The organism is Pyrococcus yayanosii CH1, assembly GCF_000215995.1.
GTDB lineage: Archaea > Methanobacteriota_B > Thermococci > Thermococcales > Thermococcaceae > Pyrococcus > Pyrococcus yayanosii.
In genome coordinates this window covers 161107-214352 of record NC_015680.1, presented here as the reverse complement: position 1 = coordinate 214352, position 53246 = coordinate 161107, and the positions used below count along the sequence as shown (strand labels likewise).

The window sequence follows — 53246 nt, the reverse complement described above, 5'->3', positions numbered from 1 at the left end:
TCATAAACGCGGTAGGCGAGCTTGAGAGCCTCCTCCCTATCCCTTCGAGCCACTATACCGAACTTCATCGACCAGACTCTCTCCTTCGTCGAATTTAAGGATTTCTTTAGTGGTCTCTCTCAACGATGAACTCGGCTAGGAGCTCTAGGTCCTTCCTGGCTTCGCTCTCTGGAAGAATCTTCAGTGACTCATTGGCCTCCCTAATGAGCTTCTTTGCATAGCTGGCGGCGTAGTCTATGCTCCCGTAGGCCTTAAGGAGCTCTATGGCCTCCATAACCTCGGCCTTGACATCCTCCTCGATTATGCCCCTCCCCCTGACGTCGCCCGCGAACTTGCCAAAGACCCTGAGGAATCTCTCCCTATCTCTCTCATCTGCTCTCTCGAAGAAGTGAGCCACTATAAGGGTCTTCTTGCCCTTCCTTATGTCACTTCCAACGGGCTTGCCCAGCTTCTTCTCATCGGCGATAAGATCAAGAACGTCGTCCCATATCTGGAACGCTATGCCGACGTTGCGACCCCAGCGGGCAAGGGACCCTATGTACTCCTCGTTCTCGGTTCCAACGATGGCACCGACCTTGGCAGCAGCCTCGAAGAGTGCCCCGGTCTTGCCGCTTATCATCCTCATATACTCCTCGATAGTTACGGTTTCTCTCTTCTCAAACTCGAGATCCATCGCTTGACCTTCGCAGAGCTCGTTCGATGCCCTAACTATCGTCTCGAGAATTCTCGCCTTCTTCTCGGCGTCAACATCTGCCCCAGAAATAGCCTCGAATGCCTTGCTGAAGAGGAGGTCGCCTGCCAGGATGGCCATATTGATGCCCCAGAGCTTATGGACCGTTGGCCTTCCACGCCTCGTCTCGTCCATATCCATTATATCATCGTGGACGAGGGAGTAGTTGTGGATGAGCTCTATGGCAACCGCCGGGTAGAGGGCCTTCGAGGGGTCGCCACCGACGGCTTCAGCTGCAGTTAGAACGACAAAGGGCCTGACGCGCTTTCCGCCGGCGAGAGGGTAGTGGCGGGCGGCCTCGTAGAGAACAGCCGGCTCCTTCTCGGGTATTAGTTCGAACATCTTCTCATCAACGAGCTTGGCCTTCTCTTTAATCCTCTTAAAGAGGGCGTCGTACTTCATCCCAATCCCCCCTATATGTCAACTCGATGACCGTTCCTTGCCACGAAAACATCTTTTCCAATCATGTAGCCCTCCTCCTCGGCCAGCTCAGCGTAGTGGGTGAGCATTCTAAACTCCCCGTGTGCGGGAACTATATACTCAGGATTTAACAGTCTAATAAGATAGCGATGATCCTCTCTACTCGCGTGACCTGAAACGTGAAGGTTCTTTATCATCCTTACGCCCCTCATCCTCAGCTTCGTCTCGAGGGCGTAACGCTGGGCTACGTTGAGCGGGTTCGGAATCACGCCAGCGGAGAAAACAACGGTATCCCTCTTTCCTATGTCGTAGAGCTCACCACCGGCCATCCTCGTCAGTATTGCTCCAGGCTCCCCCTGGTGTCCAGTGACAACTAGAAGGTAGTTCTCCCTCGCTTGAGAGACCTCCTTCAGGACCTTACTTATGGCATTGGGACTCCTCAAGACACGAGAACCCTTCATCTTTATCAACCCAAGTTGCTTGGCTATGCCAGTGTACTTGGCAAGGGAGCGACCGATGAATATTGCTTGGCGACCCATCTTATTGGCTATCTCTATAAGCTCTTGGAGGCGGGCTATGTGGGAAGCGAACGTTGTGGCTATAAGACCATCAGCCTCCATGCCCTCGTAAAGGAAAAAATCCTCTAAGAGCATCTTCGCGACTGCCTCGCTTGGCGTTTTTGTCTCTTCGGCAACCCTTGTAGATTCAGCTATGAGGACCTTAACGCTTTCCTGGCCGAGCTCCTTCAAACGCTTGTAGTCGGGCTTTTCGCCGTAGGGATGGTTGTTATCGAACTTATAGTCACAGGCATATACCACAGCTCCTTCGGGCGTGTGGATAACGACGATGGAAGAGTGGGGAATTGAGTGTGTTATCTGGACGAATTCTATGGCGAGATTCTCGCTCACCTGAACTATCTCACCGTAGTTCGTCTCGAACATCGGGTTCGTAACCTCGAAGTACTGCTCCCCCTTGACCTCACTCTTGGCGAGCCGAATGGTATAGGGGGTGCCATATACGGGCACATCTGGGTAGTGGGGGGCGAGCTTGGCAACAGCACCTATGTGGTCGAGATGGCCGTGTGAGAGGGCTATGGCAACAACCTTCTTGTCCCTTATGGGCCTGTCGTCTGGGATCGCACCAAGTTTTCTCAGCTCCTTGGAGCTCATCTTTTGAAATTCAACGTCCTCGTGTATAAGGACGCGATCGAGCCTGATACCCATATCGATTATGATAACCTCACCGTTGTACTCGACGGCCGTCATGTTTTTTCCCACTTCCTCATAGCCTCCAAGAGTGTAAATCCTTATCATTCTCTCTCCTCCCAGCCCGAGGGCATGGGACCACGTTGCTCTTACCTCTTAGGGTAGGTTTAAAAAGGTGTGCTCCTCCTGGCCCTCAGGTACTCCCTTAAGTTTATCCTCTCCTCAAGCCATTCCCTCGTGAATCCCGTGATCACAAGCGGGACTCTCCTGAGCTCTTCGACGTTCCTCGCCCCCACTAGGAACATCGCGTTCCTAATCTCCTCGATATAGCACTTCAGGATTTTTATGACTTCCTCGACGTCCCCCTTCACTGCTGGCTTGAGGAGGGGAAGGGCAACGCCCACGAGAGAGGCTCCCATGGCGAGGGCCTTGGCCATGGTTATCCCATCCCGCATGCCGCCGGTCGCTATTATTGGGAGATCAGTTGCATACCGAACCTCGGCGACGCTTATGGCAGTTTTTATCCCCCAATTCCAGAACCTTAGAGCAAGCCTCCTACCGAGCTCGTCCTTGGCCCTGTAGTATTCGACGGCGCTCCAGCTTGTCCCACCGAGCCCACCCACATCTATCGCATCTATCCCGATGGCCTCGAGCCTCACGGCAATCTCCATCGAGACACCAGCCCCAGTCTCCTTTGCTATTATCGGATACGGGAACTCGGCCTTGAGCTCGGCTAACGCCTTCAAAACGCCCCTGTATGTCGTGTCGCCTTCGGGCTGGACGCTCTCTTGAAGGGGGTTCATGTGGATTGCCAAAGCATCGGCCTGGATTGTCTCGACGGCCTTTATAGCTTCCTCAATGCCGTAGCGCTCCGCGGCATTTTCACTAAACTGGGCCGCCCCAAGGTTGCCAACCAAAAAGACGTCAGGGGCCACATCCCGGACATAGTAGCTCTCCCACGTCTCTGGCTTCCTTATCATGGCCCTCTGACTTCCAACGCCCATGGGAATGTTAAGTTCTTGGGCGGCCTTCGCAAGGGTCTTGTTTATCTTGGCGGCCAGCTGGGAGCCCTTAGTGCCGCCAGTCATGGCGGCAATCATTATCGGGTAGTCAAACTTCCTACCAAGGAACTCAACGCTCAGGTCGATCTCATCCTTATCTATTTCGGGAAGGCTCATATGGACGAAATGCACGTCCTCAAAGCCGTTGCTCACGTGAGCCTGGACGTTCTTCGTGAGGCAGTGCTCTATGTGCTCAAACTTCCTAATGACCGTGAGCTCCTCCTTATCGAAGGGCCCCATGACGATCACCAAATAGGAAAGAGCGGGCAGGGTTAAGAGGTTTTTGGAGGCGAAGAGGAGATGGAAGATGGTGCCCTCAAGGGCTCCCAAACAGGCGCTTTAAGATTGTCATGGTCTTTTGGAAACCACAGTTCCAGTTGTGTCGCCCCTAATTGCCCCGGCCAGCCTCCCGGGAACGAGGCCGTTGACAAACCAGACCTCCGAGTACTCCGCTATCTCCCTCGCCTTTCTCAGTTTGTTTGCAATGCCTCCCGTCACGTCTATGCCGGCCGCACCGGAGAGCCTCTCTATGAGGCCTTCTATGTCCCCAGGCCGTAGCTTCTCCACCAGGGAGGCTTCCCCCGGCTTCCCGGCATATATCCCGCCAACGTCCATGAGGAATATGACCTTCTCGGGCCTTAGTTTTCGAGCCAAGTAGGCTATTATCTGGTCGCCCGAGAGTATGTCTATTCCCTTCTTCACATCAACGGAGACGTCCCCGAAAAGAACCGGAATGAACCCCAGGCCAAGGAGCATCTCCACAACTGTTAGGTCGCCGTGGACAACTTCGCCGTTCTCCGTCACGAAGACCGAGGAGGTGGAAACCGGAAAGGCTGGAAGGCCTTCATCGAGGAATGCCCTCACGATCCTGCCGCTGAGATCAAGCATGGCCAGATGGGTTGCGGAGAAGCCAAACCGCTTCGAATCATCGGTCAGGCCCTCCCTTATTCTGAACTTCTTCGCGAGGGGGTGTCCAAAAGAACCCCCACCGTGCACGATCATGAACCTCTTCTCTGGAAAGAACTCGGCTATTTCCCGGGCGATGCGCCTAACGACATCCTCCCTGAACGAAAACTCTACCTTCTTGTCGCTTATGACGCTTCCTCCGAGCTTGACTATTATCATGACATCACACCCGCTTTCTTTTGCCCCATTCACGGCATCGTTGCCTCCACCCTCAGTCCCTCACGGCTTATCTGGGTCACCATGGGCGTTCCTCCCGCTATCGTTATCGCTGTCGCCACCTCGCTCTGTTTTCCTGGTGCCAAAGCGTACATGCAACCACCGCCTCCGGCCCCGGTTATCTTCGCTCCGAGGGCCCCGGCGGTTCTGGCGGCGTAAACCAGCTCACTGAGTTTCTTTGTCGAGACGCCGAGGGCGTCAAGGAGGCCGTGGTTGATGTTCATGAGCTCTCCAAGCTTCCTCAGCTTTTCCTCCTCATCCAGCTCCGCCGTTATCAGGTCACGGGCCTTTTCAACCAGCTTGCCCATGGCCTCGATTATGGGCACCATCAGCTCAGGCATATCCTCGTATCTCCTCCTTACCATCGCGACGAGCTCCTTTGTAGGACCGCTGGAGCCAGTATAGCCCACGACTATTGGAAGCTCCATAAAGGGAAGGTTCTCAAACCTGCCTTTCTCGTAGTAGATAAAGCCGCCGATGGCCGAAACGGTCGGATCTATCCCGCTGGAAGCGCCTTGAACGAGGAGCTCGACCTTATGGCCAAGCTTGGCAATCTCCTCCCGGGTAAGCTCCAGACCTAAGAGCTTTGCCACTGCTCCAATGGTCGCGATCGCTACAGCTGCAGAACTTCCAAGGCCCGCACCAACGGGAATCTGGGACGTTATGCTGACCTTGACGCCCGTCTTCTTCCCGGCCTCCTCAAGGACGAGGTTTATGGCCTCCCTCACGTAGCTGAGCACCTCGGCCGCCTTACCGTAGTCGGTCTCGAAGTATATCTCGCTCTCGGAGAAGGACACCGTTAGGCCGGGAACCTTGATGTCATGGGCCTCTATTCTAATCCTCCCGTCGTCCCTGAGTTCGGCCTCGACAAAGGTTCTCAGATCTATCGCCGCAGCTATTGCCGGCTTTCCATAGACGACGCTGTGCTCCCCGAAGAGGATGACCTTCGCGGGAGCAGAGGCGAGGACTCTCATGATGTCACGCCCTCCTCATCACTATGCTCGCGTACCCCACTATCGCATCGGTGCTTCTACTAATATCAAAGCTCGTTGTGTAGTGTAGGAGTTCGGCCTCAACGGCACCGATAAGGCGGGAAAACACCACGCTGGCTCCAACTCCACCGGGACCACACATAGTGTGATCCATCTCACGAATTTCTCTAAACATGCCCTCAACATCGAAGTCGAGTATCCTCCTTATCACCCTGAGATCCCACTCCTTGACGAGGTTGGGCAACTCATTTGCTCTCGCCCTGAACGGCACGTAGCCGTAAAAGGTTCCGTAGTGCATGAAGTCGGTGCTCGCTATAACCACGACGTCCCTTCCAAGCTCCCGGGCGGCCTCAAAGACTGCCCCCCCGAGGTCTTCGGAAACTTCCTCGTCCTGTATGCTGAGGGTTATCGGCACTATTCTAACGGTCTTTCCGGCCCTCTCAGCTATGTACTGGATGAAGGGGAGCTGAACCTCTATGGAGTGCTCGTATTTGTGGGCTATCTCATCTAAATCGGCTATGCCCGAATTCTTCACTATCTCTCTCGCAAGCTCACCATCAACTTCCACCTCACCAAGAGGAGTAACCCACTTGCCCTCCGGATAGACGGCGATGGGCGAGCCGAGGCCCGTATGGTTCGGTCCGAATATCACAAAGGTCTCGGGCAGGCCATCCTCGTAGATGGCCTTGTAGGTCCTCGAGGCGGTGTAGCCGGAAAAGACGTACCCCGCGTGAGGGGCGATACCGGCCGTTATCTTTCTCTCCCCTCCAGGCTCACCCAAATCCCTGAAGAACGCTTTCAGCATGTCAACGAGTTCTTCTCCGAGAGGATAGAATTGGCCCGCAACGGCAGGATACCTAATCACCACACACCACCGAGAGAAATTAAGGGAAGGAACTTAAGGATTTTTCGAGGAAAAAGAGAAGGAGTCAGCGCCTGACTATCTTCATCTCGAAGTCCTCGACGGGGATCTTGAAGTCCTCCCTACTGGCTATCTCGCCACGATTGTAGAGGATTTCCCTGGCGAGTATCCAGTAGATGAGAGCCAGCGCCTTCCTTCCCTTGTTGTTTGTGGGTATCGCCAGGTCAACGTAGCTGAGTAGGTTTTCAGTGTCGACCAGGGCAACTATCGGGATGCCTATCTCGACGGCCTCCTTCATAGCCTGGTGGTCGGCCCTCGGATCGGTGACTATGATCACGTCGGGCTCGAAGAAGTTCTTGACCGCTGGGTTCGTCATCGTCCCCGGCAGGAAGCGACCCGGCATTGCCTTAGCTCCCGTAACCTCGCCGAACTTCTTCACCGGCTTCTGGCCGTAGAGCCTGACGCTGACGGCGAGGATGCTCTGGGGCTCGAACTTGGCGAGGAACTTGCCGGCAACCTTGAGCCTCTCATCGGTCTTCCTGACGTCAAGGACGTAGAGGCCATCCTGCCTGACACGGTATATAAACTTCCTCATGTCCTTGGTCTTCTGTTGAGTCCCTATGTGTACTCCGGCAGCAAGATACTGGTCAAGCGGAACCAAATACTCATCTGCCATTTCACCAACCCCCTCATCCTTCAAACGTTATAATCCTACCCCTTTCCCCAAGATCCTCAGCTATGCGATTCAGCTCGTTTATTTTCTCGATGGAAGTCCAGTCGAGGATTATCGCTGGGCACTTAAGGCCCAGCGCGATATGAGGAAGGGCCTCATCGGCCGACTCATACGTTGATTCCGAGAGGATAGGAGTTATTCTCTCGGCCTTAGCGTCGTTTACAAGGTTGTACAAGTCGGTGAGCGTGCCCAGATTTATGGGCTTTATGGAGAGAGCGTTGTAGTAGCGCCTATCAAGGATATTCTTAGTCCGAAAGAGGTACTCCCCATCAACGAAGACACCGTGCGTTCCGGCTATTAGCTCGAGGAACAGCTCCTCCTCCCCCAGGGGCTTTATGTACGCAACATTATTGTCCTCCACGAGGGCGAGCACTTCCTCAGTCCCCATTGGCATCTTCATACCGATACCGAGAGACACCTCAAGGCCCAGCTCGTCCCCAACCTTCTCCGAGGCCTTGGAGAGGGTTTCGAGGGTTATTGAATCCGCGGCCTCAAGCACCTTCGACACGGCATCAACGACGTCAGTTATCTCGAGGAGGTCTCTAACTACCATGTAGTAGTCAAAGGACTCGTCGGAGGCGAAGCGAAGTATCGGGACGGGGAGCTCCGTGGTGAAAGTCCCGCCGATGTAAGAGTATAGGGGTATGGCCTTGGAGTTTGCGGAAGCCTTAGCGACGGCCACCGAGACGGCGAGGGCCGTGTTGGCCCCTATATGGCTTAAGTCATCCGTCCCGTCTATCTCCCAGAGGTAGCTATCTATCAACTCCTGCTCCACGGAGTCAAAGCCTATGAGCTCCGGCCCTATTATCTCATCCACCTCGCTGACGGCCCTCCTGGCCTCGGCTATGTGGAGGGTGGGATTCTCCTCTATGGGGGCGGCGAACCTCCCAAAACCATCGCTCGTTATAACATCAACTTCAACTGAATACTTGCCGCCCCTAAGCACCGCGACCCTGCCGACCACGTTCTGAATGACGCTCATGGTCATCAGCTCGGCCTTATGACTGTTATGGGGATAACTCCCTTCTCAAACTCGAGTATCGCGGCCTCAAGAGGAGTGATGCCCTCTGGCACATCTATCAGGATTGGTGCTCCCATGGATATTTGCAGAGCCCTCGCCCCTATAATCCTCGCCTTCTCGAACCTCGTGTACTTAAACACGCCGACCACCCGGAAATTTTTTGGTGGGGCCGCCGGGATTTGAACCCGGGTCTCCGGCGCCCCAGGCCGGGAGGATAGACCAAGCTACCCCACGGCCCCACAGAAAGGGGGTTTTCAATATACTCGGTAGTGCATTATGTCGTCGATGAGCTCGACATGGCTAAGGAGCATCCTCCTGCAGCAATACCTCTCGAGGCCGAGATCATCGAGGACCTTCTCAGGGTCCTCCCCGGCCTCGACCCTTGCCTTAAACTCATAGTATTTGTCTCCGATAACCTTTCCGCACGTGAAACACCTAACGGGGATTATCAACCCCATCACCCTATCCGTTCTGCCGGGGAAAGAGTTTTTAAAGTTAACGGAAAGGTCAGCGGTAGGACTTCTGTCTCTTAGCTCTCGGACCTTTGGTGGAGCGGTTGGGTTTGTGAGGCTCCGTCCTTCTGGGGTCACCGACGAGCATGGTTCTGTCGTACTTCATGAACTTCTCCTTGAGGTTCATATCGTTGGTCCACTCGACGAGCGCCCTAGCTATGGCTATGCGGGCGGCCTCAGCCTGGCCCATGAAGCCGCCACCCTGGACCCTGACGTCGATGTCAACACTGTTCCATACCTCCTCTCCAGCCAGGATTAACGGCTCAAGGATAGTGAACCTCGCTATTTCGGGCTCCACGAGCTCAACGGGCTTGCCATTTATTCTAACCCTTCCCTTGCCTTCCCTAATAACGGCCCTCGCAATGGCAGTCTTCCTCTTGCCGCTCGTCTGGATTATCCTCATTCTCCACCACCTCAGAACTTTCCACCAAGGAACTTAGCGACCTCGCCAACGGTCACGTATTTGGGGGTGGCCAGCCTCGACACGTGGGCTTCCATTATGGTCTCGAGCTCCTTGCCCTGGAACTCCTTGGGGATGCCAACGTAGACCTTTAGCCTCTTGAAGGCCTTCCTTCCCCTGTCAGTCTTCCAGGGGAGCATGCCCCTGATAGTCCTCCTGACTATCTCATCGCTCCTCTTCGGGTAGAATGGTCCCCTCCTCGGATTGGTAAGGGTCCTGAGCTCGGTCCTCTGCTTGTACTTTGCGAAGATATCCTCGCGATTGCCGGTTATGACTGCCTTCTCGGCGTTGACTATGACGACCTCCTCGCCCTCTAAGAGCATCTTCGCAACTTTAGAGGCGAGCCTACCGAGGATGAGGCCTTCGGCATTAATAATCCTCATGGCACATCACTCCATTATGATTACTCCACTTCCCTTTGGGTTCCTCTCAACGAGCTCCTCAATCGTGATGGCTTCTCCACCTGCTTCGATTATCTTTCTCCTAGCAGTTTCGCTGAACTTCCAAGCGGCAACAATGACCCTATGGTCAATTTTGCCGGCACCGAGGACGCTTCCCGGAACAACGACCATATCGCCATCCTTGGTGTAGCGGTTTATCTTGCTGACGTTCACTTCAGCCCTCTGCCTTCTTGGCCTCTCAAGGCGCCAAGCTATGTCCTTCCATATCTTAACCCCTTCCTCGTTTGACTTCTTCCTAAGGTAGCGGATGAGCCTCCTAAGGTTCGGATCGGTCGGTCCGGTCCTCTTCATGAGCATTCCCCCTCACAATTTAAGGCTCGCAGGGAAACCGACGAAGGGGCGGGGTGAGCGTAAAGGATGGTGCGGGGGCGGGGATTTGAACCCCGGAACCCCTACGGGACGGGACCCTGAATCCCGCGCCTTTGACCAGGCTCGGCAACCCCCGCACAATCAACCGGCTACTCTACGGAGTTCGCTTATAAACCTATCGCTCTTTCTCATGAGTATCCTAAGGGCTATGCCGACGACCTCTTCCACCGGAAGCTCCCCGTTGGTTTCGACGGTAAAGACATAGGCTTCTGGCACTATCTCCTCCCATATCTCCTTACTCTCGTATTCCTCAAATTCTCTCGGGATGTAGAAGGGCTTCAGCGTTGTGACTATTACTTCCTCGTCAGTTTCCTCGACGGGAAGACCGCGCTTCTCCGCAAGGCTCTTCAGCTTCTCCCACCCCGGAATTGACTTGCTTATGTGGATTTTCGTATAGTACTTGTAGTAGGCGAAGCCCGGTTGCCACTTGGCATGATCCTTCCCGCGGCCGAGCTTTGCGTAAGCGTTGAAGACGAGCCTTTGGCCCTCGGCCAACTTAACTATCGGGATGTCTGGCGTGACTGGCTTTACATCTGGGTCGTCACTCTTGAGGTCACCCGAATAGACCACGCCAGGCCCCTCAGCTTCAAGGGAGAGGGTAACTGTGTAATCGTCCAGCTCGAGAGAATCAAGGGCAAACCTGTCAACGGGTGTGGTGAGGGGTATCATAGCGAGCCTGTGGGCGATTATCTCGTCGAAGAGGGCAGAGTCATTCTCGTAGAACTCGACCTCATCAACGGCAAACGTTGGGACCTCGCCGAGTATGGTTCTCCTAAGGGCATTGGCGAATGCTATGCTAACGCCCTCAAGGATGAACTTTATCGCATTCTCCCTCTTTTCAAGAATCTCAACCTTTACCATATCCTGTCCCCCAAGAAAAAGTTTGGAAAGGTCAGACACGCCTACCCCTTCTGCCGCCCTTGGGTCTCGTTCCATCGTGCGGTATCGGGGTAACGTCCTCTACCCTGCCTATCTTAAGGCCTGCTCTGGCAAGTGCACGAATGGCCGCCTGGGCACCCGGACCAGGCGTCTTGCTCTTACTTCCACCAGGAGCACGGACCCTTATGTGAACTCCGACTATACCCTTCTCAAGGGCCTCCTCTGCAGCTCTCTTAGCGGCTATCATGGCCGCGTATGGTGATGGCTCGTCCCTGTCGGCCTTGACGACCATACCACCACTCCACCTGCTTATGGTTTCGGCCCCCGTGATATCGGTGATGTGGATGATGGTGTTGTTGTAGGAGGAGTAGATGTGGGCGATTCCCCACTTCTCCTTCTTCTTTATGTTGACCTGCTCCTCGCTCATGCTCCACCACCCTCACTCTGCTTGGCTTGCTCTATAACCATCCTCTCGGGGTGGCCGGGATTCGCGAAGGGAGATGTTCTCGCGTAGGTTATGGTGTCCTCTTCCTCCTTGAGGACGAGGTAGCTCGGTGAGCGGATTATCTGGCCGTTTACCTCGATGTGGCCGTGAACGATGAGCTGCCTTGCCTGCCTCATTGTTCTGGCAAGGCCCTTCTTGAAGACTATAGTCTGAAGGCGCCTCTCGAGGATGTCCTCGATGGTGAGGGAAAGGACGTCATCGAGAACGGCGTCAGCCGGGAGTAGGCCAAGCCTGCGAAGCCTCTGAAGGAGTTGCTGCCTCTCAATTTCGGCCTGCTTGCCACGAGCCGCCAAAAGCCTTCTCGCCCTACGCCTGAAGTTCTTAAGCTGGGTCTCATGCTTCCAGAGCTCCTTCTTGTTCTTGAGGGCGTACTTCTCCATCAATACCCTTTCGCGGTCAAGCCTTTCCTTAATCCAGGGGTGAGGGGGAGTCTCATACTTTTTTCTCTGCCTCTTAGGGTCGCCCATTCACACCACCTCACTTCTTCTTCCTGCTAACACCAACCGTCTGACCGCGCCTGAAGTTGGACCTCGTCCTCTGACCGCGGACAGGCAGGCCAAGCTCATGCCTAATGCCACGGTAGGCCCTAATGCGCCTGAGCCTCATTATGTCCTCACGGATAGCCATGTCAAGCTTGGCCGTTATGAGGTGCAGGTCTCTGCCAGTCTCATAGTCCTTCGGCCTGTTGACAGCCCAGCGAGGTATGCCGTGGGCAACGGGGTCACTGAGTATCTCCTCGATCTTCTTTATCTGCTCGTCGGTGAGGTAGCCTGCTTTCATGAATGGGTCGAGACCTGCTACCCTGCAGACCATGGTGGCGAAGTTTATGCCCACTCCCTTTATTCCAGTGAGCGCCCACCTCAGCTGCTTGTGTCCGTCGAGGTCAACACCAGCAACACGCACGATGTGCCTAAAGTCAGCCATTTGAACACACCTCCGGAATATTCTGGCGCCGGGACGGGGATTTGAACCCCGGCGGGCAAACGCCCACGGGCTCTCAAGGCCCGCGCCCTACCAGGCTAGGCGATCCCGGCATATACCCGGTAGCCCGAGCCCTTCGCGACCTCCCTTACCTCAGTGAAGGTCTCCTCCATTAGCGATTTAATAAACTTTGCCCCATGACTCGTTCTGATTACCATCTGGAGCAGGCCGCCATCGTGGAGGTGCCGAGGTGCGTTTATAACTATTTCCCTAAGCACATCCTTCCCAGCGTGCACTGGAGGGTTCGTTATTATCGAGTGGAACTTTTCTCCCTCAACGGGCTCGTAGAGGGTGCCCCAGCGAACCTCCGCGTTCTTGACGCCGTTGATTTTTAAGTTTTTCCTGGCTATCGCCACGGCCCTCCTGTTGATGTCCGTCATGACAACGTAGTCCACGAAGCGAGCCGCGACTATACCTATGGCCCCATAACCGCAACCGAGGTCGAGTATCCTCCAGCCGGGCTGGAGTATCATGTTCTCTATAAGGAGTTCTGTCCCCCTGTCGAGCTTGCCGAAGGAGAAGACCCCACTGGCGGTTATGAACCTGAAGCAGTAACCCCTGATGCAGACATCTATAGTCTTAGTTCTCAATGGGCCGGAAGGCCTCTCGGAGTAGTAGTGGCTCATATGAGATGGTTCGTTGAGGGGTTTATAAAGGTAAGTTATGTCCAAGAAGTTCTAGTCAATGAACCACTCTCCAGCCACAGCAAAACTGTCGCAATAACAACAGCCAGCCATATCCACCCAGCCGCTCCCAGAACGTAGAATGAAATACTATCGTTGCGGATTCCTCAGACAAGGAAACCCATAAGCACCATGAAAAAGACCATCTCCAGCTGAAGACTCACGCGAATGACGCCTTAGAGGCAAAAAGAAGTAAAAGGATTCCCAAACTATTCTTGCGCATGCGCCATACTCCATCCAAGTGCATAAAGAGAGGCATCCTGAGAGTGAAGCCCATGATCCAAAGTCCAGTAGTACTCCGGAAGGAGGTTGTTGGGGGTAATAATCATGTCGCCAGCGTATAAACTCAAAAAATCAGCTTCCGTTTGGTTTCATGGTTTGACCGATTACCATCTTGAAAACGTTCTTCCTCGGATCGGATAGTCTTTCTATTTCTTCCCGCTATCAGCAACATTATAATCAGGGATAATACAGTCAATGCATTAAACGATTTATCGACAAACGAGTAAAATGGAATGATGTTAAAATAAACTGCAGTGCTGTATAATCCTCGAGCCGACATGAGAAGAGCCGCAAGTACTGCCCAAGTTTGAGGTTTCCAAAATTTTCGGGACGTTACAGCCGAGATTGAATAGTATAAAAGTAAAGGAAACATCAGAGCCGAGATTATGTTTCCGGCCAACATGAAGTTCATGGTACCATCACCTATGCGGGTGTTCCATACCCTGGAATACAGACTGTTGTCCAGTCACTAAAGCACTTACCACAGTCTCCACTGATACTGCCAATGGCAGCTACACATGCCGCACATGCTTTAGTATTTGGTTTTCTTACTAAAAGACTTGCGGCACATTCACCACATTCTAACACGCCGAGTATTATTGACGTTGCACAGGAGGTTATTGCACACCACCAATCTATGTGCTTGGGATATGTTATGCAGGTTAATGTTATTCCAATTACATCAGTTACTGCTGTTAACCCCATTGCTTTCTGCTGGTTGTATTCTGGTAGTTTTAGCCTCACCAAGTGCAAGAGGTGCCTCAGCTCGTACGCACTCCTGCCCCAAATCCAGCCCGTCTCGTCACCCCTGCGAAGCTTCATGAGAATCTTGTTCAGAGTCCAGTAGTACTCTGAAAGCGTGAGGTTGTCCCTAGTGACAATAGTGTCAGCAACAAGAACGACCTTGTTTTCATCATTCGGAGCAATGTTCATTCCAGTAAGGAAGACTTTGTACGCTCCAGTCTCAGGATCAGTGAAGATCCTCGTGACGAGGGTAAAGTTGTACTGGCTCCTCTCAGCCCTGTAAACGAGCGCGTACATGGTGTAGTTGAAAGTCCCGTTATAAATTGTTATCCCAAAGAACAGTAACTGCTCGTGCTTTTTCGTCATGTTGTAGAGCGTGACCACGGAAACGTTAAAGTTTGCAGTCAAGTTGGAAGCACAGGAACTTGAGTTGTGACAGGGACAGGAAGTGTTAGTCAAGTTCGCGAAGTCTATGGTTTGATTAATCCAAGTGACGTTCATCTGAAGCCTACTCTTCTCATCGTACCAAGCAACCACAGCCCTCCTGAAGGTTATGCTCGTGGCGTTATCAGTTAAAGCCTTCGTCTCCTGAACAGTCCCAAACTGAAGACTCAACATCATGGCAAGCAAGAGGACAACACAAACCTTCTTAGCCCGGCCTTCCATTGGAAATACCTCCAGAGATCATCACTACATGTAACGTCAAAATCCTTAAAAGCTTTTCCAATTACAAGTTCGATAGCGTTTTCAATTTCCAACGATAACAAAACGACTAGAATGAAACGAAAGAAGCCAGAGTAATTGAATGGACAAAAGAATAGCTCCCCAGCAACTTTTGCTTGGCAAAGTTTCTACCACATCTTCGGATACCAGTCCCTCGGCATGAAGACCTTCTCAACGTCCACAGCTATCCCCCTGCTCTTCTGGAGCATTTCCTGACTAGTCATGAGGGCCTTTCCCAGGGCGACGAGCTCATCCTTGAGGGTCATTATCGCCACGAGGTCCCCCCTCTTTATGCCCGCGTGTAGCTTGACTATGCCCGGGACGGCAAGGTCGGCACCGTGCGTCACCGCGGCTACCGCCGAGTCCTTTATCCAGACCTTCGGCAAATGTTCCACAGCCTTCTCCATCGGCTGAATAGCCCTGCGGAAGTGTTCTTCTATGCCATCTTCTTTCCAGAAGTGATAGTAGTCCACGAGGTCATGGAAAGTTACGAGGGTCTCGTCCTCCTTGAAGGGGCCGCTTCTTGTCCTTCTTAGCTCGGCCATATGCGCTCCAACACCGAGGGCAAGGCCTATATGGTGAATGAGAGACCTTATGTAGGTTCCCGCCTCGACACCTGCCCTAAAGAGGACGTCTCTGCCATCAATTTCTAAAATCTCGATATAGTAAACCTTCCTCGTTCTAAGCCTCCTCTTGACGGCACTTCTCAAGGGCGGCCTTTGAATTATCTCTCCCTCGAACTCCTTCATGACCCTATAAATCTTCTCCTCCGGAACGTCGCCGTGGAGGTGCATTAGAGCCACGTACTCCTTACCGGCGGGGAGGAGGGCTTGGACAACGCGAGTGGCCCTTTCAAGGGCAACTGGAAGGACGCCGCTAACCTTCGGGTCGAGGGTTCCCCCGTGACCGGCTTTCTCAAGGTTAAATAACCTTTTTATCCAAGCGACGACCTCGTGGCTTGTCGGCCCGGGAGGCTTGTCGAGGTTTATTACTCCGAACTGCATGTGCATTTCCATGGGCCTCTTTTCAGGGGGGTATCCCCATTTGGGATTCGTCTCGGCTTTCTCGTCTTTGATGAGAACTTCCCTCTTAACGTCCGCGGGAAGCCTGCGCACCTCGTCCCTCGCCATGATTCTCACCGCCTGAGCTTTTCCTACGGCACCGCATTTATAAAGTTGCCCGAAAAAGGTTTTTAAAGTAGCACTTAACCTTTACCGTTTATGATCACTCCGGGTGATATATCATGATAGACGCGGTTAGGGGGCTTAGGATTTACACGGCTTACAACGCAAACGTGGATGTCATAGTGCATATAGACGGAAAGACTATACAGGGGCTCATAAAGGAGTTCGGTCCCAAGGCTGTGAGGGAGAGAATCGAGGAGTACCCCAGGGAAATAAGGGAGCCCCTTGACTTCGTGGCCCGTCTCGTCCACGCCCTCAAGTTTGGAAAGCCCGTGGCAGTTCCCCTCGTTAATGAAGACCTAAACGAGTGGTTCGATTCCCGCTTCAAATATGAGATGGAGAGTATCGGGGGCCAGGCGGGCATAATCGCGAACCTACTCGCAAGTCTTGGCCTAAGGAGGGTAATCACCTACACACCATTTCTCCCCAAGAGGCTCGCCAATCTCTTCCACCCTTCTGTCCTCTACCCGACCGTGGATGGAAAACTAGTGCTGAAGCCTATAAGAGAAGCTTATCGGGACGGAGATCCCGTTAAAGTCAACAGGATATTCGAGTTCAGGAAAGGTACCGAGTTCAGGCTTGGCGACGAGGTTATAGAGGTGCCCCACTCGGGCAGGTTCATAGTCTCAGCCAGATTCGAGACCCTTAGCAGGATAGAGACAAGGGACGAGCTGAGACCGTATCTACCTGAGATAGGGAAGCTGGTTGACGGTGCCATCCTCTCCGGCTACCAGGGTCTCAGGCTAAGCTACTCGGACGGCAAGGACGCCAACTACTACCTCAGGAAGGCCAAGGAGGACATAAGACTCCTCAAGAAGGAGGCCGACATAAAGGTTCACGTAGAGTTTGCGTCCATTCAGGACAGGAAGCTGAGGAAGAGGGTCATGAACAATATATTCCCGCTCGTGGACAGCGTCGGCATGGATGAAGCAGAAATAGCCCACATTCTGAACGTCCTCGGCTACCCCGACCTCGCGGACAGGATATTTCTCTATAACAGGATAGAGGACACCGTGCTCGGTGGGAAGATAATCCTCGACGAACTCAATTTCGAAATCCTTCAGGTTCACACGATCTATTACCTGATATACATAACCCACAGGGACAACCCTCTGACCGAAGAGGAACTCATGAGAAGTCTCGAGTTCGGAACGACACTCGCCGCGGCTAGGGCATCTCTTGGGGACATAAGAGGGCCCAAGGACTACGAGGTAGGCCTTCGCGTGCCATTCAACGACCGGGGAGAGTACGTAAAGCTCCGCTTCGAGGAGGCCAAGAGCCGGCTGAGAATGAGGGAGTACAAGGTTGTCATAGTGCCAACGAGGCTCGTGCCTAATCCAGTCTCAACGGTCGGGCTTGGGGACACTATTTCGGCTGGTGCCTTTACGAGCTACCTAACAATGCTAAAGAAGAGAGGGGCACTGCCAGGATAAAGCCTTTTATAGAACTCTACCATCTTCCCCCGGTGGTGGCATGGAGTTCAAGAGGCTCACCCCTTACCAAGAGGCTCTAAAGCTCATGCTGGACGATCTCGGGGAGGTTAATGATGAAGAGGTTTCCCTAAAGGAAGCCCTCGGAAGAGTTCTCGCCGAGGACGTAACGACCCCCTTTGAAATTCCCCCCTTTAACAGGGCCGCCGTCGATGGCTACGCCCTCAGGGCCGAGGATACCTTCGCTGCAAGGGAGTACAGTCCGGTAACGCTTGAGGTCATTGAGGAGGTTCCCGCCGGAAGGGCTCCACGAAAGAGGGTTGAGCCCGGAAAGAGCATCAAGGTTCTCACTGGCGCTAAGATACCTGAGGGGGCAAACGCTGTCCTCATGCAGGAGCACGCCATAAGGGAAGGTAACTTGATCAGAGTCCTAAGGCCTGTGGCCCCAGGCCAAAATGTCGCATTCGCAGGGGAAGATGTGAAGAAAGGACAGGTTGTCCTTAGGAAGGGGCAAATCCTGAGGCCCCAGGATCTCGCGATCCTTAAGGCCCTCGGCGTTAAGAGGGTGAGGGTCAAGAGAAGGCCGAGGGTCGGGATAATCGTCACGGGCGATGAGCTCATCGATGAGCCGAGCGAGGACGCCTTTAGGGCCGGAAAAATAGTCGAGACGAACTCCGTCATGCTGATGGGCCTTGTGGAGAGGTACTTTGGCGAGCCCGTCTTCTACGGTGTTCTTCCAGATGACCCGCATGAGATCAGGGAGGCTATGGAGATGGCTAAGAAAGAGAATGACCTCGTGCTCGTGACCGGAGGTAGCGCCTTCGGCGATAGGGACTACGCCCACCACTTCGTCAGGCTCCTCTTCCACGGGACGACTATAAAGCCCGGGAGGCCAATTGGTTACGGAGAGAGAGTCTTCGTCATGAGCGGTTATCCCGTTGCAGTTTTCGCTCAGTTCCACCTCTTCGTCAAGCACGCCCTCGCTAAGCTCGTCGGCGCTAGGGACTGCGAGATTAGGGTGAGGGCACGGTTAATGGAGAGGGTGCCCAGCCAGCTCGGCCGCTATGAGTTCGTGAAGGTAAGGTACGAAGGGGGCATCGCGAGGCCGATAAAGAGGAGGGGAAGCGGGATTATGAGCTCCCTGGTCGAGAGCAATGGCTACCTCGTCATCCCAGAGGACAGCGAAGGATATCTTGAGGGGGAGGAAGTTTGGATTACGCTCTACTGAAGAGGAACTGGAAGACACTGATCTTCCTGCTTTACGTTCTCCTCCTCGTAGGGGGGAGCACTTACTACATGCTCATGTGGGCCTCAAGGGTCAACGACTATATGGGTGATGAGGTCTGGTATGTTCCTGCCACAAGAAACGTCCTCGCAAGACTTGGCATAAACGTTCATTACGTCAATGGGAGCTACGAGGGCGTCAACGTAATCCTGAAGGAGCCCGAGTATCGGGGGGAAGTTAGGGTTTCCTTTCTCGGCCTGACGATCACGGGAAAATACCGCAACTACCCTCACGTACCTGAATTCGCGAGAAGGCTCGGGATAAGGGTGGAAATAATCCCCTACAACGTCTCAACGCTTGACTCGGCCCATTTTGATAGCCTCAAGCTGAAGGTGTGGGAGATAGCCAATAGGTGCGGATTCAAGGATTACGTGCCCTATCAGAACTTTCCCGGCGTTTACTACGAGATTCCGACCAACTGCACGGCCGAGTTCGTGGCCAACGTTTCAAGGCTCGGCAACCTCTCCGTTGTGACGGGCTTCCGCTATCCCGACAAGGAAAACATCCATCGCTACCTGAACACGGAGCACCCCTTCCTCGGCAAGGATATAATCGCTCTCGGCATGCTCCTAGGAGACAAACCCATCTTCTGGCGCCTGCCGGGCATCATCGAGCACATCATCATCGATTTAGTCGTCCTCTACGTGGCCTACAGGCTCACGAAAAGCTACCTGGCGGCGGGGATAGCCCTCCTCTTCGTCGCCCTCGATCCCCTGCTTTTCGCTACCTCCATAGTGGCCATGCTGGACATCCATGTTGCCTTCTTCGTGTCCCTCTTCCTCCTAACGCTCACCCTGAACAGGGACAGGCTCTCAGGCCTGACCCTCGGTCTTGCAACTGCAACCAAGCTGAGCGGTGCTTTCGTCTTCCCCGTCCTCTGGATCAAGCTCATAAGAAAGGGAAGCGTCAAAGAATTCCTGATTTCGGGTATTCTCCTGCCAGCGGCTGGCTTCCTTCTTCCTGAGCTTCCCATAATAAAGGCCATGGGTTTTGTACCATGGCTTCAGGAGTTCCTCGCAAGCTTCTCGTGGCACCTGAGCTTCAAGGGGGAGCACCCGGCCAGTTCTCCCTTCTGGATGTGGTTTATCTCCCTCAAGCCCTTTCCGTTTCACTACAGCCCGGACGTCTACGCCGTGACGGACCCTATACTGATGCTGTCCATGGTAGCATTCATATTCGCGATTCCCTACGCGGCCAGAAGGCAGGTCAAGCTCGCCGAAATTTTTGGCGCCTTCTGGTCCGTGGTGGTCTTCTTCGCCCTACAGTGGATCCTCGGAGGGAAAACTCAGTTCATATTCTACGCGACGCCCCTTGTCCCTCCAGGGGCCATCGTCCTTGGAGTGCTCGGCCACGACATAATTAGGTGGGAGTACTTCGAGGAATCCCTAAGAATTTACTGGAGGTGGATAAGGGGGATCCTGAAGGAAATCAGGGCAAGAATTGGTCGAGGGTAAGTTGGCCCTTTCTCCCCAGCTGTTTCTCAATTTCCTTAACCGTCTTCCATGTCCTGCGGACCATCGGGGGGAAGTCTCCATGTCTCCTGTAGTAGTCCTCGAGAAATGCCCTTGTCCTCGGATCGCTCGGATATCCGGAGCCAAAATCGCCATACTCCAGCTTAAGCTTCTCTATTTCTCTATCCCTTATTACCTTGGCCAAAATTGATGCGGCAGAAACAACAGGATACTTCGCGTCGGCCTTGTGCTCCGACACAACCTTCGCATCGAAGGCTAGCTTCTCCCGGAGGGCAAGCCCAAACCTCTCGCTTCTGACATCGGCCGAGTCCACGTAGACCACGTCAGGCTTCACCTTCAGCGAGTTCAAGGCCTGGGCGAACTTCTCGACCTCCAGCTCATTCATGGTTCCCGCCCTGGCGTCTATCTCCGGCGGCTCCACGAGCACGATGGAGTAGTCATCCACCATCGAGAGTATCCTCTCGAAGAGTTTCTCCCTCTTCTTGGGCGTTAGGGCCTTGGAGTCTCTCACGCCGATGCCCTCGAGCTCTGTCATTTTCTTTTCGTCAACAACCACCGCCACGATGACGAGGGGTCCCAGGACGGGTCCCCTACCGGCCTCGTCTATCCCCGCTACCTTCATTGTAGCCGCCTCCTCACCATGAGTCCTCCATAGAGCATGCCAAGGAATATCGTCGCTATACCGCTCGGGGGCATGTCAAGGACATAGCCAAGGAGGACGGAGGCGAGCTGAACCGAAAGGGTTATGGCGAGACTTATCCCCATCAGCTCTCTGACGCTTTTCGCGAGGCTCATGGCTATAGCCCCTGGCAGGACGGCAACGACCTGGAGGGTTATAAGGCCGACCGTCTTAACTATGAGGCCTCCTGTGGCTCCAACAAGGATGTAGAGGAGGATGAGGTAGAGGCGGACGTGTCCTCCGCAGCTCTCCATTCCCTCAGGATCAAAGCTCAGGTACACAAAGTCCCTGTAAAAAAGGAGCATGAGCCCAAAGATTATGATACCGCCGAGGACGAGCATCCAGAGGTCCTCGAGTGTCACGAGGAATATCTCGCCCGTCAGGTACGTAACTATACTCTCGGATAGGGCAAAGTAGGGCCGGGAGGCCATGACTTTGTAGAGGAGGCCAAAGCCGAGGACCGTCAGGCCTGCAACAAGCCCAGCAACGGCTCCCACGGCCGTGTCTGCCGAGTACCCTCTCATCTCCAGCTCGGCCACCGCGATGACAACCATTATGGCGATTGGTAGAGAGACCCAGAAGATAAGGGAGAGGTTTCCGAATATGAGGCCAAGTATCATCCCCAGCACGGCACCGAAGAGAAGCGAGTGAAAGGTTGCGTGAGTGAGAAATGCGGCCCCCTTGATGTTGATGAGAGGGCTGAGCATCCCAAGGAGCGTCCCAACCATAACGCTTGCCAGCAGGGCCCTGAAGAGGTACTCAGGTATCATGGAGCCACCTCCCTGGGCATGTGGACGTCACCTATTATGCAGTAAAGCCTCTCCCCAACCCTGATCGTCTTTGATGCGGAACCATAGACTTTCGCGATTACCTCATCCTTGAGTACCTCCTCAGGTCCACCAAAGGCCACGAGCCTCCTGTCTATGAGCATGACCTTATCACCGATCTCGATGAGAGGGTTGACGTCATGGGTCGTTATCACCATTGTTATGCTCATTTCATCCTTTATCTTGGAGAGGATAGCCGTTGCGTCGATTCTCGCCTTCGGGTCGAGGGCAGAGAGGGGCTCGTCCAAGAGAAGGATGCGAGGATTTGATATCAGGGCCCTCGCTATGAGGACCCTTTGCTTCTGGCCCCCGCTCAGGTTCCTGAAGGGCTCATTTGCTACATCCCCAATGCCCAGAAACTCGAGAACTTCTTGGGCTCTCCTTACAACATCGGGAGGTATGTTGAGATGGGCCAAACCCGACCTGTAGAGAGCCCCCATCGCGACGACTTCGAGAGCGGAGAGGGGAACACGAACGTTAAGGGCGAAGCTCTGTGGAACGTACGCAACGAATTCCCTCGCCTCATCAGGCCTCTTCCCAAATATGAGAACCTTTCCCCTGTAATTTGTGTGAAACCCCGCAAGAACCTTGAGGAGTGTCGTCTTGCCAGCTCCATTCGGTCCCAGGAGCAGGAGGGTCTCTCCTTGCTCGAGGTAAAACGTCAGGCCTTCAATGGCCTTATATTCTCCGTAATAGATTTCCAAGTTCTCAGCCTCTATGGCCCTCATGACATCCCCGAAAGTTTGGTAGCCCTAACACTTTTAAAAGGTTCCGGCAATAGTTATTGTTGGATGACGAGCGGTTTCGGGACTGAGTGGTGATGACACCAGCTATCGCCGACCCTTTAAATTTATCAAAGGTCGGTTGAATTAAGGGGATCAAATACCTTCTTTTCTGGGGAAACTCCGAACGATTGACGCTATTTTGTCCAAAATAGCACGCGAAGGTCAAGAAAAGTGAAGGTTTTTTCGCATGTTGCGAAAAGCTTAAATGATTTACAAAAGTAAAAGTCGTGAAGGCTAAGCGGGGGATGCTCATGGCGGATAAGGAAAACGTCACGGTCGTTTCCAAGGAGGGATACCTTGTTATAGGGAAGACTCAGGCCGTAGAAATCGACGTTGACACATTCCTCTGCAAGGGATGCGGGATCTGCATCGAGATGTGCCCCAGGAAGGTCTTCGAGTGGAGCAAGGAGCTCAGCGAAAAAGGCGTCCACTACCCAGTGCCGGCCCACGCCGAAAAATGCGTTAAGTGCAAGCTCTGCGAGCTGCTCTGTCCGGACTTTGCCATAGCGGTAAGGTGGTGAACATGATAATAAGGGGTGATGAGCCTGACCAAATAAGGCTTCTGAGAAAGCTCTACAAGCCGGGCAACTACTTTATGATGGGTGATGAAGCTGTTGCTTATGGAGCCATCTTCGCCGGCTGTCGCTTCTACGCAGGCTATCCAATAACGCCGTCGAGCGAGATAGCAGAAACGATGGCAAGGGAGCTGCCCAAGCTTGGAGGCTATTACGTCCAGATGGAGGATGAGATCGCGAGCATCGCCGCCATTATTGGGGCCTCGTGGACGGGCCTTAAAGCTATGACTGCCACGAGCGGGCCCGGTTTCAGCCTCATGCAGGAAAACCTAGGTTATGCTATTATGACCGAAACCCCGATAGTCATTGTGGACGTCCAAAGGAGCGGCCCTTCAACGGGACAGGCCACAAAGGGCGCTCAGGGAGATTTCTTCCAGGCGAGGTGGGGAACGCACGGCGACCATCCAATAGTTGCCGTCTCCCCGGTAAGCGTTGAGGATGCCTTCTGGGAGACCATCAGGGCCTTCAACATCGCGGAGATGCTGAGGATTCCTGTCATCGTACTCTTCGATGGAATCCTCGGCCACATGAGAGAGCAGATAAGAATTCCGGCCCCAGATGACATCGAGATAGCCTACCGCAAGTTGCCGAGGAACGAAGAGGAGGCGAAGTTGCCGTTCGGCGACCCGCACGGCGATGGAGTTCCACCGATGCCCCTCTTTGGCCACGGCTACTTCACCCACGTAACTGGTTCAACTCATAAGGAGAACGGCCTGCGCGATGTATACACACCGGAAGTCCACGACAGGCTCGTGAGGAGGATTCACAGGAAGATCGAGAAGAACAGGGACGTTTATGAGAAGTACGAGGAGCACTTCACGGACGATGCCGAAATACTCGTTGTCAGCTGGGGAGTTACCGCGAGGCCCTCACTCGGGGCCGTCCTGAAGGCCAGGGAAGAGGGCATAAAGGTTGGTCTTTTTGTCCCCAAGACCGTTCACCCGTTCCCGGGCGAGAGGATGAGACAGCTCGGGAAGCAGGTTCGTGCCATAATCGTACCAGAAATGAACCTCGGCCAGATGATACTCGAGGTGCAACGTTTCATCAACGACGACGTTCTTCTCAAAGGTGTGAACAAGATAGGGGGCGTTCCGTTAACGGTTGAGGAAATCCTGCGCGAGATAAGGGGTGTTGCCTGATGGTGAAGCAAATCTATTCCAAGTATCCTATGGTCAAGTACCTCCGCAAGGAGGCTCTGCCAACCGCTTTGTGCCCGGGCTGTGGTGGTGGAACGGTTCTCAACGCTTTTGCCAACGCTATTGACCAGCTAAAGATTGACCCGAGGGATTTGGTTGTCGTTAGCGGTATCGGCTGTTCTGCCTGGATCGCCTCGCCGTACTTCTTGGCGGATACCCTCCATACGACGCACGGAAGGGCGATAGCCTTCGCTACCGGCGTCAAGGTTGGCCTTCCCGACAAGAAGGTAGTTGTCATAAGTGGGGACGGAGATTTAGCGAGCATAGGCGGCAACCACCTCATCCACGCCGCGAGGAGGAACATAGATATTACCGTCATCCTCGTCAACAACTTCATCTATGGAATGACCGGCGGTCAGGTTGCCCCAACCACGCCCTTCGGGGCCAAAACCACCACAACGCCGTACAGGAACGTTGAACATCCCCTCAATATAGCCGAGATGGTCGCCGCCGGCGCATCCTATGTGGCAAGATGGACCACCGCCCACGTCTACCAGCTTATCGAGAGCATCAAAAAGGCCCTAACCGTCAAGGGTTTCTCGCTCGTTGAGGTAATCTCTCAGTGTCCGGTCCAGTACGGAAGGAGGAACAGGATGAAGGAACCTGCGGAGATGCTCCGCTGGTTCTTGAAGAATGCCATCCCCATAAGCAAGGCGAAGAATATGAGTCCAGAAGAACTTGAGGGTAAGTTCATCATCGGTGAGTTCGTGAACAGAGAAAGGCCAGAGTTCGTGGATGAGCTGAACAAGCTGATAGATGAAGTTCAAGAGAGCTTTGGCCTTAAGGGGGAGTGAAGGCCATGCAGATTAGGTTTGCGGGCATAGGTGGGCAGGGTGTTGTCCTTGCCGGTGTCATCCTCGGCGAGGCTGCAGCTATAGAGGGGCTAAACGTTATTCAGACGCAGGACTACAGCTCGGCCAGCAGGGGCGGCCACTCAATAGCGGACGTGATAGTCTCAAAGGGCCCCATCTACGACCTCATGGTAACGAAGGCCGACGTCCTTGTTGCCCTTCACCAACTCGGCTACGACACGGTTAAGGACTCGCTCAAGGAGGACGGCCTGCTCATAATTGACACCGACCTCGTAAAGCCTGATAGAGACTACGTCGGCGCCCCCTTTACGCGCCTAGCTGAAGAGACAACAGGTCTTGCCCTGACGGTTAACATGGTCGCCCTTGGCTATCTCGTCGCCAAGACGGGTGTCGTGAATAAGGAGAGCGTCGAGGAGGCGATAAGGAGGCGGGTCCCGAAGGGAACTGAGGAGGTCAACCTAAAGGCCTTTAACATCGGTTACGAGGAGGGGCTGAAGGGATGAGGGATTTCCACGAGCTTGTCGTTAGAATTCCGGGCGGGGTGGTTACATGAGATACCCGTTCCCCATCGGTCAAGCAGACTTCATTCAGGGAGATGAGGCCATAGCGAGGGCGGCCATTCTGGCGGGTTGCCGCTTCTACGCAGGCTATCCGATAACACCCGCGAGCGAGATCTTCGAGGCGATGGCCCTTTACATGCCCCTCGTGGATGGCGTGGTAATACAGATGGAGGATGAGATCGCGAGCATCGCCGCCATTATAGGTGCTTCCTGGGCCGGCGTAAAGGCCATGACCGCCACATCCGGCCCGGGCTTCTCACTGATGCAAGAGAACATAGGCTATGCTGTTATGACCGAAACACCGATAGTCATTGTGGACGTCCAAAGGAGTGGCCCTTCAACCGGTCAGCCCACCCTCCCGGCCCAAGGAGACGTCATGCAGGCTATATGGGGAACGCACGGGGATCACAGCTTGATAGTCCTCAGTCCCGCGACCGTCCAGGAGGCCTTCGACTTCACGATAAGGGCATTCAACCTCTCGGAGAAGTACAGGACGCCAGTCATCCTTCTAACCGACGCCGAGGTTGGACACATGAGGGAACGCGTTTACATTCCGAGACCTGACGAGATAGAGCTAGTCGAGAGGAAGCTCCCGGCCAACGAAGAGGAGGCGAAGTTACCGTTCGGCGACCCGCATGGCGATGGAGTTCCACCGATGCCGATATTTGGCAAGGGATACAGAACCTACGTCACGGGACTTACCCACGACGAACGTGGAAGACCAAGAACCGTCGAGCCAGAGATCCACGAGAGGCTCATCAGGAGGATAGTCGAAAAGATCGAGAAGAACAAAGAGGACATAATTGACTACCAGACCTTCGAGCTCGAAGATGCCGAGATAGCGATAGTGGCTCACGGCATAGTGGCCCGCTCTGCCATAAGGGCCGTGAAGATGCTCCGCGCTGAAGGTATCAAGGCTGGTCTCCTCAAGCTGAACGTCCTCTGGCCCTTTGACTTCGAGCTCATCGAGAGGATAGCGGAGAGAGTCAAGAGGATATACGTGCCAGAGATGAACCTCGGTCAGCTCTACCACCTCGTTCGCGAAGGAGCAAACGGAAAGGCCGATGTCAAGCTGATAAGCAAGATAGGTGGAGAGGTTCACGCTCCTATTGACATAATCCGCCCCATCAGGGGTGACCTGATGTGAGACTCGTCTCGGCCTACGAGATTAGGGATAGATATCTCAGAAAGGACATGCTTCCCACGATATTTTGCCCGGGATGTGGGATAGGCACCGTTCTGCAGTTCACGCTTAGGGCGATAGACGAGCTCGGCCTAAATCCGGACGAGATCGTCTGGGTCAGCGGTATAGGCTGTTCCTCCCGCGTTCCGGGTTTTGTCAATTTCGACGGCCTGCACACAACCCACGGGAGGGCTCTGGCGTTTGCCACAGGAATAAAGCTTGCCAACCCGAAGCTCAAGATAATAGCATTCATGGGCGACGGCGACGCCGCGGCGATAGGGGGTAACCACTTCATCCATGCCATAAGGAGGAACCTTGACATAACCGTTATCCTCATCAACAACTTCACCTACGGGATGACCGGTGGTCAGGTTGCCCCAACCACGCCGAAAGGATTGAGAGGAACCACAGCTCCCTATGGCCAGTTCGAGAACCCCTTTGACATAGCTGAATTGGCAGTCGCGGCTGGGGCCAACTACGTGGCGAGATGGACGGTTTTCAACTACGTCCAAGGAATCAACAGCATCAAGAAGGCCCTCCAGAAGGAAGGGTTCTCACTTGTCGAGTTCCTCTCACCATGCCCGGTAAGCTTCGGAAGGAGGAACAGGATGAAGACCTCCCCCGAGCTCATCCGTTGGTACCAGAAGATAACCGTGCCCATAAGCAAGGCGAAGAATATGAGTCCAGAAGAACTTGAGGGCAAGATAGTTATCGGTGAGTTCGTTGACCGCGATAGACCTGGCCTCGTGAGAGAATATGAGGAATACAAGAAGCGGGCCAAGAGAATTATGGGGTGGGAGAAATGAGGAAGGAAATTCTTATTGGCGGCTTCGGCGGCCAGGGCGTTATACTGGCGAGCGTCATACTGGGAAAGGCCGCCACCGTTTATGAGGGCCTCTACGCTGTTCAGACTCAAGCTTACGGTCCAGAGTCAAGGGGAGGGGCGAGCAGGGCTGAAGTTGTAATCAGCGACGAGCCCATAGACTACCCTAAGGTCATCGCCCCAGACTACGCAATACTCCTCAGTCAGCAGGCCTACGATAAGTATCTCTCCCTCGTCAAGGACGACGGTCTCGTTATAGTTGAGAGTGACCTTGTGCCTCGCAGGGACGCGGGGATGGAGAAGAGTAAGAAGATTTACGCCCTCCCCCTCACGGAGATAGCCGAGAAGACAACGGGGCTGAGCCTCACGATGAATATACTTACCCTCGGTTTCTTCGTGGGGCTAACGGGGATAGTAAGCGAGGAAAGTATAGAGAAGGCCGTCAAGGACGCCGTGCCCAAGGGGACAGAGGAAATAAACCTGAGAGCCCTCAGGAAGGGCTTTGAGCTCGCTAAGCGCACCCTATGAATTCTTCCTTATTCTTGGCGATTTTATCCAAAAGCTTATAAGCTAAATTATTGCAGGAATGGATGAATAATCCAGGGAGGGGTCTCGATGAGAAAAGGTCTGCTAGTCGGCTTACTAATGGCCATTGTCATTCTGAGCGGGTGCATAGGTTCAAACACCACGACTGCCCCAGCCCAGATGCAGACGGTTACGAGCAGAGAAACCATTACCGTGACCCAGACGGTAACGGAGACGTACACGCCAACCAACTATCCAATAACGATCACGGACTCTCTCGGGAGGAAAGTCAAGATTGAAAAAGAGCCCCAAAGGATAGTCTCCCTCGCACCAAGCATAACGGAGATGCTCTACTTCATCGGAGCCCTTGACAAGGTTGTCGGCGTCACCCAGTTCGATGACTTCCCTCCAGGTGTCCAGGAAGGCAGAACCGTCATCGGAGGCTTCTCGGACCCGAACATCGAGGTCATAGCTTCCCTCAGCCCCGACCTGATAATAGGAACGAGCATGCACATCCAATACCTTGAGCAACTCGAAAAAATAGCCCCCGTAATAATCATCGAGCCCAAGAACATCGACGAGATATACGAGTGGACGATAACCCTCGGAAAGGTCGTGAACAGAGAGGATGAGGCGAAAGGTGTCGTCAACTACATGAAGGCCATCGTCGAATCCGTGGAGACCAAAGTCAACGGAACCGAGAGGCCGAGAGTGCTCTTCATAAGCTGGTGGAATCCGATATACGTGCCCGGAGGAGACACCTTCCAGGGGGCCCTCATAGAGATGGCCGGCGGTAGGAACATCTTCCATGATGTAAGCGGCTGGAAGCAGGTCAGCGTTGAGGAGATAATAGCGAGGGATCCCGAGGTCATAATCCTCTCGGCCCACGCGGGCGTCACACCAGAGGATCTCTGCAATAGCCCCCTGGCCCAGACGACAGCTGTCAGGGAGGGCAGAATATACGTGGTGAGCGACGACAACCTGGTATCCAGGCCGGGCCCGAGGATAGTCCTGGGTCTCGAGGAGCTCGCTAGATTCATTCACCCTGAAGCCTTTGGCTATGCTCACGGGACAAAAGCTTGTGCGGCCGCTTCATCCTGACCCTATCTTATTATTCCGAGCGCCGGTCCCATCGTTATCGCCATGCTCAAGAGTCCGCCGAGAATTAGGGCGGGCACTGCAACCTTTCTCTCGATGCCGAGCAGGTACGACGCCAAGGCTCCGGTCCAGACTCCAGTTCCAGGAAGGGGTATTGCGACGAAAATCGTGAGGCCCAAAAAGCCCCATCTCTCTACGTAGGGGCGCGCCTTCTTCCTTACGCGTTCTATGTAGGAGAGGTAGAGTCGTGCGATTCTCTCTAAGGATGTTTTCTCGAGCCGCAGCATCAACCGGTCTATGTAAGGCAGTAGGGCCGGAAGGACGAGCGAAAGCAGGAGGACGCCAAAAGCCGCGGCCATGAGGGTTTCCCATAGAGGATAACCTTTTCCTATTCCGTAAAGTATGGCATAGCGGCCCTCAAATGTTGGGATTAACGATAGGACGAAGACCTCAACGAAGCTATTCAACGGCAAACACCTCCAGCCCAAGCTTTCTAATGATGGAGCTGTAGATGGGGAGCCAAAAGCTCTCCGTGAGCTCCACCAGCATAAACGTCCAAGGGCCCAGGAGCAGGCTGAAGAGGACGTCGCTGAACCAGTGAACGTGAAGGAGCAGGCGGGAGAGGGCTATTAGGACGGCGTATATCCACCAGATGGGTGCGTATTTAGGGAAGCGCCTGCTTAGGAAATAAGCCAGAATGGCTGCCCTCGCCGTGTGTCCAGATGGAAAGGCGAAGTAATCGGCGTTTAGAAGTGCCTGAATGAACGGAAGAGAAAGGGGAAATTCGTTCGGTCTCGGAACTTCCGTCAAGGCTTTTAGAACCACTACAACCGCCATGCCGAGAGCGAGGGAGATTGCAAAGTTCAAGATAAGGCGGCTCAGCTTTCCACACCTCTTAAAGTCCCAGGCTAAGAACAAGATTAAGTAAACGACGAAGGCCGCAAGGCTCGCTGAATCCGTTATCATAACCACCCAGGAGGAGCTTACAAGGGGAGTGTGGGCATAAATTATGTCATTTATGCCTTTGAAGGCACCAAACCATTCGGCGATGAATATTGCCACAAGCACCCCTGTTAGGATCCAAAACTCCTTCCTTCTACCCATGGCGATAAGAAAGGAGCGGGACGATAAAAAAAGCTTTTCCCTAGATAAGTCCCGCACCGTAGAGGGCGTGGTAGGCCTTCAGAAGGGCTTGCTGGACCCTCTTCGGGCCAAAGTGCTTCACAGCTTCTCTCAGGCCCACCTCGCTTATTCTACGGAGTATTATTTCTGCATCTCTTCCTAGCCCTAGTTTCTCCCAGTTCTCAAGGCTGAGCTCAACAACCTCGTAGGGATCCTTATAGTTAAGCCCCTTGAGCCACTTCAGAGGGACTCCTTCCTTCAGCGGGCGCACGTCCTCGAATTCTATTATCGTGACCTCGTCGTCCCCGTACAATTCGCCGTATATTTTGCTCAGCTCCCTAACAAGCTCTTTAACGTCAGAAAAGCCGTCCAGCTTCGCGTCCTCGTTGGTCAACTCCAGAACCTTCTTGCTCCTCACCGCCTTTATTCTAGCTTTGGCTATAGCGGTGTCGCTCGGCGTTATGACTATGTATATTTCCGAACCCGGCCTCGCCTCGTAGGCCCCGTACCTAATCGTCGTGACCTTCTTGCCCCTCAGGATTTTCTCCTTATACCTAGCGTCCAGCAGGATGAACTTCCTTATTTGAACCTTCTTCACGCTCCAGCACCCCTATCAGCTCTTCAAGCCTCTTTATCTCGTGGTCGGCGTATTCCCTGTACTCGAGCTCCGCATTGGCGTACTTTCCATAGCGGAACCAGACCGTCATCATGCCAACCCTCTTCGCCCCGTAGATGTCCGAGTAGAGCCGGTCGCCGACCATTACGGCCTCCTCAGGCTTCACGCCAAAGGCCTTAAGGGCCTTCCTGAATATCTTCGGATGGGGCTTCCGAACCCCGGCGAAGTCGGATATTATGACGTGCTCAAAGAAGTCTCCAAGGTCGAGCCTAAGTATCTTCTCCCACTGCTTTATCGGGTTCCCGTCCGTTATTATCCCCAGCCTGTATCCAGCCTCCCGAAGCCTCAGGAGCGTCTTTCTTGCCCCTGGCACTTCCCTCAGGTAGGCAAACTTCGTGTTGTGGTAGGCTATTACGCCGGCGGCAACCCACTTTGGGTTGTAGGGAAGATCAAGTCTTCTCAGGAGATAGTCGAAGTGGTGGGGAAAGTTGCTCCCGTACTCTCTTATGAGCTCCATTAGCTCCGAATAAGCGGTATCGAAGTCCACGGGGAGTCCATGAACTATCATATTCTCGATGGCGTTTCGCCTTGCCATCTCGGCGAGTCGGGACGTATCCACGAGGGTATCGTCGAGATCGAAGAACACGACCTTAATCATCGCCATCAGGAGAGCTTCGACGGATCTGTATTTAACGATTACTCAACAAGAAAAATGAATGTTGGGAGGAGGATATCACTCTTTCATTGGCAAACCATAGTCGAAGGAGTAGTAGACCTTCTGGTAGTCGAGCCTGAAGTAGTAGACGTCCTTCCTGACCTTGGCGGGATCTTCTTTGTCAATCAGTACACGCCTTATGAATCTCGCAATCTCCTTCATCTCGTCCTCCTTCATTCCAACTCTTGTCATCTCTTGGACGCCTATGCGCAGACCGCTAGGGTCGTTGACCTTCTCGAGCGGGTCCCAGGGCAGGAGGTTCTTGTTGAGTATTATGCCAGCCTCTTCGAGAAGAGGAGCAGCCCATCCTCCGCCGGCCGGGTGGAGGTCTGAAACATCAACTATAACCTGGTGGCTCTCGGTGTAGCCCTTGTCCTCGCCTATGACCTTGAAGCCCTCTTCCGCCAGAGCTTCGGCCAGGGCCTTGGCATTCTTGACGATCTGCTTGGCGTAGGCCTCTCCGTATTCAAGCATCTCAGCTGCAGTAATTACCTTACCGGCCATGTGGTGGAGGTGGTGGTTGCTAAGCACTCCAGGGAAGATGGCCCACTGAAGCTTGGCTACCTCATCGCTCGAGCCGAACTGCTTGTAGAGGATGACACCACCCTGCGGACCGGGGAATGTCTTGTGGGTGGAGGCGGTAATTATGTCGGCTCCTTCCCTAAGCGGATCCTGGAACTGGCCGCCCGCTATCAGGCCGAGAACATGGGCCGCATCATAGACGACATAGGCCCCAACTTCCTTGGCAACGGAAGCGAGCTCCTTGACGGGGTGCGGGAACGGGAAGAGCGAACCGCCGAACATCACTATCTTGGGCTCGAGCTCCCTTATCATCTGGGCAGCCTTGTCAACGTCGATATTAAAGGCTTCGTTATCAAAGGGCCAAGTGTGAACCTCAAGGCCGCGCATTCCTGCTGCTCCGAAGGGCATGTGGCTTATGTGGCCGCCGTGGGATGTGTGCAGAACTATGACCTTGTCCCCCGGCTGGGCGAGGCCGAAGAATACGGCCTGGTTCGCATTAGTTCCAGAGATGGGCCTCAGGTCGGCGTAGTCGCTTTTGAAGAGCTTGGTGAAGAGCTCAACGCCTATGAGTTCGACTTCATCAACGTACTTGCAGCCCTGATAGTAGCGTTGCCTGGGCCAACCCTCGGCGTACTTGTGCATGAAGCCGCTAGCAACAGCCCTGTTAACGCTCGGAGAAGTCACGTTTTCGCTCGCTATGAGGTTTATGGTGTGACTCCTCCACTTCTCATGCTCCTCAAGGAAGTGGAAAACCTTGTCGCGATACTCCCTGTAGCTCATAACACCACCTCGGCAATATTTCACGGCCATGTAATTTAAACCTTTGCCCAGAAGAGTTGGTGGGCCCGCGGGGATTCGAACCCCGGACCTCCGCCTTGTGAGGGCGGCGTCATAACCAGTCTAGACCACGGGCCCGCCGGAGTTTTAAGCGCTCGGGGAAAATATAAGCTTTTCGCTGTTCTCTCACCGAAACCTATTTATACACGCGCATGTCAAAACGCTCCGGGGGATGATGCGTGAATCAGCTTGAAGCCCTAAAGGAAAAACTCAGGGTCATCAGGATGCTTAGGGTCTTAAAGAGGAGCTACACCTACGAGGAGCTCTCGAAGATCACCGGCCTACCCATTACTGTTCTAAATCGCTACGTCAGAGGAAAGGTCCTTCCAAGCACCGAGAGAGCGAAAATCCTAGCTCAGCAGCTTGCCCCATACCTTAACCTTGCGGAAGAAGTCAGGAAAAGACTCCAGTTCGACTCCTTTGGATTCTTCGATACGATGAAGGTGCTCAGTGATACGAACCTCGTTGCCCTCATAGCCGAGGACGTAGCCTTACGGTACATGGGGAAGGGAGTCACAAAAGTCCTAACGGCGGCCACGGATGGGATACCCTTGGCCGTCCAGATAGCGGACGAGCTTGGCGTTGACATCGTTTACGCAAAGAAGAAGAAGGAAGTCGGTGTGGAAAAGTTCTACGAGGTGAACTACGTCCCTAGCGCGTCCGGGAGCGTAACAACCCTCTACCTACCCCAGTGGGCCCTGAAGAAAGGAGATAGGGTCCTAATAGTTGATGACGTTATAAGGAGTGGAGAAACCCAGAGGGCTCTGCTCCAAATGTGCAAGCAAGCTAATGCCATCCCGGTTGGCATGTTCTTCCTGATCAGCGTCAGCGATGTGGTAGACAGGCTCAGGGAAGAGTATAACGTGCCCGTAGAGAGCCTGGTTAGGCTTTAGGGCTCAAGTCGGAAGTCCTCCTTTACGACCTCAAGGGCCACGTGTGTGTTCGTCTTCTCCACCCCATCTATGCTGAGTATTTTCTTTACGAACGTATTCATATCTTTTCGGTTTCTAAACTTGGCTATGACAATTATGTCGTACTCACCCGTCACGTCATAAACGCACATGACATGCTCGTCCCTAGCTATCTCCCTCTCGATGTCCCTTATTCTCTTCCCCTGAGCCTTTATTCCAATTATCACCGTGAGGTCGTAGCCAACCTTCTCATAATTCAGCTTCGGGTAGAATCCTTCAATAACACCCTCCTCCTCAAGCCGCTTTACGCGGTTGTAGATAGTCCCGACGGCCACGTCGAGCTCCTTGGCTATCTCCCTGTAGGATATCCTAGCGTCCCTTAGGAGCACCCTTATTATCTTCCTATCTAACTCGTCGATCAACCTCGATACCCTCCGGCATTCCAACTTCATACGCCTGAAGAACCTCACCGAAGTACTCTCTTACAAAGCTCCAGTCTATGGGCCGACCTTCGGGGTGGTTTATGCCGGGGCACAGCGGATCCTTCTTAACGTACACCTCGAGGAAGTTTCCGTGCTTCACGAGGATAAAGGGATAAAGCTTGCAGGCTATGGGTCTGTGCTCGTAGATCTTGCACTTTCCGTTCTCGTCGAGGAAAACGCAGGTGCCGTCGAAGGGCCTCTTTTTGAGAGAATAGCCCAAGAATCTACTTCCCCTGTAGAACATCTTTGTGAAGTCAACGAAGTAATCCTCTTCATAGCCGAGAGCCTTTATCCTCTCTATGTCCCCTTCTCTAAGGGGTATATCTAGCTCTCTGCAGCACTTAGCGCAGTTCTCCACGCACTTGAACTTAAAGTCTTTCCAAACAACTTCGAGATTTAAGGGATTAAGGTGGATAATCGCCACGAGCTCCCTCTCCATCACCTACCCCCATAGGAACTGGCTATGAGGGTCTCAGTCATTTCGATTCCTGGTATCCCTCTTAGGACCCCATCGTGGAACTCATCGAGGGCCTTTATGTTGGGAACTTCGACCCTAATGAGTATGTCATAATCACCATAGACCTTGTATATTTCTTTAACCTCGGGCCTATCCTTGAGAATCTCATATACCTCATCCTCCTTCCCAGGCTGAACTATGAGGAGGATGAACACCTCCATCATATTCCGAACCTCCTTGCTAGCCTTGCCAATTGTCTCTTGTTCATGGTCTTAAAGAACCTTTTCATCTGCTTGTATTGCTCGAGAAGCTCCTTGACATCCTTGACGCTCGTGCCCGAGCCCCTCGCTATACGCTTCATGCGAGAGTAATTGATAATCCCCGGATTCTCGAGCTCCTCCTCGGTCATGGAGTCCATTATAACCCTGAACTTTTTCAGCCTCTCCTCCCCGACCGAGATTACCTCATCGGGGAGGGAGTATCCGAGACCAGGTATCATGCGGAGTATTTGCTTTAGGGGACCCATCTTCTGCATGGCCTCGAGCTGGGCGTACATGTCCTTAAGGGTGAACTTGCCCTTCAGGAACCTCTCAACGTCCTTTTCGCTGAACTCAACCTCCTTCTCAAGCTCCTCGAATTTCTCGAGGAGGCCCTGAATGTCGCCAAGACCCAACAGGCGGGAGACGAAGCGCTTGGGATCAAAAGGCTCTAAATCATCTATCTTCTCGCCGACGCCTATGAACTTTATCGGGGCGCCTGTTGCAGCTACGGCGGAAAGGGCCCCACCACCCTTGGCGGAGCCATCAAGCTTCGTGACTATTATAGAGCCTATGGGAGTGGCCTCCTTGAATGCCAAAGCCTGACTGTAGGCCTGTTGGCCAATGGTTCCGTCTATAACGAGTATGACCTCGTGAGGCCTTATGGCCTCGCTTATCTGGCGCATCTCCTCTATGAGACCCTTCTCCTCCTTGTGTCTTCCGGCCGTGTCCACTATGATTATGTCAACGCCTTTCCCCCTGAAGTACTCTACGCCCTCTCTGGCAAGCTTCACGGCATCTTTTTCCTCCGGGTTCCCGAAGACCTCCACATGGTAAGGGTCAAGGAGCTGGCGAAGTTGATGGTATGCACCGGGCCTCCACGTGTCGGAGCAGACAACACCGACCTTGTAGCCTCTCTTCTGGAAGTGCCTCGCGAGTTTAGCGACCGTAGTGGTTTTTCCAGATCCTTGAATTCCCACCATAAGGAGGATCATCGGCTTCTCCTTGATCTCTATTGGCTTCGCTTCGCTTCCGAGGAGCTTGCTCAGCTCCTCGTAGACTATTTTTATGATGTGCTCCTTTCTGGAGATACCAGCGGGAGGCTTCTCCTCGAGGGCTCTCCTCTGTATCTCCTTCGTGAGCTTGAGGACGAGCCTGACGTTGACATCCGCCTGTATCAGAGCCCTCTGGATGTCCCTTACCACCTCCTTCACGAGGGTCTCGTCAACGGTCCCAGCCCTTGCTATCTTCTTCAAGGCGTTGCTGAGAGCCCGGCCGAGAGCATCGAGGGCCATTGCATCACCTCCTCAAGAGCTCATGCTCCACGAGGGCGACGACGTCCCTGTGGATATCCTCAACGGGCGCCATCGCGTTAACTATTCTAAATTCGGGGAACCTCTCAGCAAGCTTGAGATAGTTCTCTCTAACCTTCCTCTGGAGCTCCAAAAGCTTATCAAATTCACTCTCCGCACCCCTCAGCCTAACCCTCCTCATGCTCTCCTTGGCGGGCAGGTCAAGGAGAATCACCAGATGAGGTCTCGGTGCGAAGCTGTTGACACTTATCAGCCACTCCACATCGAGTCCCCTCGCCCACTGATAGGCTAGGGAGGAATAAAAGTAGCGGTCTGATATTACGACCTTACCTTCCCTTAGGGCCGGCTCTATCACCTTTTTCACGTGCTCGGCCCTATCGGCGGCGAAGAGGAGGGCTTCGGCCTCGTGGCTTATCCTGCCCCCATTGATTATACCACCGATTAGGATGAGCCTCTTGACAAAGTTACCCAGTTCGCTGTCGGTGGGCTCCTTCGTCAGCACCACGTCATAGCCTTTTTCTCTGAACCACTCGGCGAGGAGCCTTGCCTGAGTGGACTTACCGGCGCCATCGATTCCCTCGAAGACTATGAAAAGGCCGTCCATTTGACCACCGGTTAGATGTTCTTTAGGTACTCAAGGAGTCCCCAAAGACTCTTGAACTCCTTCTCCTCTCCCTTTCTGTGAATTTCGACTGTTCCGTCCGGCCTAAAGCGAAGGCCAAAGTCATAGTCTCCCTTGGCCAGCTTCTGAAGGAATACCTCCTTTGGCTTGGGCGGAACGTAGCTAGTCATCATGTCATTAATAAGTTCAGCCTCAAATCCGAAGTGTTCGCCCAACCTGGGAAAGAGTAGGACGGCAGGTGTATTCATGCAATCAACCAACGCCCTTCCGCCGATGGTAAAGTCATAGTGTTTGAACAACTCGCTTAAGATATCCTCTAAGGCATTTGGATAATAGACCGTAGCTCCTATGTCGTTGGGCGGGGCCTCGACGAAGGACTTGGTTTTCAGTATCGCCCTGACTTCGTCGACATCAAGGCCGCTCATCTCTACCCTCATACCTCCATAGTAGTAAACGTACGCGAAGGGCAATCCCTTTCTCCGAGCGAAGTCCCTTAGGGCAATCAGAGGAATTAGGCGAACGTCCATTATCGTGGAGCCCGTGCTGACTATCCCGACAACGAGAGCCCTCTTCCCATATCTGGCTATAGCCCTCCCATCCCTGCCCACGATTATCGTGCCCTGGGACACGGTTCCTATGGCCCTTCCAAGCAGTGCAAGCTCTTCGGGATTGAACCTGTCCGAATGATATATCTCCATCCCCAATCACCTCCTCAGTCAGGCAAGATTACGCTTTCCCTTCCTATCCTTGAGTCGGCCCAAATCTTCACATTAGCACCAATCCTGCTGAAATCCTCTATTATGGCATTGTCACCGATAACGCTACCGGGCTCTACGACGACGCCTTTCCCTATATACACATTCTCCCCGATTATTGCCTCTCTTATCTCGGCACCCTCCTCTATCACCACATTCGAGAAGATAACGGAGCGCTCTATTTTAACGTTTTTCCCAATCTTGACGTTGTCTCCCAGAACCGCGAAGCCAATAATTCTCGTTTTTCTCAAGACGCACTTTCTTCCGGTGTATAGACTTCCGCCCCTCTCCACATTCCCCTTCAAAGGTCCAACGGATATTTGGGGAAGCTTAAGCTTGCCAGCGAAGGCGTCCTCCGTGGCTTGGAGATATGTGGAAGGCCTTCCAACGTCGTTCCAATATTCGTCGAAGGGATAGCCATAGAGAGGCAGGCCTTCCTCTAGGATCTTCGGGAACAGGTGGAGGGAAAAGTCAAAATTCTTCCCCTCAGGTATTAGATCGAAAACCTCAGGCTCGAGGACGTATATGCCGGTGTTTACGAGGTTGCTAAGAGCCTCTTCGGGCCTTGGTTTCTCCTTAAAGCTCCTTATCCTCAGGTCTGTGTCGAGAATAGCAACCCCGTAGTGACTTGGATCCTCAACCCTTGTGAGGGCCATCGTGGCAACACCGTCCTTCTTTTTGTGAAACTCGTAGAGATCCTTGAAATTGATGTTAGTGAGTATATCCGTTGAAGCCACGAGGAAAGAATCCTCTATTTTCCCCTCAATCTTTTTTATGGCTCCCGCGGTTCCCAGCTTCAGGTTATCCCCATTCGAATAATGTATCTCAACCCCAAACTCCTCGCCATCCCCGAAGTGTTCCATTATCTTCTCTTTAAGGTAGCCCACGAGCACGAATACCTCATCCACCCCAATATTTACGAGAGCTTCGAGGATGTATTCCATCAGGGGCCTATTGAAGAAGGGAATCATTGGTTTTGGCCTGTAAACCGTGAGGGGAAGAAGTCTCGTTCCCTTACCACCCGCGAGTAGCACAGCCTGCATGGTCTATCCCTTTCAGTATCTCATTACTTAATCTTATTAATATGCATTGCGGCGGAGAAAAGGAAATGTAAAGAAGATTATTCGGTGAAGGTAACTATCTTGAGGTTTATGGGTCTCCTCACAACGTTGGCCTTCCTTGCCCCCACAAGGTATTTGACTCCCTTCTCGCTCACGAGATCTATGAGTCTCTGGGTTATTATCCCGTTGAACACTACTGCATAAATGCCCTCTTTCTCTTCTATGGCCGTGAGGAGATCTCTTATTGGAACTTCAGCTATGACGTTCTTGTTCTCATCGAGGAGCAATGCCACCGAGTCACCTTTAACCTTCTCTATGAACTCTTCAAACTCTCTGTAATCCTGCTGTGGGGGCTTTATCGGCCTGACGAACTTCTCGTTGGCCTTAACCTTCTCGGCCGCGGTGGATATTGAGGCTGGAGCGAGCCGCTCTTCCCTCTTCTTCTCTTCCTCTTTCTCCTTTTCCTCCTCCCTAACTTTCTTTTCCCTCTCTTTTACTATATCATAGAAACTCTTGCCCTTGTTGAAGAGCTCGTTTATGACTTGCTCAGCTGGAACCTTACTCCTGAGAGCCTTTATAATCTCCTTTTTGGTAAGTTCTTCAACCTCCTTACCCTCAGGTGCCCTCGCCACGTAGTCGATATCAGCGACCTGCAGAAGCTCCTTAAGAATCAGCTCACCGCCACGATCGCCATCGGTGAAGGCCGTGACGATGCGCTCCCTGCTGAGCTTTATGATGGTCTCAGGAATCGACGTTCCCTCGACTGCTATGGCGTTCTTTATGCCGTGCCTGAGGAGGTTGAGGACGTCGGCCCTGCCTTCGACGATGATAATCGAGTCAGAGAACGGGACGTGAGGACCGGCAGGAAGCTTCTCGGGGCCATACTCTATGAGCTCCTTCTCCCTGACGGCCTTTCTGACTTCTTCCGTGAGCTCCTGAGTCTCGGGAATCTCCTCCTCCATGAGGGTCTCCAGTATCTCCTTAGCCCTCTCGATAATGTACTTCCTCTTGGTGGCCCTTACGTCTTCTATCTTAATGACCTTTATCTTGGCCTCGCAAGGCCCGACTCTATCGATGGTCTCAAGGGCAGCCGCTATTATTGCCGTCTCCACCCTGTCGAGGCTCGAAGGAACAAGTATCGTCCCGTAGGTTTTGCCAGCCCTCGTGTGAACCTCGACCTTTATCCTTCCAATCCTTCCCGTTTTCTGGAGCTCCCTAAGATCCAAGTCGTCGCCGAGGAGACCTTCGGTCTGACCAAATATGGCCCCAACGACATCGGGCCTTTCAACTACACCATTGGCCTCAAATTCAGCGTGAATTACGTATTTGGTCGTTCCAAAATCGTCTTTTCCAGCCATATTACCACCCTCTTTCAGCTTTTCTCTTCTCTGCTTTTCAGTGAGAATTTGGTGGAGTAGGGCCTTTTTCCTCTTCATTAAATCCCCTCCGGAGGGGGCCAGAAACGGAGACCCAGGCCCTCCCACAAGGATGGGAGGTCTTCTATACCCTTTATGTCCTTCCTTGCTATGAACTTGAGCTCCCGCCTCGTCTCCAAGTCGACCTTCGTCAGACCTTCTAGGAGCTGGCAGAGCCGCCTTGCGAGATGCTCGCCCGCCTCATCGAGATCAGTCAGGATCATGACCTCCTCATATTCGGAGGCCACGAGAGCAACCTCGGCGAGCGGTGAGCGGGAGAGCCTGAGTATCTCCGTTCTGACCCCCAATCTTCTGAGGGCCTCCTCGTCTCGCCGACCCTCAACTATTATGAGGCCCTCGAACTCTCGCAGTTTCTCTATCAACTTCTCCAATCTTTTATAGTTTTCGGGGTGCATTGACGGTCGTCCCTACCTCGGCTTGGGTTATAAACTTTTGGTCAGAGCATATGTCCAAAACCTTCCCGTGATAGCTGAAGGGCTCTTCATAGAACTCCTCGATGAGCCTCTGGAGCCTTCTGGAGATCTCTATCTGCATCCCCCAAGATCCCTCTATCTTCCCCTCGGCCGCCATCTTGCCCAAGAACTTTTTCATCTCATCGCTCAAGGGCGAAGGCTTGCATCGGGCCCAAGGCGTTCCGGGCAGAGGCATGAAGTAGTGGGCTCTCACCTTGCCCCCTTTCCGCATTATCCACTTCATAAGCTCAATGCTCTTCCTCTGGCTTTCCTCGGTTTCATTGGGTAAACCCACTATGAAGTCCACGACCGGCTCGAGGCCATACTCGAGGGCCAGCTCGACGGCTCTGACCACGTGCTCAACCTTGTGCAGTCTGTGCATAGCCTTCAGCATCGCGTCATCGCCGCTCTGGGCACCGATAGCAAGGCGAGTCGTGTCCGTGTACTGGACAAGGAGCTCAAGGGTCTCGGGAAGGACGAACTCTGGTCTCACTTCGCTCGGAAATGTGCCATAGAAAAGCCTCCTCCCCTCTTTCCTGAGAGGTTGAAGGGCCTTGAGGAGAGCTTCAAGCTTGTCCAACCTAAGTATAGCCCCGGGACTTCCGTAGGCAAAGGCGTTTGGCGTTATATAGCGCATGTCCTTCATCCTCCTCGAATATCTTACTATCTGGTCTATCGGCCTGTGTCTCATCCTGAAGCCCTTCATGTACGGCGTCTGGCAGTAGTAGCAGGCAAACGGACAGCCGCGGCTTATCTCCATCGGCGATATTAGGCGTAAGGCCTCGGGATAGGGAGGAAACTTCGAAAAGTCCATCACCTTGGCGAAGCCTGTAAAGGTGAACTCCCCGCCTAGGTAGAAGGCCAGGCCCTTAACGTTTAGGAGATCCTTCGTGACCTTATAGCCAGTTCTTCCGAGCGTTGTGAGGAGCTCATAGAGAACCTCCTCCCCCTCTCCTATCACGGCAATATCGAAGCCCATCCTGAGGGTGTGCCTCGGCATGGCCGTTGCGTGGTAACCGCCCACCACCAAAATAGCTCCTGTTCTTTCCTTCAGCAGTTTCACCTCTCTCTCAACATCCCAGACCTCTTGAGAGTAGAAAGAGTAGAGCACAATCTTAGGTTTCGCCCGGATTATCTCCTCCAGACTTTTAGAAACAAGGATGTCTCCTAAAGCATAGCCTTGGGTCTCAAGGGCCGCCAGAAGGTGTACGAAAGCGTTATGGTTCCTCCTCGTTAGCCTGAGGGCAACCTCCGGCATAGCTGAGAATTGGGTGAACCCTTAAAAATCTATAACTGGAGAAAGAAAAGGGCATCAAGCCTTTATGGCAAGCTTGATGTCCTCGGCCTTGACGGTCTTCCTGCCGGCGTGCTTGGCGAGCTCAACAGCCTTCTTGGCGATCTCAAGAGCCTTCTCCTCGAGGTGCTCGGCGAGAACCTTGGCAGCCTCCTCACTGACCCTCTGGGCACCAGCCTTCCTTATAAGTCTGTCAACTGGGGCAATTGGAAGCTCAGCCATCTCAACCACCCCCGCAAAGGTTTTGTCGTTTTCTTTTAGGGCAAAGGAGATATATAAACCTTTCGGATTTTGAGGCCTCTCGACCCCGCGATAAGCTCCCATCCCGACGCCATCACCCACCGGCCCCCATATGCCCATCAGGTGTTGGTTGAATGAGCAAGGAGGTGTAGGGGAGCAAATATATTGGATAGAAGGCACCACCTAGGTTGGACCCCCTCACAACCCGTGGCGGCCTATGAGCCCTTTCTCCTCCCATCGAGGATTCGCCAGGTAGCGGGAGTAATGGCCCTATTCTATCCGCCTACCCAATGACTAACCAACGCCCCCTCAGCCGATAACCCTTCAGAAGCAGGAGTGATAGGGTCACTGCCATGATATCGGCAAGGCTTCCAGGATTCCTCAGATCGCCCCTCTCTTCCATGAACCTCTCAAAATCCTCCAGGGTCATTTCACCCAAAAGAACGGCACATGCTCTCTCTCTTACAAGCCTCGCCTCCTCCGGGCCCGCCTTCCTGAGAATGAGCGTGTCTTCCCTCTCAGCAAGGAGCTCCAAGAACGCCCAAAGAACGGCCTCCTCAAGGGGCTTTTCTCCGACGAGTTCTTCGAGCCTTCCGAAGGTTTTATACACAAGGGAATAGCAGTTAAGCCACTCACAGAATATTAGTTCCCTTTCACAGCTCATCTCGGCCAGCCTGAGGAGGTTCACACCGTCCCTCCTCAACTCCTCGAATGATTCGTCGCTGTATACGTCATACTTGACGCCCTTAGGAATTCCCTTGGGGTTCGCAATCCTTATGGCCCTGTAGAGCTCTATGGAGTCCTCAGGCGTCGAAGCCTCTATGAGCGTCCGGGCGATCTTTCCCGCACCCTCAACGCCACCAGAAGGAAGGGCGACCACTAGGGGCACGGAGAGAGTTATCACGCCGAAGTTGGGGTTGGCGTCCTGATAAGCCTTTGACTTCTCCACGGCCGTTCTTATGAACCGGCCTATATTGGCCTCTTCAAGAGGTCGGCGGCCCTCCGCAATTTCCTTCCCCCTGAGGACGGCCTCGCGAAGCACGTCGGCCCACGCGGGCGAGGCGAAGATGAAATGGTAGAGGGTGAGATCATTGAAGTCCCTGCGTCTGCTCACGTTTCCCGGCTTCGGAACGGTGGCTTCCAGTAGAGGGCCGATGACAAACGCCTTAACGACCTCCCACGGGTCCACGAACGTCACCTCTCGATGCTAATCTCACCCACAATGTTCGAGAGGTAGACGGACACCGTAGCGTTACCCTCACCCACCGAGTTAAGGACTTTACCCAAGACGTGCTCTATGCTAAGAGAGACGCCTACTCCAGCGGGAAGCTCGACCACGACGTTTCCCACGACATCCTCCACAATGGCATCACCGCCCGCATGGACCACCAAGTTGCCGACCACGTTTTTAATCGTGTAGCTGGTCCACACATCTCCCCAGAATTCCCCTACCAAGTCTTCGACCCATATGTTCTTTACATCCGCGGAAACCACGGCGTCTCCCACAACATCCTCGATTTTTACGGTCTCAAGGGGCCCGCCCACTACGATGACTATGGTGCCGTTTCTGTATTCACTGCAGACGTTCTTTCCTCCCCTTACTGGGCAGTAGATCCTCAAAGTTGCCCCGCTAAGAGTTGCGTTCACAGGAAGGTTGCTCTTGACGAGGATATGAGATATGTTTCCTTCCACAACCCTAACGTTCCCGACGATATCCCTGACGATGAGAGATGTTGCGTTGAAGCTTCCAACATCGGCCAGGGGACCCGCGGTTTTCTTGGGGTAGAAGTCCTTCACGAAGAGGGCTAATGCAATGGCCGAAAATACCACCATCGTAAGCAATATCACCAAGGCGAGACCAAAAAGACTTCCTTTTTTAACCATTTGAAAACACCTGTGGAGATTCCAGCGTGCGCCGTATAAGCTTTACGCTCAAAAAAGTTAAGAAGCTCAGCGGAGGAGCTTAACGAAGTCCATCATCCAAGCATAGAGGTCACCGGGGTGCCTCGAGCTGACCCAGTTGCCGTCTACGACGACCTCGGCATCGATCCACTCGACGCCTGCATTTATCATGTCATCCTTTATGCCGGCGTAGCTCGTTCCCCTCCTGCCCCTGAGGACGCCGAAAGCGTCTGGATCGACCTCGTCGAACGTCATGTCAACTTTCACCACGTACCCGTGCTTTCCAGTTATGGTTCCCCTCTCGAAGCTCGCCACCTGACCTCCTCCCCGCCCTGAAGGGCGAGGGTTCCAACGAATTAACCCCTCGCCAGAGGCGGTTCGGTTCGCGGGCCCATCACCTACCCCCGTTACCAGTTTCGGTTCAGCCCGCAGGCCGGGTCTTCGGCCCGTTACCCCTACCGGCAAACCCGGATTAGGGTTATCGTTTAGAGGCCACCCCTCAGAGTTTTTGACTGCCAAGAGGCAGTCTTTTGAAAGGACGCTTAACAGCGCCAACCCTCCAACGCTGGAGGGTAACGTGAAACCCCTCATCTCATCGGGTTATCTTACGGTGGCCTCTTCGAGGCCTTATTACGCTGGCAAGACTTAAAAAGGTTTCGGTGGTTAGAATGCTCGACTCAAGAATACTGCAACCCCGCCCTAAAGGACGAGGCTTTCACCGGCACGTAAACCTCGTGGCCATCCTCCTTGAGTCTGTGGAGCGGGTATATCAGCTCCACGTCCTCGAACTGGTCCGCACTCAGAAACAGCACCCTCATATCAATCACCAAAAGTCATTTCTGGGCCCAGCTAAAACAGTTTCTATTCAGAACTGGTCAAGCGACTGGTAGCCATTTCGGCCAGGTATAAACAAAAATAAGGAGGAACAGTCAACCGAGAGCAGCCTGGACTGCCAGGTCGGCCCTGACTATTCCATAGCCGTAGTAGATATCCCATCCAGGGTCTCCAAGATCGTCCGCGGTAACGTGGAGGATTCCCCTGACGGTGTTGGTGCTCATGTCGTCGAAGGTTCCAACCGGAAGGACCTTTCCGTACTTGTTGTAATAGGCAGCCTGTATGAGGGCAACGACACCGCTGACGTGCGGGGTTGCCATTGAGGTGCCGCTGAGGGTCTCGTAGGTGTCGTCCGGGTATGTGCTAAGGATGTCAACGCCCGGAGCAGTGACTTCGGGCTGGAGGTTGCTGAAAGAGGCTATAGCATCGGTAGAGTCTGTGGCACCGACGGCAATGACCTCGGGATAAGCCGCTGGATAGCTTGGCTGGTCAGCACCATCATTACCGCTAGCGGCAACGATAACAACACCGTAGTTGTATGCCTGGATTATTATGTCGTGGAGGTACTGGTCATCAGTTGGACCACCAAGGGACATGCTTATAACTTCGGCGGCATCGTCATCGGGATCACCAACAATTATTCCATCGCCGTCAGCATCGAGGACTCCGTCCGGACCAAGGAGGGCCTGCTCAATACCGATGGCTATGTCTGTGTAGGTTCCGCTTCCCGTCCTGTCGAGAACCTTGATTGCGTATATCTCAACCTTCGGGGCTACACCAACGACACCCATATCGTTGTTGAGGGCAGCTATGGTTCCAGCAACGTGGGTTCCATGGCCATTATCGTCCTGATGGTCTCTGGCTTTTCAGCAACGGCAGGGACGGCGAAGAGTACTGCCAGAAACAGTAGGCTCATTAACAACCCAATAGCTACCTTCTTGCTCATTTAACAACACCTCAGTACAATTTTATTCGCTCCCACATGATAGAGCACATATACTTAAGTTTTTCGTGAATTGCATATTGACATTTTATCATCCAAATATAGGAAAATCCAATGTACAAAATACAACAATCCCCTCAAAATGTGTTTTGAAACATTTCTAAAAGGATGCCTGAAATGCCAAAACATTGCGCTCAGGGAGACTAAAACTCCAAGATACTTAACTTAAACATAATAGAAAATTGAAAATTTTTCGACAATGGAGGGGAACAATCCTGGTCCATCAGGTTTTTTAAGAGGCTACTCTGACTTCCATCCAGAGTGAGTTAGGTGAGGCTAATGGCGATAGTCGTGAGATCCAATCCGAACATGCCCGAGGAAATCGCGGGGCTCTTCAGGAAGCAGCATTACATCATAGTGGGCCACCACAGCGGCGTCAAGCTCTGCCACTGGCTCAAGGAGAGCCTGACAAAGGGCCGCTTTTGTTACAAGCAGAAGTTCTACGGCATTCACAGCCATCGTTGTCTGCAGATGACACCGGTAACGGCATGGTGCACCCACAACTGCATATTCTGCTGGCGCCCAATGGAGGGGTTCCTTGGAACCGAGCTTCCAGAACCATGGGACGACCCAGCCTTCATCGTCGAGGAGAGCATAAAGGCTCAGAGAAAGCTTCTTGTCGGTTACAAGGGCAACCCAAAGGTTACCAAGGAGACGTTCGAGGAAGCTTGGCATCCAAAGCACGCAGCCATAAGTCTCTCTGGCGAGCCTATGCTCTATCCATACATGGGTGACCTCGTCGAAGAGTTCCACAAGCGCGGTTTCACGACATTTATAGTCACCAACGGAACCGTGCCGGAGAGACTGGAGGAGATGATAAAGGAGGACAAGCTACCGACGCAACTTTATGTCTCAGTAACGGCCCCCGACATAGAGACTTACAACCGCGTGAACATCCCCATGATACCTGACGGCTGGGACAGGATACTGAGGACGCTCGAGCTCATGAGGGACCTGCCCACGAGGACTGTGATAAGGCTGACATTAGTCAAGGGCGAGAACATGCACAACCCCGAGGGCTACGCAAAGCTGATAATGAAGGCTAAACCGATGTTCGTCGAGGCGAAAGCCTATATGTTCGTGGGCTTCTCCCGGAACCGCTTAACGATAAACAATATGCCGAGTCATGATGATATCAAGGCCTTTGCGGAGGCCCTCGTTAGGCACCTGCCCGGCTATCACATCGAAGACGAGTACGCGCCCAGCCGTGTCGTCCTCATAATGAGGGATGACGTAGAGGAAAGGTTCATAAAGCACTGACCCTTTTCCTACCTTCCTCCCTTTTAGACTTGAGAACTGGACCATTGAGGTAGGTGAAGTTTTTTCCAGGAAATGGGCAAAGAAATATAAACTACCCCTTCCCCAACATTTTCGGAGGCGAGAGCCATGGCGGAGGAAAGGAAGACGAAGCAGGCAGAGGTAAACATAGGGATGGTCGGTCACGTTGATCACGGCAAGACCACGCTGACGAAGGCCCTCACGGGCGTCTGGACTGATACCCACAGCGAGGAGCTGAGGAGGGGCATCACGATAAAGATAGGCTTCGCCGACGCCGAGATAAGGGAGTGCCCCAACTGTGGAAGGTACTCAACATCGCCCGTCTGCCCCTACTGTGGCCATGAGACAGAGTTCGTCAGGAGGGTTTCATTCATAGACGCTCCCGGCCACGAGGCCCTGATGACCACGATGCTTGCCGGTGCCTCCCTAATGGACGGGGCTATCCTAGTCATAGCGGCCAACGAGCCCTGTCCCAGACCCCAGACGAGAGAGCACCTGATGGCCCTTCAGATAATCGGCCAGAAGAACATCATCATCGCCCAGAACAAGATAGAGCTCGTGGATAGGGAAAAGGCCCTTGAGAACTACAGACAGATAAAGGAGTTCATAAAGGGGACCGTAGCCGAGAACGCTCCTATAATACCCATCTCGGCTCTCCACGGAGCCAACGTAGACGTCCTCGTTAAGGCCATCGAGGACTTCATACCTACCCCCAAGAGGGACCCTAACAAGCCTCCCAAGATGCTCGTTCTTAGGAGCTTCGATGTCAACAAGCCTGGAACACCGCCGGAGAGGCTCGTGGGAGGTGTGCTGGGTGGCTCCATCGTCCAGGGCAAGCTGAAGGTGGGAGACGAGATAGAGATAAGGCCCGGCGTTCCCTACGAGGAACACGGCAGGATAAGGTACGAGCCAATAACCACCGAGATCGTGTCCCTCCAGGCTGGAGGGAGATTCGTCGATGAGGCTTATCCCGGCGGCCTCGTCGGCGTTGGGACGAAGCTCGACCCTTACTTGACCAAGGGTGACCTCATGGCCGGAAACGTCGTCGGAAAGCCTGGAAAACTTCCGCCCGTCTGGGAGGACCTAAGGCTTGAAGTTCACCTCCTAGAGAGAGTCGTCGGAACGGAGCAGGAGCTCAAGGTGGAGCCTATCAAGAGGAAGGAGGTCCTGTTGCTCAACGTGGGCACGGCAAGGACAATGGGACTCGTCACGGGCCTCGGCAAGGATGAGATCGAGCTTAAGCTCCAGATACCCGTGTGTGCCGAGCCGGGCGATAGAGTGGCTATAAGCAGGCAGATAGGGTCGAGGTGGAGACTCATAGGCTACGGCTTTATCAAGGAGTGACTTCTCTCCTTTTCTTTCGGTGATTTTTCATGAGGCGCCCCTGGCTTGTGGTTCCCGACACTAACTTCCTCCTGGTTCCAGGCCAGTTTGGTGTGGACATAATCGGGGAGCTGGAAAGGATACTCGATGTGAGATACGAGATGGTAATCCCCAATGTTGTCCTCGAGGAATTGAGGGTCATAGCGGGTAAGGTTAGGGGCAGGGACCTCATAGCGGTGAGAATGGCCCTTGCGATAGCTGAGCGCTTTCGGGTCATAGAAATAGGAAGGTTCGGCGAGAGACCCACGGACGAGCTCATATATGAGTTTGCCGTTAATAATGACCGCGTTATAGTAGGTACCAACGACAAAATGCTCAGGAAAAAGCTAAGAGAAGCTGGCGTTCCCGTCGTTTTTCTGAGGCAGAAGAAGAGGCTTGAGCTTGAGGGTATGCTGGAGTAAGCGGGTTATGCATTTCGACGAAAGGCTTAAATATCTAAGCAAAAAGTCGAGGACATGCGCCATATAAAACCCGAGCCTATGTTGGCCAAGTGGAGGGATTTTAAAATAGAGCTTTCCGAAGAAGAACGAGAGGAGCAGAAGCCAAGGGTCAGGCTAATTACGACCGTTAAACGCGTTCAGCTCTCGTAGCCCTGATGATGGCCAGCTCCTCGAAGAAGATCCTCTTCTTCGCGATTACTTCAGTCTCGAAGCCGTGCTCCTCGAAGAGCTTTGTGGTACCTTCGATGCCCTCGCCTGTGAGAGAGCTAACAACGACCAAAACTCTCCCGCTAGCCGAGAGATACTCGTCGACCCGGGCTACAAATCTTCTGAGAACCTCGTCGCCCCTCGGGCCGCCGACCAAGGCCAAGTCTATTGGCTCTTCCACCTTCTCACCCGGAAGATAGGGCGGATTGAAGGTTATGAGGTCGAAGGTTCCCCTAACGTTCTCAAAGAGGTCGCTCCTGATAAAGATGGCGTTTTTTATCCCGTTCAACCGCGCGTTCTTCCACGCGAGTTCAATAGCCATGGGGTTTATGTCAACACCCACGACAAATCTCGCCCTCCTCGCGGCGAGGAGAGCTATTATTCCCGCTCCGGTCCCCATGTCGAGAACTATTTCTCCCTCCCGAACGTCGAGATTCTCAGCTAGAAGGAAGGTGTCCTCCGCAGGTTCGTAAACGTCTGGATGAAGCTCTATCCTGAGGCCGGCGTAGTGGATCGCCATAAGAGGGACAATAGAAGAATTTGGCGCCCGGGCCGGGATTTGAACCCGGGTCACGGGAGTGACAGTCCCGTATGATAGACCGGGCTACACCACCCGGGCGCTTTGAGTGGCCGGCGGCGTCCCCGGCTTCCCGCCCCCTCTCGGAGGGCAGTACAACCGGGATCGCTGGGGGGCTTAACTTCCGGGTTCGAAACGAGACCGGGTGTGGCCCCCCCGCTATGGCCGCCGTGCCGGAATACCCTCAGAGCCACCTATTTAAAAACTTTTCGGTCCCACGCCAGCAAGACCTCGAAGGCCCTCAGGACATCCATCTGGTCTTCGGTTTCAATGGCACTCGGCTTGAGGGATCGAACCTTTGAGAGGGCGTCATGGAGGGAAAGTCCCTGGGAATACATCAGGTAGGCGACTGCCACTGTTCCGCTCCGTCCCGAGCCGCTGAGGCAGTGAATTAGAACTTTCTTACCCTCCCTGACCCTCGCCTCTATCCACTGGACTATCTCAAGGAGCTGCTCAAGGCTAGGGGCCGGGAAGTCGGGTATGAGGGAGTAGAGAACGTCCACAACCTCCTCCAGGGCCTCAATATCGTATTCAAGTTCGAAGTCCTCCACAAGCACGACAAACGCCCTGAACTCCTTTAGCAGTTCGCCCAGCTCCTCCAGGGTGGGCATCGGACTGAAGGCCACACGTTCGGTCACGAATTTCACGTGGACAATCTCCCCCTAAATTCCGTGGTCGGAAATGTTTAAAACCTGCCGGTCCAGAAAGCCTAAATTAGCGAATATCAGAGGGGTTCGAACTCGTTGATTAATAGGTGATACTGCCTTTTGTCAAGGGCCTTCTCATCAACGGCGAGTATCAACGCGGAGTTCAGCATTCTCAAATGATCCTTCAAGTTAACGAGGAACTTGAAGACGCTTGAAAACTCGTTGTATATAAGGAGATATTCAAGGCAATCTATAACAACAATAGCATGGTTACTTTCCCTTGCAAATCTTATAGCATAATCCTGGATGACGTGGAGTTTTGTGGGAGGAATACCAACGTCCGTGGCCTGACTAATCCACACGATTTTTACATTCTCATCGAGACCTTTATAGAACTCCGGAGAACGCGTAAAAACTAATATCGGCACCTTAAGTTCTTTTATCATATTTATGACCTCGACAATCTTAACTCTCGAGCCAGAAATTATGTAGGCGCCAACTAGTTTTTTCTCCTCACTGTTGTTGTTTGCAATTTTTGGCGATGGTGATACGAGGACGTATTTAACCTCAAGAAATTTGAGGTAATGAACCGTGGTATATATAACCCCCGCTATTGAAACTCCATATAGAATCGCCGTGGCAATTTCCCCGTAAGGCACCTCAATAAAATTGTCTACGAGGTCTATCACCCTCCCAATAAAGCCGAAACCAAGGAATATTGCCGCTCTACGAGCAAACGATCTGAGTTCGGCCATGTACCGGTTCCATCTCCTTAAGAAGAAAAGCCATACATAACCAATAACCGCAAGCATTGTGATGTCATATGCAACCTCATAGAGAGGCACTATAGGTTTTGCCACTTTCTTCACCTCTCGCCCCAATTTTGCTCAAACACTATGCAGTAGATGTCTTTTTAAACTTAAACCTGCCCAGTATCAAAAACGATCTTTCACACTTCGACTACCAATGCCCTACTTGCATCTCTCTTAGCGGAGGTCTGTGGTGAGGCATCCAAAAAAGATATGAAAATGGAACAACAAAGCTTCAGGCCTTTACGACCAGCTCATGGAGCAGGGAATACAGAATGAAGTTGCGACCCTTGAGGTGGGAGCACTCATCGGGAATGTCGGCATCAAGGATCTTGAAGAGTGGCTGGGTACGCCTTCTAGAACCTTATAATTAGCTCAAGGGACCACGTCAGGACCTCTCACCACGGTGCTCTCAAGGCAGTACGATGTAGCCTACGAGCCGCAGATACTACCGCAGGATGAGGAGGAGGCCATAGTGAACTCCTGATGAGGTCTGGAATGCCGACGAACTGAGTGCTCGTTCCTTATCTCCATTTTCTTCGCTCTAACGTTGCACTCCATCAGCGTCTCAGCAACGCCTTTTATGAGCTTGTGAGAAGGAGCAGAGATATCGAAGGGATAGATTCTAAGAAATTTATGGAGCTCGCCGAAGAAGTTATCGGGAAAGACCTAACAGAGTTCTTCAAGAAGAAAATTTACGGCACTTGAACTATCCTGCTATGATTCCCATTTTCGTTTAGTAACAATGTGCAGTAGTGCTCCAATGACAAATGCCACCACGCAGAATCCGTAAACCTCGATGCCAGAGAACAGGCCATAGAACGGATTCCAGCTCAGAGGAAAGAAGGGCTTTATATCCATATAAAGAAAAGAATCAAGGACTATGTGGAGCCAGATCCCGCTCAGCGCAGTGATTCTGAGCTTCTTGATGTTCACCTCTTTTCCAAACTGGCTGTAGAGGACGACCATACCTTCCGCCAGAATCAGAGCAACGAGCGCCCCTCCGAGGAATGTGTGGAAGAAGCCGTGGAGAGGGTAGCCGTAGCGCAGGTCTAAATCGTAGGTCATCACGAGAAAGGGCTCAAAGTCCACGATGACGTTAGCGATCAGGAATGTCGGGAAGTCGAGAGTTGTCGCGAACAGCAACGCCGGGCCAAGATGAAAGGGAGTGAACGGCATGTTTCAACGAATCTCCTCGGAGTTATAACTTTTTCTGTTAGGAAAAGTTCTTAAGCTCATGAATTTTGTTTCATTGGGTGGCCCCCATGAGAAAGGTGTCCAAAGTGATAGTAGCTCTTGCAGTTCTCACCTTGATGTGTGTCATCGTGGGGGTGAATGGAGAGAAAATAATCAATGCAATCGGCTTCCAGTACCTTGACGAAAGGGAACTCTACAATGCCGGCGAGTTCAAAGTGGACATCCTTCCTGCCAATGTTCACGTCGATGGATACGTCGAGGGGAGGCTGTTCTCGGTTTACGTCCTCGACAAACACAATCTTGAGCACTTTAAGAAGGGCGAGAGCTTCACGGCGGTTTACTCATGGGAGAACATCAACTACGTTAAGCTGAACTTCAACACTACCGAGAACCTCTACATCGTAGTCAAGAACGAGTTGAACGAAAGGGAGTGGATACACTTCAAGGTTAAGGCCAGTAGATGAACTTCCGAAAGGCTTTCTTGAGCGGCCTTGTCGGGTCAAACTTCTCCACCAGCCCCTCAACGACGTCTTTAGGAAGGCCGCTCTCGATTAGAACCTTTCTGAACCTCCTCTTTCCGCGGTTTATCACACCCACTAACCCAGCTAGCTTGAAGAGTAAAAGGGGAAGTCGAAGAA

At 53.2% G+C, this 53246-nt stretch carries 68 protein-coding genes, 5 tRNA genes, 1 rRNA gene and 1 pseudogene (1 of these 75 running past the window's edge); 18 read left to right on the top strand and 57 right to left on the bottom strand.

Annotated elements, in window-relative coordinates; translation table 11 throughout:
* The 24 genes from PYCH_RS01260 to PYCH_RS01140 form a co-directional block, all read right to left on the bottom strand.
* Positions 1-68: the 5' portion of an NAD(+) kinase gene (locus PYCH_RS01260; protein WP_013905023.1), read on the bottom strand. The gene continues 766 nt to the left of window position 1, outside the view; the window shows 68 of its 834 coding nt (coding positions 1-68); it begins with the start codon at positions 66-68; the stop codon falls past the left edge of the window.
* Between the two features lie 38 nt (positions 69-106).
* A complete protein-coding gene (locus tag PYCH_RS01255) occupies positions 107-1132 on the bottom strand; it encodes a polyprenyl synthetase family protein (protein ID WP_013905022.1) in 1026 nt (341 codons plus the stop codon).
* Between the two features lie 11 nt (positions 1133-1143).
* Positions 1144-2463 (bottom strand): RNase J family beta-CASP ribonuclease, encoded by a 1320-nt coding sequence (locus PYCH_RS01250; protein ID WP_013905021.1) that lies wholly within the window; start codon positions 2461-2463, stop codon positions 1144-1146.
* 59 nt (positions 2464-2522) lie between these two features.
* The gene (fni, locus tag PYCH_RS01245) at positions 2523-3656 is read right to left on the bottom strand and encodes a type 2 isopentenyl-diphosphate Delta-isomerase (RefSeq protein ID WP_013905020.1); all 1134 of its coding nucleotides are present in this window, start codon (positions 3654-3656) and stop codon (positions 2523-2525) included.
* A gap of 108 nt (positions 3657-3764) precedes the next feature.
* Positions 3765-4541, bottom strand: a complete 777-nt coding sequence (locus tag PYCH_RS01240; RefSeq protein ID WP_013905019.1) for an isopentenyl phosphate kinase — start codon at positions 4539-4541, stop codon at positions 3765-3767.
* Between the two features lie 29 nt (positions 4542-4570).
* Positions 4571-5572, bottom strand: coding sequence for a mevalonate kinase (locus tag PYCH_RS01235; RefSeq protein ID WP_013905018.1), 1002 nt, complete (start codon positions 5570-5572; stop codon positions 4571-4573).
* A 4-nt stretch (positions 5573-5576) separates the two neighbouring features.
* Positions 5577-6455, bottom strand: coding sequence for an MEMO1 family protein (locus PYCH_RS01230; protein WP_013905017.1), 879 nt, complete (start codon positions 6453-6455; stop codon positions 5577-5579).
* 64 nt (positions 6456-6519) lie between these two features.
* Complete coding sequence (gene rpsB / locus PYCH_RS01225; protein ID WP_013905016.1) at positions 6520-7128, bottom strand: 30S ribosomal protein S2; 609 nt, start codon at positions 7126-7128, stop codon at positions 6520-6522.
* 13 nt (positions 7129-7141) lie between these two features.
* Positions 7142-8167 (bottom strand): hypothetical protein, encoded by a 1026-nt coding sequence (locus PYCH_RS01220; protein ID WP_013905015.1) that lies wholly within the window; start codon positions 8165-8167, stop codon positions 7142-7144.
* 5 nt (positions 8168-8172) lie between these two features.
* Entirely contained in the window at positions 8173-8346 is a 174-nt protein-coding gene (locus PYCH_RS01215) for a DNA-directed RNA polymerase subunit K (protein WP_013905014.1), read from the bottom strand.
* 21 nt (positions 8347-8367) lie between these two features.
* A tRNA-Pro gene (locus PYCH_RS01210) sits at positions 8368-8445 on the bottom strand.
* A 15-nt stretch (positions 8446-8460) separates the two neighbouring features.
* Positions 8461-8658 (bottom strand): DNA-directed RNA polymerase subunit N, encoded by a 198-nt coding sequence (locus PYCH_RS01205; protein WP_013905013.1) that lies wholly within the window; start codon positions 8656-8658, stop codon positions 8461-8463.
* Positions 8659-8713: 55 nt separating this feature from the next.
* Positions 8714-9121 carry a 30S ribosomal protein S9 gene (locus tag PYCH_RS01200; RefSeq protein WP_013905012.1) on the bottom strand — a complete coding sequence of 136 codons (408 nt, stop codon included), beginning with the start codon at positions 9119-9121 and terminating at the stop codon, positions 8714-8716.
* Positions 9122-9132: 11 nt separating this feature from the next.
* Positions 9133-9561, bottom strand: a complete 429-nt coding sequence (gene rplM / locus PYCH_RS01195; RefSeq protein WP_013905011.1) for a 50S ribosomal protein L13 — start codon at positions 9559-9561, stop codon at positions 9133-9135.
* Between the two features lie 6 nt (positions 9562-9567).
* The gene (locus PYCH_RS01190; RefSeq protein ID WP_013905010.1) at positions 9568-9930 is read right to left on the bottom strand and encodes a 50S ribosomal protein L18e; all 363 of its coding nucleotides are present in this window, start codon (positions 9928-9930) and stop codon (positions 9568-9570) included.
* Positions 9931-9997: 67 nt separating this feature from the next.
* Positions 9998-10085: transfer RNA gene (locus PYCH_RS01185), tRNA-Leu, on the bottom strand.
* 4 nt (positions 10086-10089) lie between these two features.
* A complete protein-coding gene (locus PYCH_RS01180; protein ID WP_013905009.1) occupies positions 10090-10869 on the bottom strand; it encodes a DNA-directed RNA polymerase subunit D in 780 nt (259 codons plus the stop codon).
* A gap of 31 nt (positions 10870-10900) precedes the next feature.
* The gene (locus tag PYCH_RS01175) at positions 10901-11314 is read right to left on the bottom strand and encodes a 30S ribosomal protein S11 (protein ID WP_013905008.1); all 414 of its coding nucleotides are present in this window, start codon (positions 11312-11314) and stop codon (positions 10901-10903) included.
* Positions 11311-11859 carry a 30S ribosomal protein S4 gene (locus tag PYCH_RS01170; protein WP_013905007.1) on the bottom strand — a complete coding sequence of 183 codons (549 nt, stop codon included), beginning with the start codon at positions 11857-11859 and terminating at the stop codon, positions 11311-11313. The genes PYCH_RS01175 and PYCH_RS01170 overlap by 4 nt, the downstream gene beginning before the upstream one ends.
* A gap of 10 nt (positions 11860-11869) precedes the next feature.
* The gene (locus tag PYCH_RS01165) at positions 11870-12316 is read right to left on the bottom strand and encodes a 30S ribosomal protein S13 (protein ID WP_013905006.1); all 447 of its coding nucleotides are present in this window, start codon (positions 12314-12316) and stop codon (positions 11870-11872) included.
* A gap of 23 nt (positions 12317-12339) precedes the next feature.
* Positions 12340-12426: transfer RNA gene (locus tag PYCH_RS01160), tRNA-Ser, on the bottom strand.
* Positions 12412-12999, bottom strand: coding sequence for a class I SAM-dependent methyltransferase (locus PYCH_RS09535; RefSeq protein WP_083817010.1), 588 nt, complete (start codon positions 12997-12999; stop codon positions 12412-12414). The genes PYCH_RS01160 and PYCH_RS09535 overlap by 15 nt, the downstream gene beginning before the upstream one ends.
* Positions 13000-13761: 762 nt before the next feature.
* Positions 13762-14748, bottom strand: a complete 987-nt coding sequence (locus PYCH_RS10000; RefSeq protein ID WP_013905004.1) for a hypothetical protein — start codon at positions 14746-14748, stop codon at positions 13762-13764.
* Between the two features lie 185 nt (positions 14749-14933).
* Positions 14934-15935, bottom strand: coding sequence for an RNA-guided pseudouridylation complex pseudouridine synthase subunit Cbf5 (locus PYCH_RS01140; protein ID WP_013905003.1), 1002 nt, complete (start codon positions 15933-15935; stop codon positions 14934-14936).
* 113 nt (positions 15936-16048) lie between these two features.
* On the opposite strand from PYCH_RS01140, the gene pfkC reads away from it, so the two are divergent.
* From pfkC to PYCH_RS01125, 3 genes are read left to right on the top strand one after another with little or no spacing between them, the layout of a single operon-like run.
* Positions 16049-17422, top strand: a complete 1374-nt coding sequence (gene pfkC / locus PYCH_RS01135) for an ADP-specific phosphofructokinase (protein WP_013905002.1) — start codon at positions 16049-16051, stop codon at positions 17420-17422.
* Positions 17423-17462: 40 nt separating this feature from the next.
* Positions 17463-18647, top strand: a complete 1185-nt coding sequence (locus PYCH_RS01130) for a molybdopterin molybdotransferase MoeA (protein ID WP_013905001.1) — start codon at positions 17463-17465, stop codon at positions 18645-18647.
* Positions 18629-20158, top strand: coding sequence for a dolichyl-phosphate-mannose--protein mannosyltransferase (locus PYCH_RS01125; protein ID WP_013905000.1), 1530 nt, complete (start codon positions 18629-18631; stop codon positions 20156-20158). The genes PYCH_RS01130 and PYCH_RS01125 overlap by 19 nt, the downstream gene beginning before the upstream one ends.
* On the opposite strand, the gene rnhB is transcribed toward PYCH_RS01125, so the two are convergent.
* The 3 genes from rnhB to PYCH_RS01110 are packed head-to-tail and all read right to left on the bottom strand — an operon-like array spanning position 20133 to position 22410.
* The gene (gene rnhB, locus PYCH_RS01120) at positions 20133-20798 is read right to left on the bottom strand and encodes a ribonuclease HII (RefSeq protein WP_013904999.1); all 666 of its coding nucleotides are present in this window, start codon (positions 20796-20798) and stop codon (positions 20133-20135) included. The two genes, PYCH_RS01125 and rnhB, sit on opposite strands and share 26 nt — an antisense overlap.
* Entirely contained in the window at positions 20795-21625 is an 831-nt protein-coding gene (locus PYCH_RS01115) for a metal ABC transporter permease (RefSeq protein ID WP_013904998.1), read from the bottom strand. Before PYCH_RS01115 ends, rnhB begins: the two co-directional genes overlap by 4 nt.
* Entirely contained in the window at positions 21622-22410 is a 789-nt protein-coding gene (locus tag PYCH_RS01110) for a metal ABC transporter ATP-binding protein (RefSeq protein WP_013904997.1), read from the bottom strand. Before PYCH_RS01110 ends, PYCH_RS01115 begins: the two co-directional genes overlap by 4 nt.
* 308 nt (positions 22411-22718) lie before the next feature.
* Between PYCH_RS01110 and PYCH_RS01105 the strand changes: the two genes are divergently transcribed.
* The 8 genes from PYCH_RS01105 to PYCH_RS01070 all read left to right on the top strand — a co-directional run bounded on the left by PYCH_RS01105 (position 22719) and on the right by PYCH_RS01070 (position 29242).
* Entirely contained in the window at positions 22719-22988 is a 270-nt protein-coding gene (locus PYCH_RS01105) for a 2-oxoglutarate ferredoxin oxidoreductase subunit delta (RefSeq protein ID WP_013904996.1), read from the top strand.
* A gap of 2 nt (positions 22989-22990) precedes the next feature.
* Positions 22991-24181 carry a 2-oxoacid:acceptor oxidoreductase subunit alpha gene (locus PYCH_RS01100; protein WP_013904995.1) on the top strand — a complete coding sequence of 397 codons (1191 nt, stop codon included), beginning with the start codon at positions 22991-22993 and terminating at the stop codon, positions 24179-24181.
* Positions 24181-25032 (top strand): 2-oxoacid:ferredoxin oxidoreductase subunit beta, encoded by an 852-nt coding sequence (locus PYCH_RS01095; RefSeq protein ID WP_013904994.1) that lies wholly within the window; start codon positions 24181-24183, stop codon positions 25030-25032. Before PYCH_RS01100 ends, PYCH_RS01095 begins: the two co-directional genes overlap by 1 nt.
* A gap of 5 nt (positions 25033-25037) precedes the next feature.
* Positions 25038-25553: a 2-oxoacid:ferredoxin oxidoreductase subunit gamma gene (locus PYCH_RS01090; protein WP_013904993.1), complete on the top strand. Its 516-nt coding sequence runs from the start codon at positions 25038-25040 to the stop codon at positions 25551-25553.
* Positions 25554-25599: 46 nt separating this feature from the next.
* A complete protein-coding gene (locus PYCH_RS01085) occupies positions 25600-26757 on the top strand; it encodes a 2-oxoacid:acceptor oxidoreductase subunit alpha (RefSeq protein ID WP_013904992.1) in 1158 nt (385 codons plus the stop codon).
* Positions 26754-27599 (top strand): 2-oxoacid:ferredoxin oxidoreductase subunit beta, encoded by an 846-nt coding sequence (locus PYCH_RS01080; protein ID WP_013904991.1) that lies wholly within the window; start codon positions 26754-26756, stop codon positions 27597-27599. The genes PYCH_RS01085 and PYCH_RS01080 overlap by 4 nt, the downstream gene beginning before the upstream one ends.
* Positions 27596-28144: a 2-oxoacid:ferredoxin oxidoreductase subunit gamma gene (locus PYCH_RS01075; protein ID WP_013904990.1), complete on the top strand. Its 549-nt coding sequence runs from the start codon at positions 27596-27598 to the stop codon at positions 28142-28144. Before PYCH_RS01080 ends, PYCH_RS01075 begins: the two co-directional genes overlap by 4 nt.
* An 87-nt stretch (positions 28145-28231) precedes the next feature.
* Complete coding sequence (locus PYCH_RS01070; protein WP_013904989.1) at positions 28232-29242, top strand: ABC transporter substrate-binding protein; 1011 nt, start codon at positions 28232-28234, stop codon at positions 29240-29242.
* Between the two features lie 2 nt (positions 29243-29244).
* On the opposite strand, the gene PYCH_RS01065 is transcribed toward PYCH_RS01070, so the two are convergent.
* The 6 genes from PYCH_RS01065 to PYCH_RS01040 form a co-directional block, all read right to left on the bottom strand.
* A complete protein-coding gene (locus PYCH_RS01065) occupies positions 29245-29706 on the bottom strand; it encodes a COG2426 family protein (RefSeq protein WP_013904988.1) in 462 nt (153 codons plus the stop codon).
* A complete protein-coding gene (locus tag PYCH_RS01060; RefSeq protein WP_048058138.1) occupies positions 29699-30343 on the bottom strand; it encodes a phosphatase PAP2 family protein in 645 nt (214 codons plus the stop codon). Before PYCH_RS01060 ends, PYCH_RS01065 begins: the two co-directional genes overlap by 8 nt.
* A gap of 40 nt (positions 30344-30383) precedes the next feature.
* Positions 30384-30959 carry an ASCH domain-containing protein gene (locus tag PYCH_RS01055; RefSeq protein WP_013904986.1) on the bottom strand — a complete coding sequence of 192 codons (576 nt, stop codon included), beginning with the start codon at positions 30957-30959 and terminating at the stop codon, positions 30384-30386.
* Positions 30916-31641 carry a TIGR02253 family HAD-type hydrolase gene (locus tag PYCH_RS01050; protein WP_048058137.1) on the bottom strand — a complete coding sequence of 242 codons (726 nt, stop codon included), beginning with the start codon at positions 31639-31641 and terminating at the stop codon, positions 30916-30918. Before PYCH_RS01050 ends, PYCH_RS01055 begins: the two co-directional genes overlap by 44 nt.
* 69 nt (positions 31642-31710) lie before the next feature.
* Positions 31711-32994, bottom strand: a complete 1284-nt coding sequence (gene glyA, locus PYCH_RS01045; RefSeq protein WP_013904984.1) for a serine hydroxymethyltransferase — start codon at positions 32992-32994, stop codon at positions 31711-31713.
* 57 nt (positions 32995-33051) lie between these two features.
* Positions 33052-33129 (bottom strand) — tRNA-Val (locus PYCH_RS01040).
* A gap of 101 nt (positions 33130-33230) precedes the next feature.
* On the opposite strand from PYCH_RS01040, the gene PYCH_RS01035 reads away from it, so the two are divergent.
* Positions 33231-33944 (top strand): phosphoribosyltransferase family protein, encoded by a 714-nt coding sequence (locus PYCH_RS01035; protein WP_013904983.1) that lies wholly within the window; start codon positions 33231-33233, stop codon positions 33942-33944.
* Here the strand turns inward: PYCH_RS01035 and PYCH_RS01030 are convergent.
* The 17 genes and pseudogenes from PYCH_RS01030 to PYCH_RS09935 form a co-directional block, all read right to left on the bottom strand.
* Entirely contained in the window at positions 33941-34414 is a 474-nt protein-coding gene (locus PYCH_RS01030; protein ID WP_048058136.1) for an Lrp/AsnC family transcriptional regulator, read from the bottom strand. The genes PYCH_RS01035 and PYCH_RS01030 overlap by 4 nt on opposite strands.
* Positions 34365-34883: a YkgJ family cysteine cluster protein gene (locus PYCH_RS01025; RefSeq protein ID WP_048058135.1), complete on the bottom strand. Its 519-nt coding sequence runs from the start codon at positions 34881-34883 to the stop codon at positions 34365-34367. Before PYCH_RS01025 ends, PYCH_RS01030 begins: the two co-directional genes overlap by 50 nt.
* Positions 34883-35122, bottom strand: coding sequence for an Lrp/AsnC ligand binding domain-containing protein (locus PYCH_RS01020; protein WP_048058335.1), 240 nt, complete (start codon positions 35120-35122; stop codon positions 34883-34885). The genes PYCH_RS01025 and PYCH_RS01020 overlap by 1 nt, the downstream gene beginning before the upstream one ends.
* Complete coding sequence (locus PYCH_RS01015) at positions 35122-36453, bottom strand: signal recognition particle protein Srp54 (protein WP_013904979.1); 1332 nt, start codon at positions 36451-36453, stop codon at positions 35122-35124. Before PYCH_RS01015 ends, PYCH_RS01020 begins: the two co-directional genes overlap by 1 nt.
* Before the next feature lie 4 nt (positions 36454-36457).
* The gene (gene tmk, locus PYCH_RS01010) at positions 36458-37075 is read right to left on the bottom strand and encodes a dTMP kinase (RefSeq protein ID WP_013904978.1); all 618 of its coding nucleotides are present in this window, start codon (positions 37073-37075) and stop codon (positions 36458-36460) included.
* An 11-nt stretch (positions 37076-37086) separates the two neighbouring features.
* The gene (locus PYCH_RS01005) at positions 37087-37791 is read right to left on the bottom strand and encodes a phosphohexomutase domain-containing protein (RefSeq protein ID WP_013904977.1); all 705 of its coding nucleotides are present in this window, start codon (positions 37789-37791) and stop codon (positions 37087-37089) included.
* 14 nt (positions 37792-37805) lie between these two features.
* Positions 37806-38891, bottom strand: a complete 1086-nt coding sequence (locus tag PYCH_RS01000; protein ID WP_013904976.1) for a nucleotidyltransferase family protein — start codon at positions 38889-38891, stop codon at positions 37806-37808.
* 77 nt (positions 38892-38968) lie between these two features.
* Positions 38969-40345, bottom strand: coding sequence for a DNA primase DnaG (gene dnaG / locus PYCH_RS00995; protein WP_013904975.1), 1377 nt, complete (start codon positions 40343-40345; stop codon positions 38969-38971).
* Positions 40345-40740, bottom strand: a complete 396-nt coding sequence (locus tag PYCH_RS00990) for a toprim domain-containing protein (RefSeq protein WP_013904974.1) — start codon at positions 40738-40740, stop codon at positions 40345-40347. The genes dnaG and PYCH_RS00990 overlap by 1 nt, the downstream gene beginning before the upstream one ends.
* Positions 40721-42055 (bottom strand): TIGR04013 family B12-binding domain/radical SAM domain-containing protein, encoded by a 1335-nt coding sequence (locus tag PYCH_RS00985; RefSeq protein ID WP_013904973.1) that lies wholly within the window; start codon positions 42053-42055, stop codon positions 40721-40723. Before PYCH_RS00985 ends, PYCH_RS00990 begins: the two co-directional genes overlap by 20 nt.
* 54 nt (positions 42056-42109) lie before the next feature.
* Positions 42110-42313, bottom strand: a complete 204-nt coding sequence (gene hpkB / locus PYCH_RS00980) for an archaeal histone HpkB (RefSeq protein ID WP_048058333.1) — start codon at positions 42311-42313, stop codon at positions 42110-42112.
* Between the two features lie 301 nt (positions 42314-42614).
* A complete protein-coding gene (locus PYCH_RS00975) occupies positions 42615-43520 on the bottom strand; it encodes a triphosphoribosyl-dephospho-CoA synthase (RefSeq protein ID WP_013904970.1) in 906 nt (301 codons plus the stop codon).
* Positions 43521-43525: 5 nt separating this feature from the next.
* A complete protein-coding gene (locus tag PYCH_RS00970; protein ID WP_148236177.1) occupies positions 43526-44182 on the bottom strand; it encodes a hypothetical protein in 657 nt (218 codons plus the stop codon).
* Between the two features lie 99 nt (positions 44183-44281).
* Positions 44282-44548: pseudogene (locus PYCH_RS00965) on the bottom strand (DJ-1/PfpI family protein); the annotation flags it as partial.
* Between the two features lie 362 nt (positions 44549-44910).
* On the bottom strand, positions 44911-45051 hold the full coding sequence (locus PYCH_RS09745; RefSeq protein ID WP_373419035.1) for a DJ-1/PfpI family protein: 141 nt from the start codon (positions 45049-45051) through the stop codon (positions 44911-44913).
* Positions 45052-45162: 111 nt separating this feature from the next.
* Positions 45163-45879 carry a S8 family serine peptidase gene (locus PYCH_RS00960; RefSeq protein ID WP_083816994.1) on the bottom strand — a complete coding sequence of 239 codons (717 nt, stop codon included), beginning with the start codon at positions 45877-45879 and terminating at the stop codon, positions 45163-45165.
* On the bottom strand, positions 45876-46013 hold the full coding sequence (locus tag PYCH_RS09935; RefSeq protein WP_013904967.1) for a hypothetical protein: 138 nt from the start codon (positions 46011-46013) through the stop codon (positions 45876-45878). The genes PYCH_RS00960 and PYCH_RS09935 overlap by 4 nt, the downstream gene beginning before the upstream one ends.
* Positions 46014-46349: 336 nt before the next feature.
* Here PYCH_RS09935 and twy1 point away from each other — a divergent pair, with 336 nt between their 5' ends.
* From twy1 to PYCH_RS10260, 4 genes are all read left to right on the top strand, one after another.
* The gene (gene twy1 / locus PYCH_RS00955; RefSeq protein ID WP_013904966.1) at positions 46350-47330 is read left to right on the top strand and encodes a 4-demethylwyosine synthase TYW1; all 981 of its coding nucleotides are present in this window, start codon (positions 46350-46352) and stop codon (positions 47328-47330) included.
* Between the two features lie 126 nt (positions 47331-47456).
* Positions 47457-48692, top strand: a complete 1236-nt coding sequence (locus PYCH_RS00950) for a translation initiation factor IF-2 subunit gamma (RefSeq protein WP_013904965.1) — start codon at positions 47457-47459, stop codon at positions 48690-48692.
* A 29-nt stretch (positions 48693-48721) separates the two neighbouring features.
* Positions 48722-49132: a PIN domain-containing protein gene (locus tag PYCH_RS00945; protein ID WP_013904964.1), complete on the top strand. Its 411-nt coding sequence runs from the start codon at positions 48722-48724 to the stop codon at positions 49130-49132.
* A 54-nt stretch (positions 49133-49186) separates the two neighbouring features.
* Complete coding sequence (locus PYCH_RS10260) at positions 49187-49321, top strand: hypothetical protein (RefSeq protein ID WP_013904963.1); 135 nt, start codon at positions 49187-49189, stop codon at positions 49319-49321.
* On the opposite strand, the gene PYCH_RS00940 is transcribed toward PYCH_RS10260, so the two are convergent.
* From PYCH_RS00940 to PYCH_RS00920, 5 genes are all read right to left on the bottom strand, one after another.
* Positions 49299-49898: a HemK2/MTQ2 family protein methyltransferase gene (locus PYCH_RS00940; RefSeq protein ID WP_013904962.1), complete on the bottom strand. Its 600-nt coding sequence runs from the start codon at positions 49896-49898 to the stop codon at positions 49299-49301. The two genes, PYCH_RS10260 and PYCH_RS00940, sit on opposite strands and share 23 nt — an antisense overlap.
* Positions 49899-49919: 21 nt before the next feature.
* Positions 49920-49997: transfer RNA gene (locus PYCH_RS00935), tRNA-Asp, on the bottom strand.
* A gap of 9 nt (positions 49998-50006) precedes the next feature.
* Positions 50007-50128 (bottom strand): 5S ribosomal RNA (rrf, locus tag PYCH_RS00930).
* Positions 50129-50149: 21 nt separating this feature from the next.
* Positions 50150-50602: a protein-tyrosine phosphatase family protein gene (locus tag PYCH_RS00925; protein WP_013904961.1), complete on the bottom strand. Its 453-nt coding sequence runs from the start codon at positions 50600-50602 to the stop codon at positions 50150-50152.
* 77 nt (positions 50603-50679) lie between these two features.
* The gene (locus PYCH_RS00920; RefSeq protein ID WP_013904960.1) at positions 50680-51462 is read right to left on the bottom strand and encodes a DUF835 domain-containing protein; all 783 of its coding nucleotides are present in this window, start codon (positions 51460-51462) and stop codon (positions 50680-50682) included.
* Positions 51463-51924: 462 nt separating this feature from the next.
* Between PYCH_RS00920 and PYCH_RS00915 the strand changes: the two genes are divergently transcribed.
* On the top strand, positions 51925-52119 hold the full coding sequence (locus PYCH_RS00915; protein WP_013904958.1) for a hypothetical protein: 195 nt from the start codon (positions 51925-51927) through the stop codon (positions 52117-52119).
* A gap of 9 nt (positions 52120-52128) precedes the next feature.
* Here PYCH_RS00915 and PYCH_RS00910 read toward each other — a convergent pair whose 3' ends face one another.
* Positions 52129-52590, bottom strand: a complete 462-nt coding sequence (locus PYCH_RS00910) for a metal-dependent hydrolase (RefSeq protein WP_013904957.1) — start codon at positions 52588-52590, stop codon at positions 52129-52131.
* 86 nt (positions 52591-52676) lie between these two features.
* Between PYCH_RS00910 and PYCH_RS00905 the strand changes: the two genes are divergently transcribed.
* The gene (locus PYCH_RS00905; RefSeq protein ID WP_013904956.1) at positions 52677-53072 is read left to right on the top strand and encodes a hypothetical protein; all 396 of its coding nucleotides are present in this window, start codon (positions 52677-52679) and stop codon (positions 53070-53072) included.
* On the opposite strand, the gene PYCH_RS00900 is transcribed toward PYCH_RS00905, so the two are convergent.
* The gene (locus PYCH_RS00900; RefSeq protein ID WP_237698679.1) at positions 53056-53205 is read right to left on the bottom strand and encodes a hypothetical protein; all 150 of its coding nucleotides are present in this window, start codon (positions 53203-53205) and stop codon (positions 53056-53058) included. The genes PYCH_RS00905 and PYCH_RS00900 overlap by 17 nt on opposite strands.
* Positions 53206-53246 lie beyond the last annotated feature (41 nt).

Bases quoted from the DNA above. Each gene is read 5' to 3' on its own strand.
- PYCH_RS01255 (WP_013905022.1), bottom strand. From the start codon at position 1,132: ATGAAGTACGACGCCCTCTTTAAGAGGATTAAAGAGAAGGCCAAGCTC.
- PYCH_RS01250 (WP_013905021.1), bottom strand. From the start codon at position 2,463: ATGATAAGGATTTACACTCTTGGAGGCTATGAGGAAGTGGGAAAAAAC.
- fni (WP_013905020.1), bottom strand. From the start codon at position 3,656: ATGGGGCCCTTCGATAAGGAGGAGCTCACGGTCATTAGGAAGTTTGAG.
- PYCH_RS01240 (WP_013905019.1), bottom strand. From the start codon at position 4,541: ATGATAATAGTCAAGCTCGGAGGAAGCGTCATAAGCGACAAGAAGGTA.
- PYCH_RS01235 (WP_013905018.1), bottom strand. From the start codon at position 5,572: ATGAGAGTCCTCGCCTCTGCTCCCGCGAAGGTCATCCTCTTCGGGGAG.
- rpsB (WP_013905016.1), bottom strand. From the start codon at position 7,128: ATGGCAGATGAGTATTTGGTTCCGCTTGACCAGTATCTTGCTGCCGGA.
- PYCH_RS01220 (WP_013905015.1), bottom strand. From the start codon at position 8,167: ATGAGCGTCATTCAGAACGTGGTCGGCAGGGTCGCGGTGCTTAGGGGC.
- PYCH_RS01200 (WP_013905012.1), bottom strand. From the start codon at position 9,121: ATGAGGATAATCCAGACGAGCGGCAAGAGGAAGACTGCCATTGCGAGG.
- rplM (WP_013905011.1), bottom strand. From the start codon at position 9,561: ATGAGGATTATTAATGCCGAAGGCCTCATCCTCGGTAGGCTCGCCTCT.
- PYCH_RS01190 (WP_013905010.1), bottom strand. From the start codon at position 9,930: ATGAAGAGGACCGGACCGACCGATCCGAACCTTAGGAGGCTCATCCGC.
- PYCH_RS01180 (WP_013905009.1), bottom strand. From the start codon at position 10,869: ATGGTAAAGGTTGAGATTCTTGAAAAGAGGGAGAATGCGATAAAGTTC.
- PYCH_RS01175 (WP_013905008.1), bottom strand. From the start codon at position 11,314: ATGAGCGAGGAGCAGGTCAACATAAAGAAGAAGGAGAAGTGGGGAATC.
- PYCH_RS01170 (WP_013905007.1), bottom strand. From the start codon at position 11,859: ATGGGCGACCCTAAGAGGCAGAGAAAAAAGTATGAGACTCCCCCTCAC.
- PYCH_RS01165 (WP_013905006.1), bottom strand. From the start codon at position 12,316: ATGGCTGACTTTAGGCACATCGTGCGTGTTGCTGGTGTTGACCTCGAC.
- PYCH_RS09535 (WP_083817010.1), bottom strand. From the start codon at position 12,999: ATGAGCCACTACTACTCCGAGAGGCCTTCCGGCCCATTGAGAACTAAG.
- PYCH_RS10000 (WP_013905004.1), bottom strand. From the start codon at position 14,748: ATGGAAGGCCGGGCTAAGAAGGTTTGTGTTGTCCTCTTGCTTGCCATG.
- PYCH_RS01140 (WP_013905003.1), bottom strand. From the start codon at position 15,935: ATGGCGAGGGACGAGGTGCGCAGGCTTCCCGCGGACGTTAAGAGGGAA.
- pfkC (WP_013905002.1), top strand. From the start codon at position 16,049: ATGATAGACGCGGTTAGGGGGCTTAGGATTTACACGGCTTACAACGCA.
- PYCH_RS01130 (WP_013905001.1), top strand. From the start codon at position 17,463: ATGGAGTTCAAGAGGCTCACCCCTTACCAAGAGGCTCTAAAGCTCATG.
- rnhB (WP_013904999.1), bottom strand. From the start codon at position 20,798: ATGAAGGTAGCGGGGATAGACGAGGCCGGTAGGGGACCCGTCCTGGGA.
- PYCH_RS01115 (WP_013904998.1), bottom strand. From the start codon at position 21,625: ATGATACCTGAGTACCTCTTCAGGGCCCTGCTGGCAAGCGTTATGGTT.
- PYCH_RS01110 (WP_013904997.1), bottom strand. From the start codon at position 22,410: ATGAGGGCCATAGAGGCTGAGAACTTGGAAATCTATTACGGAGAATAT.
- PYCH_RS01105 (WP_013904996.1), top strand. From the start codon at position 22,719: ATGGCGGATAAGGAAAACGTCACGGTCGTTTCCAAGGAGGGATACCTT.
- PYCH_RS01100 (WP_013904995.1), top strand. From the start codon at position 22,991: ATGATAATAAGGGGTGATGAGCCTGACCAAATAAGGCTTCTGAGAAAG.
- PYCH_RS01095 (WP_013904994.1), top strand. From the start codon at position 24,181: ATGGTGAAGCAAATCTATTCCAAGTATCCTATGGTCAAGTACCTCCGC.
- PYCH_RS01090 (WP_013904993.1), top strand. From the start codon at position 25,038: ATGCAGATTAGGTTTGCGGGCATAGGTGGGCAGGGTGTTGTCCTTGCC.
- PYCH_RS01085 (WP_013904992.1), top strand. From the start codon at position 25,600: ATGAGATACCCGTTCCCCATCGGTCAAGCAGACTTCATTCAGGGAGAT.
- PYCH_RS01075 (WP_013904990.1), top strand. From the start codon at position 27,596: ATGAGGAAGGAAATTCTTATTGGCGGCTTCGGCGGCCAGGGCGTTATA.
- PYCH_RS01070 (WP_013904989.1), top strand. From the start codon at position 28,232: ATGAGAAAAGGTCTGCTAGTCGGCTTACTAATGGCCATTGTCATTCTG.
- PYCH_RS01060 (WP_048058138.1), bottom strand. From the start codon at position 30,343: ATGGGTAGAAGGAAGGAGTTTTGGATCCTAACAGGGGTGCTTGTGGCA.
- PYCH_RS01050 (WP_048058137.1), bottom strand. From the start codon at position 31,641: ATGGCGATGATTAAGGTCGTGTTCTTCGATCTCGACGATACCCTCGTG.
- glyA (WP_013904984.1), bottom strand. From the start codon at position 32,994: ATGAGCTACAGGGAGTATCGCGACAAGGTTTTCCACTTCCTTGAGGAG.
- PYCH_RS01030 (WP_048058136.1), bottom strand. From the start codon at position 34,414: ATGAAGTTGGAATGCCGGAGGGTATCGAGGTTGATCGACGAGTTAGAT.
- PYCH_RS01025 (WP_048058135.1), bottom strand. From the start codon at position 34,883: ATGGAGAGGGAGCTCGTGGCGATTATCCACCTTAATCCCTTAAATCTC.
- PYCH_RS01020 (WP_048058335.1), bottom strand. From the start codon at position 35,122: ATGGAGGTGTTCATCCTCCTCATAGTTCAGCCTGGGAAGGAGGATGAG.
- PYCH_RS01015 (WP_013904979.1), bottom strand. From the start codon at position 36,453: ATGGCCCTCGATGCTCTCGGCCGGGCTCTCAGCAACGCCTTGAAGAAG.
- tmk (WP_013904978.1), bottom strand. From the start codon at position 37,075: ATGGACGGCCTTTTCATAGTCTTCGAGGGAATCGATGGCGCCGGTAAG.
- PYCH_RS01005 (WP_013904977.1), bottom strand. From the start codon at position 37,791: ATGGAGATATATCATTCGGACAGGTTCAATCCCGAAGAGCTTGCACTG.
- PYCH_RS01000 (WP_013904976.1), bottom strand. From the start codon at position 38,891: ATGCAGGCTGTGCTACTCGCGGGTGGTAAGGGAACGAGACTTCTTCCC.
- dnaG (WP_013904975.1), bottom strand. From the start codon at position 40,345: ATGAAGAGGAAAAAGGCCCTACTCCACCAAATTCTCACTGAAAAGCAG.
- PYCH_RS00990 (WP_013904974.1), bottom strand. From the start codon at position 40,740: ATGCACCCCGAAAACTATAAAAGATTGGAGAAGTTGATAGAGAAACTG.
- PYCH_RS00985 (WP_013904973.1), bottom strand. From the start codon at position 42,055: ATGCCGGAGGTTGCCCTCAGGCTAACGAGGAGGAACCATAACGCTTTC.
- hpkB (WP_048058333.1), bottom strand. From the start codon at position 42,313: ATGGCTGAGCTTCCAATTGCCCCAGTTGACAGACTTATAAGGAAGGCT.
- PYCH_RS09745 (WP_373419035.1), bottom strand. From the start codon at position 45,051: ATGAGGGTGCTGTTTCTGAGTGCGGACCAGTTCGAGGACGTGGAGCTG.
- PYCH_RS09935 (WP_013904967.1), bottom strand. From the start codon at position 46,013: ATGAGCAAGAAGGTAGCTATTGGGTTGTTAATGAGCCTACTGTTTCTG.
- twy1 (WP_013904966.1), top strand. From the start codon at position 46,350: ATGGCGATAGTCGTGAGATCCAATCCGAACATGCCCGAGGAAATCGCG.
- PYCH_RS00950 (WP_013904965.1), top strand. From the start codon at position 47,457: ATGGCGGAGGAAAGGAAGACGAAGCAGGCAGAGGTAAACATAGGGATG.
- PYCH_RS00945 (WP_013904964.1), top strand. From the start codon at position 48,722: ATGAGGCGCCCCTGGCTTGTGGTTCCCGACACTAACTTCCTCCTGGTT.
- PYCH_RS10260 (WP_013904963.1), top strand. From the start codon at position 49,187: ATGCGCCATATAAAACCCGAGCCTATGTTGGCCAAGTGGAGGGATTTT.
- PYCH_RS00940 (WP_013904962.1), bottom strand. From the start codon at position 49,898: ATGGCGATCCACTACGCCGGCCTCAGGATAGAGCTTCATCCAGACGTT.
- PYCH_RS00910 (WP_013904957.1), bottom strand. From the start codon at position 52,590: ATGCCGTTCACTCCCTTTCATCTTGGCCCGGCGTTGCTGTTCGCGACA.
- PYCH_RS00905 (WP_013904956.1), top strand. From the start codon at position 52,677: ATGAGAAAGGTGTCCAAAGTGATAGTAGCTCTTGCAGTTCTCACCTTG.